Consider the following 55,144-nt stretch of genomic DNA (forward strand, 5'->3'; position numbering starts at 1 on the left):
TTGTCCGCACCCATCGACAACGCCTTGCGCAACGCGTCCTTCGCATCCTCCGGACCCACCGTCACCACGGTCACCTCGGCGTCATCCACCGCCTCAGCGATCTGCAGCGCCTGCTCCACCGCGTACTCATCCAGCTCGGACAGCAGCCCGTCCACCGCATCCCGATCCGTGGTCAGATCCCCCGCGAAGTGACGATCACCCGTGGCATCGGGCACATACTTCACTGCGACAACGATCCTCAAGCTCACGCCTGCTCTCCTACTGCTGCATCGGTACGTCAACTGCCCCTGTGAAGGCAGCATAGGCGCCTTCGACGACGGCTCCCCGCCGGGACGCACGGCGCTCCGGCAGAAATATTACTCGTCAGTACAGCCTGCTGCCCCCGAGCAGGCAAGGGCAGTGAACTGTGACCTTGCCGACGCGGAGGCCGAGAGAAGGCTCAGTGGTGGCGCAGGGCGTTGTAGCGCCCGTGGTGGTAGAGCAGCGGGCGGGCCACGTCGCCCTCGGGTGCGCCCGCCACGGCCTGCGCGACGACGATGCGGTGGTCACCGGCCGGTATGCGGGCCACGACGCGGGCGACGAGCCACGCCGAAACATCCTCCAGCAGCGGTACTCCATACGGGCCGGGAGCCCATGCGGTGGGCGGCGCGAAGCGGTCCGCCCCGCTGCGGGCGAAGGTGTCCGCCACCTCCTCCTGGTGTTCACCCAGGATGTGGACGCCGACGTACGCGGCGTCGGCGACGGTGGGCCAGGCGGAGCCGCCCGTGCTGATCCCGAAGGAGAGCAGCGGCGGTTCCGCGGAGACCGAGGTGAGCGAGGTCGCGGTGAACCCCGCGGGGCGGCTGCCCGACGCGGTGATCACCGCGACCCCGGCGGCGTGGCGGCGGAAGACGGAACGGAAGGCGGTCGCGTCGAAGGCGTCGGTCACGGCAGGCGACGAGGGGGAGGAGGCGGGAGGACCGGCCGGGAGGGGGACCGGCGCGGGTGCGGGGATCGTGGTGGGGACGGCGCCCAGGGCGGTCGTCGCCGGCGTGCCGAGGTCGGGAGAGGCGGTCATGGAGTTGTCCTTCGTCGTGCTGTCGAGCCGGAGGCCTGCGGAGTCCTGGGCACTCAACGGCTCTGACAGCGGGCGCTCGCGTGCCGACCGAGGTCGACGTCGAAGCGGCAGTGGAGAAGGAGGTCTCGCGACATAACGTCAGACTGACGATCTGACCGGTACCGCGTCAAGGGCGGCCCGGCATATGGGACCCGGGTCATATGCCGTGCCGCGGTCACACCGCCGCGCCGAGCGCCGCGATGACGTCGGCCTTGCGCGGCTGGCCCGACGCGCGCCGCACGATCGCGCCCCCGGCGTCCAGGACCAGTACCGTCGGCGTCTTGACGATGCCCAGCCTGCGCACCAGGTCCAGGTGTGCCTCGGCGTCGATCTCCACATGCCGCACTCCGTCGACCATGCCGGCCACTTCGCCGAGGGTGCGCCGGGTGGCCCGGCAGGGCGCGCAGAAGGCGGAGGAGAACTGGAGGAGCGTGGCCCGCTCGCCCAGTTCCGCGCCGATCTCACCCGCCGTCAGCTGCTGAGCCGTGTCCTTGTCCCGCACTCGTACCCTTCCGTCCCTGCGCTTGTGGAGCACGCCGAAGATCCCCGCCGCCGCCAGCACGGCGACGCACACCACCAGTCCCGTCATGACCGTCCTCCCGATCGGGTGCAGCGTTCACAGGACTGCCATGATTCCCGGGGGTCCGGGCGGCGCCCGTTCCGGAATCATGGCCCCCATGAGCCCTCATGCCATTGATGCCCGCGGACCGCGCTTCGGCGCAAGCGTGACCAGTGTCGTCCTGGCCGTCGTCCTCATCACCGGCAGCGCCTGGCTGCTCGCCGTCCAGGCCCTGGTGTTCGCGATCGGGGCCGCCGCGGGTGTGCAGAAGTCACCGTACGGCCTGCTGTACCGGGTGGCGGTCCGGCCCCGGCTGGGGCCGCCGACGGAGACCGAGGACCCGGCGCCGCCGCGCTTCGCCCAGGCGGTGGGGCTGGCCTTCGCGTTCGTCGGGCTCGCCGGGTACGCGGCCGGGCTCGCGTGGCTGGGCCTCGCGGCGACGGCCTGCGCGCTCGCGGCGGCTTTCCTCAACGCGGTGTTCGGCTACTGCCTCGGGTGCGAGATGTACCTGCTCCTGCGTCGTACGACCGGGTGACGTGACGAGAATCTCGCCCCACGACGGGCACGCGGGATGACACGGCACCCGTTTACGGTGCACGATCAGCCGGCGGCCCAAAACCTACGGCCGCGTAACTTCCGCCGGGGGCCACCCCCTACGAAGAAGGGGCCCCACGCATGGCCGAACTCGTCTACCCACCCGTCATCGGCTTCGCCCGCACCATGTTCAAGGTGCAGGGGCTGCGTTTCGACATCGCCGGCACCGAGCATGTGCCGCGCAAGGGCGGCGCGTTGCTCGTGAGCAATCACATCGGCTACCTCGACTTCGTGTTCGCGGGCCTGGCGGCGCTCCCGGCGAAGCGGCTGGTGCGCTTCATGGCGAAGGAGTCGGTGTTCCGGCACAAGGTGTCGGGACCGCTGATGCGGGCGATGAAGCACATCCCGGTGGACCGCTCCGAGGGCATGCACGCCTACAAGCACGCCCTGACGGCACTGCGCTCGGGCGAGATCATCGGGGTCTTCCCCGAGGCGACCATCTCGGAGTCCTTCACCCTCAAGTCCTTCAAGTCGGGTGCCGCGCGCCTCGCGATGGAGGCGGGCGTGCCGCTCCTGCCGGTCGCCCTGTGGGGCACGCAGCGGCTGTGGACGAAGGGCCAGCCGCGCCAGCTGGGCCGCAACCGCTTCCCGATCGCCATCCGGGTGGGCGAGCAGATGACGCCGGCCGAGGACGAGAAGCCGGGTGCGCTGACCCGGCGGCTGCGCCTGCGCGTGCAGGAGCTGCTGGACGACGCGCAGCGGGCGTACACCGGCCGCCCGTCGAGCCCGGAGGACCACTGGTGGCTGCCCGCGCACCTGGGCGGCTCCGCCCCGACGGCGGAGGACGTCGCCGCCCGCGAGCGCGCTGCTGCGGCGGAGTGAGTCCGGGCGCGCCGGTCAGGCCGGTTCGCGCACGCTGATCTGCGCGCCGGGGTTCAACCTCCGCAGGTGGTCAGCGAGTTCCTCACCGGCCGCCCGCAGGTCGGCCAGGGGCATCGGGTCGAGCCGCTCCAGCAGGAAGAGCGCGTTGACCGAGTCCTCGGTCAGCCGGGTGCGGATCCCCTGCCGCCAGTTCCAGCGGCGGCAGGTCACGCCGGTCCCGTCGCGCCACACGACCTCGCCGGGCTCGGGCCGCTCGACGGCGGGCTCGCCGCCCGCCACGGTCTCGAACTTCTCCTCGCCGGTGGCCCGTACCAGGGTCATCCCGCCGTGGATGTGGTCGGTGTCCTCGCCGCCGACGGGGGTCAGGTGGGCGACGCTGATCGCGTTGTAGAGGTCCACCAGCCGGCTGATGCGGGGCAGCCCGCCCTCGGCGAGCGCACGTCTGGCCAGCGCCTCCGCGGAGTTGCGGGTGCGTGAGGGCTTGGCGCCGAAGGCGGTGTACGCCGCGCGCCAGGCGGCGATGTGGGCGTGCTCGTGCGGGGCGCGGCCGCCGAGGCGCTCGGCGAGGCGGCGAGTGGCATCGTCGAGCAGGGCCGAGGTCGCCGCGTCGCTCGGCCCGTTGACCAGGCCGCGGGCCTCGACGGCGAGGTGGGTGAACCCGGGAACCAGGGCGCGCACCTCGGGGTCGACGGTCAGGGTCAGGGGGGTGGCTGAGGTCATCGCTCTTCTTTGTCCGGTAGCTCGGTGGGCAGCAGCCGCCACAGGTGCGGCCGGTCGGTGGCCTGCCTCAGGGCGGCGAGGACGGCGGGCGGCGGGGTGGCGTACAGGCCCCGATAGTCGCATTCGCCGAGTTCGGGACGGGGCACCCAGGCCAGGTGCTCCTCCTCCAGGGAGAAGCGGGCGTCGACACCCGGCTTGTTGCCGCGCGGGTCCTGCCGGGCCCAGTGGCCGTGGCCGGGCGGCTTGAGGGCGATGAGCCCGTGGACGGCGGGGTTGGCGCCGTCGTCGTCCGCGAGCCGCTGGTAGCACAGGCCCGCGGGGATGCCCTCCGCCCGCAGCAGCGCAGCCAGCGCGTGCGCCTTGGCGTAGCAGATGCCCGTGCGCTGCTCCAGGACGTCGGAGGCGCGCCAGGTGACGCGCGGGTCCCCGGAGTCGGCCGAGTGGGGGATGGTGTCGCGGACGAAGGTGTAGGCGGCCTCGGCATACCCATACGGGTCGTCGGTTTCCGCCCGCAGCCGGGCGGCCGTCTCGCGGACCAGCGGGTGGTCGTGGTCGATGACCTCGTCCGCTGCGAGAAAGGCGGACGTGTCCGCCGTCTGGGGTACCGGCTCCATGTGACGGATACTAGGAATACGCGCAGCGATTCGGCAAATGACTTTTCCGCAAGCGGCATATCTATGCAGCACGGGGGTGGCCGTCGTGGCCCGAGCACCCAGACGCCCCGCGAGAGCGGCGATCCTGGTCGTGCTGGCCGTGTTCGCCGTGGTCCTGGTCACCCGGGGGTGCGGCGGTCCGGAGCGCACGCCCGGCGGACCCTCCCCCACGTCGACGGGCTCGGTCCCCGGCACCACCGCGGTCGCCCGGTCGCCCTTCACCGGACTGCCCTACCGGTCCGGCCGGCCCGTCCTCGCGGTGAAGATCGACAACGTGGGGCCCGCCCGCCCGCACACCGGGCTGGGCCGGGCCGATCTCGTCTACGTGGAGCAGGTCGAGTCCGGTCTCACCCGCATCCTCGCCGTCTTCTCCTCCCAACTGCCCGCCCGCGTCGGCCCGGTGCGCAGCGCCCGCGAGTCGGACCTGGAGCTGCTGCGGCAGTTCGGCCGTCCCGCCCTCGCCTTCTCCGGGGCGCAGACCAGGTTGCTTCCGGTGGTCGCCGCGGCGCCGGTGCACGATGTCTCCCCCGCCCACGCCTCCGGCGCCTACGTCCGTGACGGATCGCGCCCGGCCCCGCACAATCTGTACGCCGCGCCGGAGCGGCTGCTCGCCGCCGCCCCGGACGCCTCCCCCGCCCACGACATCGGCTTCCGCTTCGGCGCCGCCCCGGCCGGCGGCACCCCCGACGGCGACCGCACCGTCCGGTATCCCAGCGGCTCGGTCGGCCTGCACTGGTCGGCCGACCGGAACCGGTGGCTGATCTCCTTCGACGGCGCTCCGGCCACCACGACCGACGGCGGCAGGCTCGGCGCGCCGACGGTGGTCGTCCAGTACGTCACGGTCCGCCCCTCCGGCTACCACGACCGCTGGGGGAACACCTCCCCCTACAGCGAGACCGTCGGCGCCGGCCGTGCGGTGGTGCTGCGCGACGGCCGGGCCTACGACGCCCGGTGGTCCCGGCCGGACGCCGCCGGGGGCACGCACTTCACCACGCCCGACGGGCAGCCGATGAACTTCGCCCGCGGCCAGGTCTGGATCGTGCTGGCGCCGCTGCCCTCCTGAGCCTCAGGCTATGGCGCCGTCCGCCGAGGCGGGGGGATCAGGGGCGCCCGGGGCCACCAGCGCGGAGGCGAGGTCGTCGTGGACGGCGAAGACCCGGATCAACCGGGTGAGCCTCAACAGCCGCAGCACGCAGGGGCTGTCGCCGACGATGCCGAACCGGCCCCCGCGGTCGAGGGTCCGCCTGCGCGCCCGGACGAGCACCGACAGACCGCTGCAGTCGATGAAACTCACCCCGCGCAGGTCCACCACGACGTCGGGCCGCGGCCCGCTGGTAACCGCGTCCAGGCGCGCGGCCGCCCGCACGCCGGCGCACAGATCCAGTTCCCCCGACAGCTCCACCACGATGGTGCCGCCAACCGTCCACTGCCGTACCCCGAAGTCATGCTCCTCGTCGAACATGCCCGGCCCCCCGACTGCCGCTGACTGCTGGGCCCTTGACTCACGAGGGGTGCGCCGTGCACATCGAACACGCGGCGCACACCGTCGCGTTTACGGCATACCCCTCTGCCGTACCGGGAGTCAACACATCGGACTAACCAGACAGGACGACCAGGTCCCGGGACGTCTGGTTGAGCCGTTCGCCACCGTCGGGCGTGCACACGGCGATGTCCTCGATCCGGGCCCCGAAGCGGTCCGGGAGGTAGATCCCGGGCTCGACCGAGAAGGCCATGCCCGGCTCCAGCGGGCGGGCGCTGCCCTCGACGATGTACGGCTCCTCGTGCGTCTCCAGTCCGATGCCGTGCCCGGTACGGTGGATGAAGTGCTCGCCATAGCCGGCCGCGGCGATGATGTCCCGGCCGACCGCGTCGAGTTCCTCCGCGGTGACGCCGGGGCGGATCGCATCGGTCTGGGCGTGCTGGGCACGCCGCAGCACCTCGTACAGCTCGCGGAACTCGGCGGACGGCTCGCCGACGGCGTAGGTGCGCGTGGAGTCGGAGCAGTACCCCTCCTCCGTGGTGCCGCCGATGTCGACGACGACCGGGTCGCCCGCGCGGATGACGCGGTCGGAGACCTCGTGGTGGGGGCTGGCTCCGTTCGGACCGGAGGCGACGATGACGAAGTCGACCGTGGTGTGCCCGGCCTCGATGACGGCGTCCGCCACGTCCCGGGCGACCTCGCGCTCGGTGCGTCCGGCCCTGAGCCATTCCCCCATGCGGCGGTGGACCCGGTCGATGGCGCCCGCCGCCCGGCGCAGCGCGTCGGTCTCCGCGGGCGACTTGCGCATCCGCAGCTCGCGCAGCACGTCACCGGCCAGGCTCTGCTCGGCGCCGGGGAGGGCCGCACGGAAGGCGAGCACCTTCTCGGCCCACATGTGGTTGTCGACGGCCAGCCGGGCGGTCGTCCGCGGCAGCCTTCCGGCGACCAGCGCGTAAGGGTCCTCGGTCTCCCCCCAGCCGACGATGTCGACGCCGAGCGCGCCGAGCGGGGAGGCCTCGGCGCCGGGCTTCTCAAGGTGGGGTACGACGAGGAAGGGGTCGCCGAGCACCGGCAGCGCCAGGCACACCAGGCGTTCGGTGAGATGGGCGTGGTAGCCGGTGAGGTAACGCAGATCGGGACCGGGCGAGACGAGCAGCGCGTCGAGTCCCGCGTCGGCGGCGGCCTTGCGGGCGAGTTCGAGTCGCTCCGGGGGGTACAGGGATGCGGCTGAGTCGGTCACGACTCTTACCGTAGACGCCCCTGGCATCCGCCGCAGTCCATTACGTTCACGCAGGTCGTAGGCTGACCCCGATGGATCACCAGACCACTGGCGGCACCCTCGGCGCGCTCGCCGCCCGGCTGCGCGCCCTCCCGCCGTCCTGCGGGTCCGTGCGGCTCGTCGCGGTGGACGGGCACGCCGGATCGGGCAAGACCACCTTCGCCGCCGCGCTGGCGGCGGCGCTGGACGGCGCGCCCGTCGTCCATCTCGACGATCTCGCCACGCACGACGAGCTGTTCGAGTGGACCGGCCGGCTCCGCGAGCAGGTGCTGGAACCGCTGTGCCGCGGCGAGACCGCGCGGCCGAGGAAGTACGACTGGGTGGCCGGCCGGTTCGGGCCGGCCCTGGAGGTGCCGCCGGCGCCCGTGGTGCTGCTGGAGGGCGTGGGCGTGGGCCGGCGGGAACTGCGTCCCTGGCTGGCGCGCCTGCTCTGGCTGGAGGTGTCCCGCGACACCGCGCGGGGGCGCGGCGAGCGCCGGGACGGTCCGGAGCTGGCCGCCTTCTGGGCCGGGTGGATGCGCGCGCAGGACGCGCACTTCGCCGCGGACCCCTCCCGGCCGTTCGCGGACCTGCTGGTGCTGCAGTGCCCCGACGGGTACGAGGTGCGGGATCAGCCCGCGGTGACACCGGTGAACGGGTCGTTCCGTCACTGTTCGTGACCGCTCGCAGCCGGTGCGCTGCGCCCGCCGCGACGGCCCCCGGAGAGTGCCTCAAGGCGGCTTGACCCGGGGGCCGTACAGGACTTACGTTCTGAATGCGCGGTCACTGGCGACCACGCCCCATACGCGAAGCCCCCGGTTGTTCCCCCGTGACCGGGGGCTTCGTTCTGCCCACAGCGGGTGATCCGGCCCCGTACGGCAGCGGATCGCTCACGCACCGTCACCGTCCGCGTCGCTCTACGGCGTATCCGGCCCGCGCGGGTACCATGCCAACGGGGTGCGCCGTGCGGTGGAAGGCGGTGCTCACCTGGCACCAACTCCCGCTCCACGTAATCTGGTTGGCGCGGCGAATGGCGGGCGGTACCGGGGGGAACGGCTGGTGGGGACCTGATGGACTTCGGCACAGAGCATTCCGGCGCCCCCGCCGATCTCGCCTGGGTGCGAGCCGTCGACGCCTACACCATGGGCGCCTATACCCAGGCCGAGGAGGAGTTTCGGGTGGCGGTCCGCCTCGACCCGGGCATGGCGGACGCCTGGCTCGGACTGCACGCACTGCGGGCGGACACCTCGACCGCGCTGCTGCAGATGTACCGGCACCGCGACCGCTTCGGCGAGCAGCGCAGCGCGCACCGCCGCTCGATGAACTCCTGGTACTGGCTGGGCTGGTGGGTGCAGCCGGTGCTGGAGACCCGCAGCGACCTGCTGCTCGCGCACGCCTCGCACTGGCTCGACGGGCGCCACATCGCCGAGCTGGACCGGGCGCTGGCCGAGTGCCCCCCGATCGACACCGATCCGCACGTCCGCTTCCTGCACGCCTGCCGCGCCTATCTGGTCAAGGACTGGGACCAGTTGGTACGGCACACCGAACCGCTGCTCGCCGACCCGGTCCTGGGCATCGAGGCCGGCCTGTTCGGCGGGATGGCCCGGGTCCGGCTGGAGCTGTACGGGCAGGCCGAGCCGCTGCTGGCCACCGCCCTGATGCGGTGCCGCAGCGAGCAGCCGCAGCGCAAGGAGTTGCGCTACTGGCTGGCGCGGGCGTACGAGGGCACCGGCCGTACCGCCGCCGCGCTCCCCCTCTACCAGGCGGTGCACCGCATCGACCCGGCCTTCATGGACACGGCCGCCCGGCTCGCCGCGATCGACGAGTCCGACGGCCTCACCGACGGGACCGCCGATCTGGCCTCCGTCACCCTGCAGGGCTTCGGCCAGGTCGGGCCCGACGGGCTGCCGCCCGAGCCCGATCCGCTCGACACCCGCGCCGGGGCGGCCGCCATGTCCGGCGGCCTCGGGACGGGTTCCGTCCTCGACGACCCGCTGGGCGGGGTCGGCCCGATCGACGACGACATACGGGAGAAGGCGATCCTGCCGGTCTCCCCCATTCCGCCGCAGGTCCCGGTGACCGCCCCGGACCCCGTGCTGCTCACCCAGGCCCTGGCCGAACTCGACCGCATGGTGGGCCTGGAGCCGGTCAAACGCCAGGTGCGCGCCCTCTCCGCGCAGCTGCGCATGGCGCGGCTGCGCGCTGGGCAGGGCCTGCCCGTGCAGCCGCCCAAGCGGCACTTCGTCTTCTCGGGGCCTTCGGGCACCGGCAAGACCACGGTGGCGCGGATCCTCGGCCGGGTCTTCTACGCCCTCGGCCTGCTGGGCGGCGACCATCTCGTCGAGGCCCAACGCTCCGACCTCGTGGGGGAGTTCCTCGGGCAGACGGCCGTCAAGGCCAACGAACTGATCGACTCCGCGCTCGGCGGGGTGCTCTTCGTCGACGAGGCGTACGCGCTGTCCAACTCCGGCTACAGCAAGGGCGACGCCTACGGCGACGAGGCCCTGCAGGTCCTGCTCAAGCGCGCGGAGGACAACCGCGACCGCCTGGTCGTCATACTCGCCGGCTACCCCGAGGGCATGGACCGCCTGCTGGCCGCCAACCCCGGGCTCGGCTCCCGCTTCACCACCCGGGTCGACTTCCCCAGCTACCGCCCGCACGAGCTGACCAGCATCGGCGAGGTCCTCGCCGCCGACAACGGCGACCGCTGGGACGACGAGGCCCTGGAGGAGCTGCTCGCCATCAGCGGCCACGTCGTCGAGCAGGGCTGGATCGACGAGCTGGGCAACGGCCGCTTCCTGCGCACCCTGTACGAGAAGAGCTGCGCCTACCGCGATCTGCGACTGTCCGGCTACGCGGGATCGCCCTCGCGGGACGACCTGTCGACGCTGCGGCTGCCGGACCTCATGCAGGCGTACGGCGAGGTGCTGTCGGGCCGCGGCCCGGGCCTGCCCCCGCCGGAGCCGCCGGAGTGACGACGCGAGAGGGGCCCGGGCTGTGCCCGGGCCCCTCTCGGGTCCGCTCTCGGGTCCGCTCTCGGACCGGCTCCCGCGTCAGCTCGCCATCACGCGCGACGGGGTCACGGCGTCCTCGACCGCCTCGGCCTCCTCGACCGCCGCGGCCGCGGTCTCCCCGGCCCCCTCGGTCCCGCCGGTGCCCGCGGCCTCCTCGATCTCCCGGTGGGCGGGGTCGCGTACCTCGCCCACCAGCATCTCCAGGACGTCCTCCAGGGCGACCAGCCCCAGCACCCGCCCGCCGGAGTCCGCGACCGCCGCGAGATGGGAAGCGGCCCGCCGCATCTGCGTCAGCGCGTCGTCCAGCGGGAGCTCCGCGCGGAGGGTGGCCATGGGCCGCCACAGCCGCGCCGGGACCGGCCGGCCCGTCTCCTCCAGGTCCAGGACGTCCTTCACGTGCAGGTAGCCCAGGTAGACGCCGTCCGGCCCGGCGACGGGGAAGCGGGAGTAGCCCGTGCGCACGGTCAGCTCCTCGACCTCGGCCGGGGTGACGGACGCGTCGACCGTGACCAGTTCCTCCGGGGAGAGCAGGACGTCCGTGACCGGGCGGGTGCCCAGCTCCAGCGCGTCCTCCAGGCGCTCCTGCGCGTCGTCGTCGAGGAGGCCGGCCTGCCGGGCGTCCTCGACGAGCACGGTCAGCTCCTCGCTGGTGAAGACCGCGTCGATCTCGTCCTTGGGCTCGACCCGGAACAGCCGCAGCACCAGCTTGGCGCACCAGCCCAGCACGGCGATGACCGGCCGGAACAGCCGTGCGAAACCGACCAGTCCTGGGCTGAGCCACAGCGCGGTCTTCTCGGGCGCGGCCATCGCGAGGTTCTTCGGGACCATCTCGCCGATGACGAGGTGGAGGAAGACCACGACGGCGAGCGCGATGACGTACCCGAGCGGGTGGATCAGTCCCTCGGGCAGGCGCACCGCCGCGAAGAGCGGTTCCAGCAGGTGGGCGACGGTCGGCTCGGCGACCGCACCCAGCGTCAGGGAGCAGACGGTGATGCCGAACTGGGCCGCCGCCATCATCTGCGGCAGGTTCTCCAGACCGTGCAGGACCGTGCGGGCCCGCCGGTGCGTGCCGGCGAGCGGCTCGATCTGGCTGCGCCGTACGGAGACCAGCGCGAACTCGGCACCGACGAAGAAGCCGTTGCCCAGCACCAGCAGACCGGCGAAGAACAGCTGGAGGAAGCTCATCGCTCGCCCTCCTGCCCGTCCTCGGGCTCCTCGAACCCGACGCGTACCAGGCGAACCCTTTCGGCACGGTGGTGCGCGACCTCGCGCACCCGCAGCTCCCAGCCGGGCAGCACCGCGGTGTCACCCGGCTCGGGAATCCGTTCGAGGAGGTCGGCGACGAGGCCGGCCACCGTCTCGTACGGGCCCTCGGGGGCCTCGAGCCCTATGCGCTCCAGCAGGTCGACGCGGCAGCCGCCGTCGGCGTCCCAGGCGGGATTGCCGTTCTCCGCGGGGGCCGAGGCCAGTTCGGGGAGGTCGGCGCCGTCGTGCTCGTCGCGGACCTCGCCGACGAGCTCCTCGACGATGTCCTCCAGGGTGACGACCCCGGCGGTGCCGCCGTACTCGTCGACCACCACGGCGATCGGCTGTTCGCGGCGCAGCTGTTCCAGGAGCGGCTGCACCGGCAGCGTCTCGGGGACGAGCAGCGGGGCGACCGCGATCCGGCCGACCGGAGTGCGGTCGCGCAGGTGGGCGGGGACGCCGAGCGCGTCCTTGAGGCTGGCCATGCCGACGATGTCGTCCAGCCGCTCCCGGTAGACCGGGAAGCGGGACAGCCCGGTGGCCCGGGTGAGGTTGAGGACGTCCGCGGCGGTGGCGGTGTCCTGCAGGGCGCTGACCCGTACGCGCGGGGTCATGACGTTCTCCGCGGTGAGGTCGCCGAGGGAGATCGTGCGGACGAAGAGGTCCGCGGTGTCCTGCTCGATCGCCCCGGCGCGGGCGGAGTGGCGGGCCAGCGAGACCAGCTCGGTGGGGGTGCGCGCGGAGGCCAGCTCCTCGGCGGGCTCCACGCCCAGCGCCCGCACCAGGCGGTTGGCGGCGGCGTTCAGCGCCTCGATGACCGGGCGGAACACTGCGGAGAAGACCCGCTGCGGCCCGGCGACGAAGCGGGCGACCTGCAGCGGCCTGGAGACCGCCCAGTTCTTGGGGACGAGCTCGCCGATGACCATCTGGACGGCCGAGGCGAGGATCATGCCGATCACGACCGCTATGGGCGGTGCCGCGTTCTCCGGTACGCCCACCGAGGTGAGCGGCCCGGCCAGCAGGTCGGCGAGGGCGGGTTCGGCCAGCATGCCGACGACCAGCGAGGTGATCGTGATGCCCAGCTGGGTGCCCGAGAGCTGGAAGGACAGCTTGCGCAGCGCCTCGACGACGCCGCGGGCCCTGCGGTCACCCTCGGCGGCGGCGCGTTCGGCGGCCGGCCGCTCGACGGTCACGAGGCCGAACTCGGCGGCGACGAAGAACCCGTTCGCGAGGATCAGCAGAAAGGCTGCCGCGAGCAGCAGCAACGGGGTGCTCATGCCGCCGCTCCACTATGTCGGGTGGGAGAGGCGGCGCAGGTACTACCGGACGATCCGTCCATCGTGGCTTGGGTGTCACTCCTCGGGTCGTTGCGAAGGTTCCAGAGTAGTAAAGAAGCGGGCCGCGGCGGCAGGTCTAGTGCGCCGTCGGCTTGCCCGTACCGTACGCCTCCGCGAGGGCCCGCAGGGCGCGCGCGTCGCGCAACGCGCGGGCGCGTCCGATTCCGGGCTGGATGCCCATGGCGGCCAGGCTGGTGCCGTCGGCGAGGTCGAGGTAGACCCAGGGGTCTCCGGAGCGCAGATTCACCCGCAGGACCTGAGCCCACTCCAGCCGGCGCCTGGTCGTCAGGTTGACGACCGTGACGCCGTCGCGGTCGGCGGCCACCTTGGGGCGGCTGAGCAGCACCAGAACACCGGCGACGAGCAGCCCGGTGAGCACGATCCAGACGCGGTCCGAGGTGTGCCAGGGCCGTGCGCCGTCCGCGGGAAGCAGGACGGCGATCACGACGAAGGCCGCGAGCAGCCCGGCCCCAAGGCCCAGCAGCACCGCGCGGGTGCGGGTGGGCCGGAAGGTGACGGGCAGCTCGGGGAGTTCCGTGGGCGTGCCGGACATGGCGGGCGAGGTCACAGACGGCACGCGTGGATCCCGGTGGTCAGGATGGCGCGCGCGCCGAGGTCGTACAGCTCGTCCATGATCCGCTGGGCGTCCCGGCTGGGGACCATGGCGCGCACGGCGACCCATCCCTCGTGGTGCAGCGGGGAGACGGTCGGCGACTCCAGGCCCGGTGTGAGGGCGATGGCCTTCTCCACGTGCTCGACCCGGATGTCGTAGTCCATCATCACGTAGCGGCGGGCCACCAGGACGCCCTGGAGGCGGCGCAGGAACTGCTGCACCTTGGCCTCGACGGCCGCGTCGGCGCCGGCGATGCCGACACGGCGGATGACGACGGCCTCGGAGTCCAGGATCGGCTCGCCGATGACCTCCAGACCCGCGTTGCGCAGCGAGGTCCCCGTCTCGACGACGTCGGCGATGACCTGCGCCACACCGAGCTGGATGGAGGTCTCGACCGCGCCGTCGAGGCGGACGACGGAGGCGTCCACCGAATGGTCGGCGAGGTGCTTCTTGACGACCTCCGGGTAGGAGGTGGCGATGGTCAGGCCGCCGAACTCCTTCACGCCCGTCACCGTGCCGGGCGTGGTCGCGTAGCGGAAGGTGGAGCGGGCGAAGCCGAGCTGCAGGATCTCCTCGGCGTTGGCACCGGAGTCCAGCAGCAGGTCGCGGCCGGTGAGGCCGATGTCGAGACGGCCCGAGCCGACGTAGATGGCGATGTCGCGCGGGCGCAGGTAGAAGAACTCGACGTCGTTGTCGGTGTCGACGAGGACGAGTTCCTTGGTGTCCTTGCGCTGGCGGTAGCCGGCCTCATGCAGCATCGCCGACGCAGGTCCGGACAGTGAACCCTTGTTGGGGACGGCGATGCGCAGCATGAGAGCGTTCCTTTGCGGCTCGGGTGTGGGTGGGACGGCGCGTGGGGCGGGTCGGTTCTGCGGTGATCCGCTCAGAGATGAGCGTATACGTCGTCGAGGCCGATGCCCCGGGCGACCATCATCACCTGCAGGTGGTAGAGCAGCTGGGAGATCTCCTCCGCGGTGCGGTCGGCGCCTTCGTACTCGGCTGCCATCCACACCTCGGCGGCCTCCTCGACCACCTTCTTGCCGATCGCGTGCACTCCCTTGCCGACCAGCTCGGCGGTGCGGGAGGTGCTGGGGTCGCCGGTGGCGGCCTTGTGCTGAAGCTCGGTGAAGAGCTCCTCGAATGTCTTCTTGGCCATGGTGGTCCCCACCCTACGCGGAAGGCCCCTGCCTCAGCGCCACGGCTCGGATACTGAACGCAGGACGGTCGCGGTGGCGATCGCGGCGGTGACGGCCTCGTGCCCCTTGTCCTCGTTCGAGCCGGGCAGTCCGGCGCGGTCCAGCGCCTGCTCCTCGGTGTCGCAGGTGAGCACGCCGAAGCCGACCGGCACGCCGGTGTCGATCGACACCTGGGTCAGGCCCTGGGTAACACCCTGGCAGACGTAGTCGAAGTGCGGCGTGCCGCCGCGGATGACGACGCCGAGGGCGACGACGGCGTCGTAGCCGCGGCTCGCCAGCACCTTGGCCGCGACCGGCAGTTCGAAGCTGCCCGGGACCCGCAGCAGGGTGGGCTCGTCGATGCCCAGGTCGCTCAGGGCGCGCAGTGCGCCGTCGACCAGCCCGTCCATCACCTGCTCGTGCCACTGGGCCGCGATCACGGCCACACGCAGGTCACCGCAGTTCTTCACGGTCAGCTCGGGGGCGCCCTTACCGCTCACGTCCGTCTTCTCCTTGCTCGTTCTTGCTCGTTCTTGCTGTGGTTGCTCTGGTGGTTCGGTTGCTTCGGGGGACGGGCCTACTGGTTGCCGCAGGCTCCGGTGGGGGCCGGGTCCAGCCACGGCAGGTCGTGGCCCATGCGGTCCCGCTTGGTGCGCAGGTACCGCAGATTGTGCTCGCCGGCGGCGATCGGCATCGCGACGCGCTCGACGACCTTCAGGCCGTGGCGCTCGAGGGCGTCGGTCTTGTCGGGGTTGTTGGTCATCAGGCGCAGGGAGCGCACGCCGAGGTCGGCGAGCATCTGCGCGGCGGCGCCGTAGTCGCGGGCGTCGGCGGGCAGGCCGAGTTCGAGGTTGGCGTCGAGCGTGTCGCGGCCGCGCTCCTGGAGTTCGTACGCGCGCAGCTTGGACATCAGGCCGATGCCGCGGCCCTCGTGACCGCGGAGGTAGACCACGATCCCCCGGCCCTCGGAAGCCACTCGTTCGAGTGAGGCCTGGAGCTGCGGTCCGCAGTCGCAGCGCAGCGAGCCGAAGACGTCGCCGGTCAGGCACTCGGAGTGGACGCGGACGAGGACGTCCTCGCCGTCGCCGATCTCGCCGGTGGCCAGCGCGATGTGCTCGACGCCGTCGACGGTGCTGCGGTAGCCGTGGGCGCGGAAGTCGCCGAAGGCGGTGGGCAGCCGGGTCTCGGCCTCACGGCGCACCGTGGGCTCGGAGGTGCGGCGGTAGGCGATCAGGTCCTCGATGGAGATGATGGCCAGGCCGTGCTTGCGGGCGAAGTGGACCAGCTCGGGGAGGCGGGCCATCGTGCCGTCCTCGTTGGCGATCTCCACGATGGCCGCGGCCGGGCGCAGTCCGGCGAGCCGGGCCAGGTCGACGCCGGCCTCGGTGTGGCCGTTGCGGGTGAGGACGCCGCCGGACTTGGCGCGCAGCGGGAAGACGTGGCCGGGCCGGACGAAGTCGCCGGAGACGGAGTCACCGGAGGCGAGCAGCCGGATGGTGGTCGCCCGGTCGGCGGCGGAGATCCCGGTGCTGACCCCGTGGACGGCGCTCGCGTCGACGGAGACGGTGAACGCGGTCTGCATGGACTCGGTGTTGGAGCTCACCATCTGCGGCAGGTCGAGCCGGTCGAGGTCGGGCTCCTCCATGGGCACGCAGATCAGGCCGCGGCACTCGGTCATCATGAAGGCGACGATCTCCGGGGTGGCCTTCTCGGCCGCGATGATGAGGTCGCCCTCGTTCTCGCGGTTCTCGTCGTCCACGACGACGACGGGCCGGCCGGCCGCGATGTCGGCGATCGCACGCTCGACCGGGTCGAGGACGATCGGGGCGTCCTCCGCCACGTAGAGGCTGTGCAGTGCGGTGCTCATGCGGCCGCTCCTTCCAGGACGGGCCCGCCTTGACGCGGGGCCCGGGTCTGCTGCCACCAGGCGTACATGCCGGCGATCACGAGAACGAAGTAGATGACGTAGACGAGCGCGGAGAACTTCAGGTCGCTGTTCCAGGCGAGCGGCACGCCGACGGCGTCGACGGCGAGCCAGGCGAACCAGAACTCGACCCAGCCCTTGGCCATGGCCACCATCGCGGCGACGGTGCCGACGAAGATGTAGGCGTCCGGCCACGGGTTCCAGGACAGCGACGGGTAGAGGGTGAAGAGGCCGACGACCGCGAACAGGCCCACCGCCGTCCCGGCGACAAGCGCGCCCCGCTCGCGCCAGGTGGCGAAGCGGACCCGGATCTCACCGCTGTCGCGGACGCCGTGACGCCACTGGAACCAGCCCCAGACGGCCACGGCGATCACCAGCAGCTGCTTGCCGACCCCGCCGGTGAGCTGCGCGGACCAGTACGCGGCGACCAGCACCGCGCCGGACAGCAGCTGCACGGGCCAGGCCCACACCGAGCGGCGCCAGCCCAGGGCGAGACCGGCGAGGCCGAGGCTGTTGCCGACGACGTCGGTCCACTTGAAGTGCTCACCGAAGGCGGAGAAGGCGACACTGTTCAGGGTGTCGAGGGCGCTCATTCCGCCGGAGCCCCCTTCGGCGCCCCGGCCCGCTCCCCGTACAGCCGCTCGACGTACTTGGCGATCACGTCGACCTCGAGGTTCACCGGGTCCCCGGGCTGCTTGAAGCCGAGCGTGGTGAGGGCGAGGGTGGTGGGGATCAGGCTGACGGAGAAGAAGTCGGGGCCGGCTTCGACGACGGTGAGGCTGATGCCGTCGACGGTGATCGAGCCCTTCTCGACGACGTAGCGGGACAGTTCCGCGGGGAGCGAGATCTTCACGATCTCCCAGTGCTCGGCGGGGGTGCGGGAGACGACCGCGCCGGTGCCGTCCACATGGCCCTGGACGAGGTGGCCGCCGAGGCGCCCGCCGAGCGCCATCGGGCGTTCCAGGTTGACCCGGCTTCCGGGGTGCAGCGCACCGAGGCTGGAGCGCTTGAGGGTCTCGGCCATCACGTCGGCGGTGAACTCGCCGTCCGCGGTGTCCACGACGGTGAGGCACACCCCGTTGACCGCGATCGAGTCGCCGTGCTTGGCGCCCTCGGTGACGACCGGACCGCGCAGACGGAAGCGGGAGGCGTCGCCCAGGTCCTCGACGGCGACGACGTCGCCCAGCTCTTCGACGATTCCGGTGAACACGTCAGTTCTCCTCAGTGCGGCTCGGGTAGGCAGTAATACGCAGGTCGGCGCCGATGCGTTCGATCTCGGCGACGTCGAGCCGGAACGCGTTCGCGATGGTGGTGATTCCCGCGTCCCCCAGGGCGGCGGGTCCGGCCCCCAGGAGGGCCGGTGCGAGGTAGCCGACGACCTTGTCGACGGCGCCCGCGGCGACGAAGGCGCCGGCGAGGGTCGGGCCGCCCTCCAGGAGCACGGAGCGGACGCCGCGGCCGTACAGCTCGGTGAGCAGCGCGGGAACGGCGACGCCGCTGCCGGTGCGGGGGAGGCGGGCGACGTCGACGCCCGGCAGGTGGCCGGTGTCGGCGTCCTCGGCGACGGCGACCAGGGTGGGGGCTGCGCCGTCCAGGACCCGGGCGCCGGGGGTGATCTTGGCGTTGGTGTCGACGACGACGCGCAGGGGCTGGGCGTAGGGGCCCGCCACGCCGCGTACGGCCAGGTGGGGGTCGTCGGCGCGCAGGGTGCCGGAGCCGACGACGACGGCGTCGGACTCGGCACGCAGCCGGTGGACGTCGGCACGGGAGGCGGCGGAGCTGATCCAGCGACTGGTGCCGTCGGCGGCGGCGATCCGGCCGTCGAGGGTGCTCGCGTACTTCCACAGGACGAAGGGCCGCTGCTCGCGGGAGGCGGTGAGCCACACCTCGTTGCCGCGGGCGGCCTCGGCCTCCAGCAGCCCGCTCTCCACGTCGACGTCGGCGGCGGCCAGGGTGGCGCCGCCTCCGGTCGCCGCGGGGGTGGGGTCCGCGACGGCGTAGACGACGCGGGAGACGCCGGCCGCGATGAGGGCCTGGGCGCAGGGACCGGTGCGGCCGGTGTGGTTGCAGGGCTCGAGGGTGACGACCGCGGTGCCGCCGCGGGCGGCGTCGCCGGCCTCGCGCAGGGCGTGGACCTCCGCGTGGGGTCCGCCCGCCTGCTGGTGCCAGCCCTCGCCGACGACCTCGCCGCGGGCGTCGAGGATCACGGCACCGACAACGGGGTTGGGGCTCGTGGAGCCAAGTCCGCGGGCGGCGAGCTCAACGGCCCGGCGCATCGCGTCGGCTTCACCGGGTGTGGCCACCGGGTCCTCCTGCCTCTTCGGGCACGGACTCCGGGGCTGCGTGGGAATCAGAGCGGACGTTGGGCTTCGGGAACGCCGGGGTCGGGGAGGGGCCGCGCCTGTCCGTGTCACCCGTTTCCGGGGGACACACCCACGCGCTGCCGCCGACGGCGGCGTACCGATGCCCGTCCGCCGCGCACTGCCTCCCATCCGGACTTTAACCGTCGGTCCAGGAATTTCACCTGGTCAACCGGCCGCTGGATGCGGGCGGGTCGCGGACTGTAACCGCCGGTTCGGAGTTTCACCGACCCCGGAGTGCGCTGAACGTCACTGGTACTGCTCCACCAGTGTGCCATGAAGGTTCCTTGCGGATGCAAGGGATTCCTGTGCAGTACCTCACACGGGATCGGTCCATACCTATTGACCCCACTGGTCTAGTCCTTTTAGCCTCCCAGCCAACACGCCCCGCGACAAAGGCCCTTACGGAGGATCGAGGTGCTCCTGCGCACCCGGGCGAGAGCCGCTCCCGCCGCGTGTCCCACCGCTCTCGCCGGGCCGGTGATCGGCGTCCTCCCGACGGCCGGCCCGCACGCCGAGGACCAGTCCGCATGCCGTCCCGACGGGCTCCACACCACCCCGGGGGTGACCGTCCCTAATGCGACGTCCACGACTCGGCCGGCCGCGAGAAGACGGGGCCGACCACCAGCGCCGCATCATCGGCTACTTCACCGGCCGGCGCACCGGCAAGGGCGGCACCCCCGCCTACCTCGCCTGCGACATCCGCTGGGACAAGGTCACCCACATCGACTACGCCTTCGCGCACGCCGACGGGGCCGACAGGATCTCCGTGGGCACGGACGGCGCCGCCAACCCCGTCACCGGCATGACCTGGCCGGGCGTCACCGGCGCAGAGATTGACCCCGCGTACGCCTGCAAGGGCCACTCCAACCTGCTGGGCACGTTCAGGAAGCAGCACCCGGACGTCAAGACGCCGATCTCCGTCGGCGGCTGGGCCGAGACCGGCACCCACGCCCACGCCCACCGGCGGCACGTGCACCGCGCCCGCCTGGAGCGCCGGTTCGGTCCACGTGAACGGCGACACCGTCTCCCACAAGGGCCGCTCGTGGAAGGCCAAGTGGTGGACGACGGGCGAGGAGCCCGGCACCACCGGTGAACGGGGGGTCTGGCAGGACCTCGGCGCCTGCTGCCCCCTCCCCCACGAACGTCCGGCGGCGGAAGGGCGGCTCCCCCGCCGTCGGGCCGTACCTCACACCCCGGGTGTGAACAGCGCGTCCTGCGCGGCGTCCATCGCCGAGAGCACCGCGCCGCGCAGGACCGCGCTGCCCGCGACGGTCCCCGCCCGTACCTCGGTCGGCAGCGGGGACATCCGCGCGAGCCGCTCCTCGACGCGCGCGGCCAGGTCCTCGCCGCCCGCCCGGCCCACCTCGCCGCCCAGCACCACGCAACCGGGATCGAGCACGGCGCCGACGGCCGCAACGCCGATGACCACGCGGTCCGCCAGAGCGTCCAGGAAGAGCTCGCCCTGCTTGCCGCCCGCCCGGGCCACCGTGACCACCGCCTCCGCCGCCTCGGCGTCGTCGTCCTCCCCGGACACCGGCAGACCGTGCGAGCGGGCCAGCGCGCAGACCGCCGCACTGCCCGCCAGCGAGTGGAAACCGCCCTCGCATCCGCTCGCCGTCGGCAGCTGGAAGGTGCCGGGCACCGGGAGGAAGCCGATCTCCCCCGTACCGCCCGAGGCGCCGCGCCGCAGGATCCCGCCTAGCACCACCGCGGCGCCGACCCCGTGGCCCAGCCACAGCAGGACGAAGTCCTCTCGGTCGCGCACCGCGCCCAGGCGCCGCTCGGCGACGGCCGCGAGATTGACCTCGTTCTCCAGCAACACCGGCAGGGCGAGCCGCCGGCGCAGCTCGGCGACGAGCGCCGAGTGCCAGGCCGGCAGCTGCCCGGTGGCCCGCAGCTCGCCGGTGGCCGGGTCGATCAGGCCGGGCGCGCCGACCGCGACGGTGTGCAGCGCGGTGGCACCGGCGGTGCGCGCGGTCCGCTCCAGCAGCGCCACCGACCGCCGCACCGTGCGCTGCGGATCGCCGAGCGGGTCCACCGGCAGAACGGCACTGCCGATGGTGTTCCCCAGCAGGTCGGCCACCTCGATCGCCACGCTGTGGGTACGGACGTCGAAGGCGCCCAGATGCGCCCGGTCGGCGACGATCCCGTACACCCGCGCGTTGGGGCCGCGCCGGTCGGCGCCCGTCTCGCCGACCACCGCGATCAGCCCGGACTCCTGCAGGCGCTCGACCAGGTCGGCGACGCTCGGACGGGACAGCCCGGTGAGGGTCTTGAGCTGGGCCGCGGTCAACGGGCCCTCGTGCTGCAGCAGTTCCAGGGCCAGCCGGTCGTTGATCGCCCGGGCCGTGCGCGGCGAGGCGGTGCGCCCGGCGTGGGATCGCATGGCGGTCATGGGCGGATCCTTCCAGAAGCCGTCGCCCGGGTGCGAGGGCGGCAGGGGCCCTAGTCTATCTTTCAGGAAGCCTGCCTGATAATTTATGCACATCGTGGGGCGGGACCAGACTGGGAGGGAACATGCCGACGACCTCGACGAGGAAGACCGACCCGCGGCTGCGGCGCGCCCATCTCGCCGTCGCCGCGGTCTTCGCCGTGCACGGCGCGGTGACCGGCAGCTTCGCCACCCGCGTCCCCTGGATCCAGGAGCACGCCGGGCTCAGCGCCGGACAGCTCGGCTTCGCGCTGGTCTTCGCCGCCCTCGGCGCGTCCGTCGCGATGCCCCTGGCCGCCCGGATCGCCCACCGCCTGGGCATGCGCAACGCCCTGCGCGTCCTGCTGAGCCTGTGGTGCGCCTCGCTCGCGCTGCCCGCCCTCGCCCCCGGCCTGGGATGGCTCTGCGGTGCGATGTTGCTGTACGGGGCCTCGGCCGGCATGGCCGACGTCGTCATGAACGCCCAGGGCGTCGAGGTCGAGGAGCGCCTGGGCCGCTCGATCATGTCCGGGCTGCACGGCATGTGGAGCGCCGGCACACTGCTCGGCTCCCTCTTCGGCGTCATCGCGGCCCACGCCGAACTGGACGCGCGCGTCCACCTCTCCACCGGGGCCGCCCTGCTCGTCGCCCTGGGCCTGCTGGCCTGCGGCGGGGTGCTCGACCTGCGGCCCTCCCAGTCCGAGGAGGCCCCCGCGCGCTTCGCGCTGCCGCCGCGCGCGGCCCTGGTCATCGGCGCCATCGGCTTCTGCGCCGTCTTCGCCGAGGGCGCCAGCATGGACTGGAGCGCGGTCTACCTCCGCGACATCGCCGGCGCCTCCCCTGGCGTCGCCGCCGCCTCCTACACCGCCTTCGCCTGCACCATGGCCGTGTCCCGTCTCACCGGCGACCTCGCCGTCCGCCGCTTCGGGCCGGTCCGCACGGTCCGCGCCGGCGGACTGCTGGCCACCGCGGGCGGCATCCTGGTGGCCACCGCGTTCACGCAGATCACCACCATCGCCGGGTTCGCGCTCATCGGCGTGGGCGTCGCCGTCGTCGTGCCGCTGTGCTTCGCGGCGGCCGGGCGCAGCGGGCCCAACCCGAGCCAGGCCATCGCGGGCGTCGCCACGGTCACCTACACCTCCGGACTCGTGGCACCGGCCGCCATCGGCTCCATCGCGCAGGCCAGCTCCCTGCAGGTCTCCTTCGGCCTGGTCACGGTGCTGGCCGCCGGACTGGCCCTCGGGGCGCGCGTACTCCGGTCCGCGGGCGCCGTCTCCGCGGAGCGCGACCGCAATCCCGTGGCGTCGACGGCACCGCAGGCCTAGCGTGCCGGGTATGCACACGCGGATCTTCCTGGAGACGGAACGGCTGCGGCTGCGGCACTTCACCGACACCGACGCGGACGCGGAGCTCCTCGTCGCGCTCGACAGCGACCCCGAGGTCATGCGCTACCTGGGCAACGGCCGCCCGACGCCTTCCGACGTCATCCGGCACGAGGTTCTCCCCCGCTTCACCCGCTCCCAGGTCTGGGCGGCCGAGGAGTTGTCCACCGGCCAGTTCGTGGGCTGGTTCGCCCTCACGCCGCGGCCCGGCGGACCGGCCGACGACCTCGAACTCGGTTACCGGCTGCGGCGGGTCGCCTGGGGTCGCGGATACGCCACGGAGGGGGCCCGCGCCCTGGTCGGCAAGGCCTTCACGGATCTTGGCGCCGGGCGGGTGTACGCGGAGACGATGTTCGTCAACGCGCGGTCCCGGCGGGTCATGGAGAAGGCGGGGCTGTCGTTCGTGCGCGTCTTCCACGAGGAGTGGGAGGAGGCGTTGCCCGGGGCGGAGGAGGGGGAGGTCGAGTACGCCGTGACGCGCGAGGAGTGGGCCGGATCGCGCTAGCTTTCGCCGGGTCGTTGCCGTGTGCGGCGCCGTTGTGGTTTTGCGCCTGACCGCGCCGGAACACCCCCAACCCCACAGCAACAACAAACCACCCGCACAAACGACCCGGCACAAGCGGACCGCAGGTCACCGCACCGCGAGATCCTGCAGCCCCACAACACGAAGCAGCCGCAGCCGCTCATACGACTCGCTCCCCGGTCGCGCCGTGTACACGATCAACCGCTGATCGTGCTCCGCACTCAGCAGCACCTCGCACTCCAGCTCCATCAGCCCGACCACCGGATGCTGGAACCGCTTCACATCGGCGCGCCGCACGGCGACCTCGTGGGCGTCCCAGAGGGACGCGAACTCCGGGCTGCCCGATCGCAGTTCCGCGACCAGCGCCCCCGCGCGCACGTCGTCGGGCCGGGCGGCCAGCACGGCCCGCAGGTGGGCGACGTGGCGCCGGGCGTGCTCGTCCCGGTCGCCCGGAGGGAAGAGCTCGCGCGCCGAGGGGTCCATGAAGAAGCGCCGGACGATGTTGCGTTCCGCGGGCGGGCGGGAGGCGGCGTCGCCGACGAGCGCCGCGGCCATCGGGTTCTGGGCGAGGATGTCCCCGGCGTCGCTGACGATCTGCGCGGGGGTGTCGTCGAGCCGGTCGAGCACCAGCAACAGCCCGGGCCGCACGTGGCCGGTGCCGTGCGCGTCGCGGGGCGGCGCCTCCCCGGCCAGGTGGAACAGGTGGTCCCGCTCGTCGTCGGAGAGCCGCAGCGCACGCGCGAGGGCGCCCAGGATCTGTCGGGAGGGACGGGGGCCGCGGGACTGCTCGAGCCGCGTGTAGTAGTCGGCGGACATCCCGGCGAGCTGGGCGACCTCCTCGCGGCGCAGCCCCGGCGTGCGGCGTCGCGCGCCCTCCGTCAGACCCACGTCGGACGGCGCGAGGCGGGCGCGGCTGCGGCGCAGGAAGTCGGCGAGTTGCGCGCGGTCGAGGTCCACGATTCAAGGATCACGCCGGGCGGGACGGTTATCCAGGGAGTGCTGGTCCCTGGATCGGGAGGTCTCTCCCGCTGTGCCGCGGACCGCCGCAGCCTGTTCCCGTCACAGCGACGAGAGGGGAACGAGGATGCTGACACTGGTGACGGGGGCGACCGGTCGGGTCGGCAGCCGCTTCATGCCGAGGCTGCTGCAGTGGCGCCGCCCGGGCGACGAGGTGCGGGTGCTGGTGCGGGACGCGGAGCGGGCCGAGCCGTTCGGCCGGCTCGGGGCGCAGATCGTGACCGGGGACCTGCGCGACGAGGGCGACCTGCGCAAGGCGCTGGCCGGCGCGGATGCCGTGGTGCACCTGGCGGTGGCGTTCCGGGACACCCCGGAGGTGGATTCGTGGGCGGTGAACCGGGACGCGGCACTGGCGCTGGCCCGGGCCGCCGCCGGGTTCGGGTCCGGGGCGGTGCGCTTCGTGCAGGCGAGCACGAACCTGGTCTACGGCGCGGGCCGGGGTCGCCCCCTGGTGGAGGACGACGTCTGCGTGCCGGGCGGCCCGATGTGGGGCGCCTATCCCGCGTCGAAGGCGGAGGCCGAGCAGGGTCTGCTGGAGCTCCACCGCGAGCTGGGCCTGGACGTCCGGATCGGGCGGCTGGCCTTCGTGTACGGCGACGGTGATCCGCACCTGGCGCAGGCTCTGCGCTGGGCGGGCGGCTGGGCCGCTCACCAGCGGCTGCACATGGTGCACCACGCGGACGTGGCGCAGGGACTGCTGCGGCTGCTGCGGGCGCCCGGCATCGGCGGCCGGGCGTACAACATCGCCGACGACGCGCCGGTCACCGCGGTGGAGCTGCACCGGGTGAACGGTGTGGAGGTGCCGGCGGGTATGGCGGAGCGCCCGCTGCCCGATCCGTGGGACGGCGTGGTGTCGAACCTGCGCGCCCGGGACGAGCTGGGATTCCGCCCGCAGTATCCGTCGGTGTGGACGGCGCGCGACGCGGGCGTGCTCTGACTCACCCGATCCGGGGACGCCACGGCCGTCGTGCCGCGCACGCCACGCGACCTGCTGGGACGCTGTGCCCATGACGACGGCACGGCGGCCCGCCCCCGCGGGGGTGGGCCAGGTGGTGGCGCGCATGCGCGCGCTCGGCACGGCACTCCCGCACCGGGACGGGGTGGCGGTGTTCAACCGTGTCTATCTGTCGGTCACGCGGGAGCTGGACGGCCGCCTGGCCGCGGGCGGCTTCGTCGATCCCGTCGCTGCCGCCGAACTGGCCGCCCGGTTCGCCGACCGTTATCTGCGGGCGGTCGAGGGCGCGCGCGACGGCCGGGCCGTCCCGGCCTGCTGGCGGCCGCTGCTGCAGCTGCGCGGGCACCGCGGCATCCGGCCGCTGCAGTTCGCGCTCGCCGGGATCAACGCGCACGTGGGCCACGACCTGGCGCTCGCGGTGGTGGACACCTGCACCGCGCTGGAGTGCGAGCCCCCTGTCCTGGAACGGGATTTCGACCGGGTCGGGGATCTGCTGACGTCAGTCGAGGAACGCGTACGGGAGGAGCTGATGCCCGGCCCGGACCTGCTGGACGTCGCCGACCCGCTGACCCATCTCGCCGGTTCCTGGAGCCTGGAACGCGCGCGGGACGCGGCGTGGGCCGCGTCCCGCGTGCTGTGGTCCCTGCGTGGACTGCCGGAGGTGTACGAGGAGTTCGCCGGGAAGCTCGACGCGGGCGTCGGGCTGGTGGGGCGTTTCCTGCTGACTCCGCTGGGCCGCTGAGGCCGGGTGGTCAGTCCTCGTCGAGCATGACCGGGGCGATCTCGTCGTAGAGGTCGCCGGGGCCCGGGTTGGTCCGGTCCGTGCCGCCGCCGAGCTGGTGCATGACGCCCCACACGGCGTTGAGCGCGGTCTGCACGGCGCCCTCCGCCCAGCCCGCCGTCCAGGAGATGTCGTCACCCGCGAGGAAGATGCCGCGCTTGTCCTCGGGCAGGGTGTCCTGCATGAAGTGGGTGAACAGGCGCCGCTGGTAGCGGTAGTGGCCCGGCAGGTTCGCCTTGAACGCGCCCATGAAGTAGGGCTCGTTCTCCCAGGAAACGGTCACCGGGTTGCCGATGATGTGCCCGCGGATGTCGACCTTCGGGTAGATCTCGCCGAGCGACTTGAGCATGACCTCCATGCGCTCGGAGGCGCTCAGCGGCAGCCACTTGAGGCTGTCGTCGCACCAGGTGTAGGACAGGCAGATCACGGCGGGCTTGTCGGGACCGTCGTCCAGCAGGTAGGTGCCGCGGGTCATGCGGTCGGTGAGCGTCATGCTCATCACGTCGCGCCCGGTCTCCTCGTCCTTGTCCAGCCAGAACGGCCGGTCGACGGGCACGAACAGCTTGCTGGACTCCATGTAGTGGGTGCGCTCGATCGCCGTCCAGTGGTCGATCGGGAAGAGCGAGTCGTCGCAGTCGATCTTGCTGAGCAGCATCCAGCTCTGCGCAGTGAAGATCGCGGCACGGTAGGTGCGGATGTCGCCGTTCGCGTCGGTGACCGTGATCCGGTTGCCCGCGGTGCGGTGCAGCCGGGTGACGGCCGGGCGCGGGTCGCCGCCGTGCAGCGACTTCAGCGAGGTGCCGTACGGCCAGTGGACGATCTTGCGCGGTTCGCGCTCCCACAGCCGCAGCGGGAGCTGCTGGCTGCCGCCGACGATGCCGCGGTGGTGGTCGTCGGCCTCGGTGTAGACGACGCGCAGGATCTCCAGGATGGAGTTGGGGAAGTCGGTGTCCCAGCCGCCGGTGCCGAAGCCGACCTGGCCGAAGATCTCGCGGTGGCGGAAGGACTTGAAGGACTCCGACTCGCAGAGGAAGCCGTAGAAGGTCTGGTTGTCGAGCTTCTCGACGAGCTTCGCCCAGATCTCGCGGATGCGCGGGACGTCGCGCTCGCGCATGGCGCGGTTCATGTCGGAGAAGTCCGCGCCCTCCTCCAGGCAGGCGTTCCAGGCGTGGGCGACGTCGCGGTAGACCTGCGGAAGGTCGTCGATGGTCTCGGCGTAGTGCGACTCGCCCTTGAGGTCGACGACGGTCGACGGTGTGTCGGGCGCGAGCGGGTTGGGGAACGGCTTGGTCTCCAGGCCCACGAGGTCGATGTAGTGCTGCAGGGCGGTGGAGGAGGGCGGGAAGCGCATCGCGCCCATCTCGGCGGTGAGCTCCTCGTCGCAGCCGTCGAAGCCGACGGTGCGCAGGCGTCCGCCGATCGTGTCGGCCTCGTAGACGACGGGCTTGAGGCCCATCTTCATCAGCTCGTAGGCGGCGACGATGCCGGACAGGCCGCCTCCGATGACCGCGACCTCGGTGCCGTGCGCGGTCGCGGGTATGGAGCCGAGGCCCGCGGGGTGCGCCAGGAAGTCGTCGTACGCGAACGGGAAGTCCGGGCCGAACATCGTGATCGGCGGTGCCGACTGCACCTCGGGGTGCTGCTCGTCGTGGACCGCGGTGGGCACCGTGGACGTCATGGCGTGACTCTCCTGGCTGTGAAGCGGGGGGCGGGGCGAAGGGGGGGCGGGTCAGCCCAGCGAGCGGTACAGCTCGGGGCGGCGGTCGTCCAGGTAGGGCGTCTCCTCGCGGACCGCGCGCAGGAGTTCGGGGTCGGCGTCGGCGACGACCAGTTCCTCGCCGGCTCCGGCCCGGGCGCGGACGGCGCCGTCGGGTCCGGCCAGGCAGCTGAGCCCGGCGAAGTCGAACTCGCCCTCGGGCCCGCAGCGGTTGGCGTACGCCACGTGCAGCTGGCTCTCGTACGCGCGGACCGGGACGAGGTTCTGGGCGACGAACTCGTAGGGCCGCATCAGCGCGGTGGGCACGGCGAGCAGCTCGGTGCCGGCCAGGGCGTGGGCCCGCACGGTCTCCGGGAACTCGACGTCGTAGCAGATCAGGATGCCGATCCGGGTGCCGTCGAGCTCGGCCTGGACGACGGTGTCGTCGCCGGGGGTGAACCAGGTGCGCTCGAAGTCACCGAAGAGGTGGGTCTTGCGGTAGTTGGCGAGGCGCTCGCCGTCCGGGCCGATCAACTGGGCGGAGTTGAAGACACCGCAGCCGTCGCGCTCGGGGTAGCCGTAGACGATCCCGAGGCCGTGGCCGGCGGCGATCCGGGCGACGCGGGCGGAGGAGGGGCCGTCGGCCGCCTCGGCGAGGCCGGGGACCGCGTCGCCGAGCGCGTAGCCGGTCAGGAACATCTCGGAGGTGACGAGCAGGCGGGCCCCCGCGGCGGAGGCCCGGCGTGCGGCGGCGTCGAGCGCGGCGAGGCTGTCGTCGACGGAGGAGGGTACGCCGCTCGGGCCTTGGTACAGCGCGGTGCGCAGCGGCGCCATGGAGCCTCTTTCGCCTGGTGGGAAGCCTGTTCCGGGTCTGCCTCGACGGTACGATTCCGGGCGCCCGCGCGACAAGACGCGTCCGTTGCGCACCGACCGTCGATTCATTGCGCGCTTCGGCGCCTTCGCGGCGATTCGTTGCGTCCAAGCGGTCGCGGGCGTCTCAACGGGTGGGCGGCGGCACCTGGTGGAACGTGGGGGGCACCGGCAGGGTGGCCCATTGCGAGAGCGGCCAGGCCACCGTGAAGGCCCGGCCGACCACGTCGTCCACGGGCACGAATCCGTGGAGCCGGGAGTCCGCGGACTCGTTGCGGTGGTCGCCCATGACCCACAGGTGGTTCGCGGGAACCTTGACGGTGCCGACCGGATAGTTGTCGCACGGGGTCGACCCCGGGTAGATGTACGGCTCGTCGAGGCTCTTGCCGTTGACCTCGACCGGCTCGCCCCGATTGCACACCACGGTGTCACCGCCGACCGCGATCACCCGCTTGACCAGGTCCTTCGCATTCCCCGACGGGGCCACGCCGATGAAGGTGAGGGCGTTGCGCACCCCCCTCGCCACGGGGTTGGTCTGCTGCTCGGGCTGTGGGGGCAGCCAGCCGCCGGGATCGCGGAAGACGACGACCTCACCACGTTCCGGCTTCGCCCCGAACCACGGGGTCAGCTTGTCCACCAGGACGCGGTCGCCCACCTGCAGGGTGTTCTGCATGGATCCCGAAGGGATCGAGAAGGCCTGCACGAAGAAGGTCTTGATCAGGAAGGCGAGAACCAGGGCCACGGCGACGCACACCAGCAGCTCCAGCCACCAGGGGTGCTTCGCGCGCGCCTTCTCACGGCGACGCCGCCGCCCTTCGGGTGCCGCCTCTTCTCCGACGTCCTCCCCGGCACTCATGGCGGGCTCCTTCCTTGACCGCGCAGAGGACTCTCCCGCCGGGCCATACGTCGGGAAACGAACGCTTCCGACCCTCACCCGGTGATCGCGATCCCGCAAGCGGAGGGGCGGCATCGAGCGGCACGCCCGGGTCGCGTCAGGTCGGGGAACCCGAGGTGTAGCGGCGCAGCAGCGGCGAGAGCACCAGCACCGACTTGGTGCGCTCCACGAAGGGCTCGCCGGCGATCCGCTCCAGCACACGCTCGAAGTGGCGCACGTCGGAGGCGTAGATCTGGACGACGGCGTCCGCCTCGCCGGTGACGGTGGAGGCGGACGCCACCTCCGGGTAGCGCGACAGGCCGCGCCGGATGTCCTCCGGCGAGGTGTTGTGACGGCAGTAGAGCTCGACGAACGCCTCGGTCTCCCAGCCCAGCGCCGCGGGCTCGACCCTTACGGTGAAGCCGGTGATGGCGCCCTCCGCCAGCAGACGGTCGACCCGGCGCTTCACGGCGGGGGCGGAGAGCCCCACCACGGCGCCGATGTCGGCGAAGGAGCGGCGGGCGTCCTCGGCGAGGGCGTGGACGATGCGTTCGTCGAGTTCGTTCAGTCGCACTGGGGGTGGGTCACTTCTCTTCGCGAGCGAGCTGGGAACGGCGCATGCCGTACGCGAAATAGACTACGAGCCCGACCGCCATCCACCCGGCGAAGTACTCCCAGGTGATCGCGTCGAAGCTGAACATCATCCACGCGCACAGCAGGAAGCCGATCGCCGGCGTGACCGGGGACAGGGCCACCCGGAAGGCGCGCGGCATGTCCGGGCGGGTCCTGCGGAGCACGATGACCGCCACGTTGACCAGGGCGAACGCGAAGAGCGTGCCGATGCTGGTGGCGTCGGCGAGGGCGCCGAGCGGCACGCAGGCGGCCAGCACGCCGCAGAAGAGCGAGACGATCACGGTATTGGCGACCGGGGTGCCGGTGCGCGGGCCGACCCGTGAGAAGACCTTGGGGACCAGGCCGTCGCGGGACATCGAGAACAGGATGCGGGTCTGTCCGTAGAGCACGGTCAGCACGACGCTGGCGATGGCGATGACGGCGCCCGCCGCGAGCAGCACGGCCCAGAAGCCCTCGCCGGTGACCTGCTCCATGATGCGGGCGAGGGCGGCGTCGGCGTCGCCGAAGTCCTGCCACGGCATGGCGCCGACCGCGACCAGCGCGACCAGGCAGTACAGCGCGGTGACGACCAGCAGCGAGAGCATGATCGCGCGCGGCATGTCGCGCTGCGGGTTCTTCGCCTCCTCGCCCGCGGTGGAGGCGGCATCGAAGCCGATGTACGAGAAGAACAACGAGGCGCCGGCCGCGCTGACGCCGCCGAGGCCGAGCGGCACGAACGGGGCGTAGTTGCCGGCCCGGATGCCGGTGAAGGCGACCGCGCAGAAGAGGACCAGCGAGGCGATCTTCACCACGACCATGATCGTGTTGGCGCGGGCGCTCTCCCTGGCACCCCCCAGGAGGAAGCCCATGGCCAGCAGCACGACCAGCAGCGCGGGGATGTTGAGGACGCCCCCGTCGCCGGGCGAGTTGGCGAGGGCGGCCGGAATGGTGACGCCGAAGGTGCCGTCGAGCAGTTCGTTGAGGTACTGGCCCCAGCCGACGGCGACGGCGGCGACGGACACCCCGTACTCGAGGATCAGGCACCAGCCGCAGATCCAGGCGATGAGTTCGCCCATGGTGGCGTACGCGTAGGAGTACGAGGAGCCGGAGACCGGGATGGTGCCGGCCAGTTCGGCGTAGGAGAGGGCCGAGAAGAGCGCGGTCAGGCCCGCGATCACGAAGGATATGACGACGGCGGGGCCGGCCTTGGGCACGGCCTCGCCCAGCACCACGAAGATGCCGGTGCCGAGCGTCGCGCCGATGCTGATCATGGTCAGCTGCCACATGCCCAGCGAGCGCCTCAGCTGCCCGCCCGCGCCGCGGCCGCTCTCGGTGAGCAGCCGCTCGACGGGCTTGCGCCGCATGAGGCGGCTGCCGAGGGCGGCGGGAGGGGCGGCGATGGTCTCCGTCCGGTCCCGGACGGTCGGCTCTGCGCCTGGTCGTGCCACGGGGAAGGCTCCTCTGCCACTGCCTGGAGAAGGCGATGGGGCGGCCCGCACGGCTCCACCCGCGGGGCGCGCGTCCCGGCGCGCGCAGGATGAGGGCCGCCGAGCCATGGGGTCGCCACCGCTCCACTTACGGGGAACGACCATACGAGAGGTCGCCGGAATCGCATAATTATGCCCTTTTACGTATCAACACATGTTCATTGCGTGAAAGGGCGGCGAACCGGCGATTCGCCGTGGTGGCGGGTCTCCCCCGTCGCCCGGGCGCCCCGTCCGCTTCCGCGAACGGGGCGCCCGGGCAGGGGTGCCGACTACTGCCAGCTGGCGTGCAGCGGCTTGCCCTCGGCGTAGCCCGCGGCGCTCTGGATGCCGACGACGGCCTTGTCGGCGAACTCGGCGAGGTTCGCGGCGCCGGCGTAGGTGCAGGAGCTGCGGACGCCCGCGATGATCGAGTCGATGAGGTCCTCGACACCCGGGCGGGCCGGGTCGAGGAACATCCGCGAGGTGGAGATGCCCTCCTCGAACAGGCCCTTGCGGGCGCGGTCGTACGCGGAGTCCTCACTGGTCCGGTTGGCCACGGCGCGGGCGGAGGCCATGCCGAAGCTCTCCTTGTACGGCCGGCCGTCGGCGGTCTGCTGCAGGTCGCCGGGCGACTCGTAGGTGCCCGCGAACCAGGAGCCGACCATGACGTTGGACGCGCCGGCCGCGAGCGCCATGGCGACGTCGCGCGGGTGCCGGACGCCGCCGTCGGCCCAGACGTGCTTGCCGTGCTTGGCGGCCTCGGCGGCGCACTCCAGGACGGCGGAGAACTGCGGGCGGCCCACCCCGGTCATCATGCGGGTGGTGCACATGGCGCCGGGGCCCACGCCGACCTTGACGATGTCGGCGCCGGCCTCGACCAGGTCGCGGACGCCTTCGGCGGAGACGACGTTGCCCGCCACGATCGGCACCCGCGGGTCCAGGGCACGCACGGCCTTCACGGCCTGGATCATGTTCTCCTGGTGACCGTGGGCGGTGTCGACGACCAGGGTGTCCACACCCGCGTCGAGCAGCTGCTTGGCCTTGCCCGCGACGTCGCCGTTGATGCCGACGGCGGCGGCGATGCGCAGCCGTCCCCGGGCGTCGGTGGCCGGGGTGTAGAGGGTGGCGCGCAGCGCTCCCTTGCGGGTGAGGATGCCGGCCAGCCGGCCCTCGGCGTCGACGGCGGGGGCGAGCTTGCGGTTGGCCTCCTCCAGGCGGTTGAAGGCCTCGCGCGGGTCGATGTCCGCGGGCACCAGCAGGAGGTCCTTGGACATCACCACGGACACCTGGGTGAAGCGGTCCACGCCGGTGAGGTCGTGCTCGGTGACGATGCCGACCGGGCGGCCGTCCTCGACGACCACGGCGGCGCCGTGCGCGCGCTTGGGCAGCAGCGCCAGGGCGTCGGCCACGGTGGCGTGCGGGCCGAGGACGATCGGGGTGTCGAGCACGAGGTGCCGCTGCTTGACCCAGCTGATCACCTCGGTGACCACCTCGATCGGGATGTCCTGGGGAATGACGACCAGTCCTCCGCGACGGGCGACGGTCTCGGCCATGCGCCGTCCGGCGATGGCGGTCATATTGGCGACCACGAGGGGAATGGTGGTGCCGGTGCCGTCGGGAGCGGAGAGGTCGACTCCCTGGCGGGAACCCACCGCGGAGTGGCTGGGGACCATGAACACGTCGTCGTACGTCAGGTCGTACGGAGGCTTTGCATCATTGAGGAAACGCACGTACTTCATTTTTGCACGAGCAGGACCCGAATGAACACGGAGGAAACTCCGGTGCTCACGAAGGGTCGCTCGTAGGTTCCTCCAAAACGATCTCGAAGGGGAGCACCGCGGGGTCGTGGAAGGCGGCCGCGTCCGCGAGGACCCGGCGCGCGGTCTGCCACTCCCCCGGCTCGGCGGCCGCGAAGTCCTGCCAGCCGCGGACGACCAGACGCAGCCCGCCCCGCACGGGGTCCGGCAGGTCGGTGAGACAGTCGTACAGGGCGTCCCAGTTACGGCCGAACCAGTCCGGCAGCCGCAGCTGCTCGGCACTGCGGTCCATGAACGCGCTCTTGGTGGTGACCCCGTGGAGGTCCAGCACCGTCGTTGCCGTCATCTGCGGACCGCCCTGAAGCTCTTGTAGTGGTCGTCGGTGTAGTAGACCTCCCCGCCGGAGCCGGTGACGATGCGGCGGGCGCCGCGGTCCCGCTCCCCCGGGGTCGGCACGGTGTACTCGTGGTAGTGGCCGCGCGGGTGCGCCGGCAGGATGCCCTCGAAGTTGTTGAAGACCGAGCCGTCCTTCGGGTACGGGAAGGGGCCGCCCGCGTCGATCAGCCGGAGCGTCTCCCGAGCCTCGGCCGGAAGGTCGCCGGCGGCCACCGTCGGCAGCGCCGCGGCCGGCGCGACGGGCAGCGACGAGCAGCCGGTGAGCAGCAGCGTGAGACAGCCCAGCAGCGCGACGCCGACAACGGCGGCGCGGCGGGCGGCCCGGATCAGCATGCGACGACGGTCGGCATGCGGTGATGCTGCCACAGCACGGACGGCCCGGCGCGCCGCGGCGCGCCTGCGGACGGCCGCGGGGCCCTACGCGCCCTGGGCCCCCGCCGGGTCGGACCGGTCGAGGGCCGGGCGCGGCATGGGGGCGGTGGAGTCCAGCAGGTAGTCGGCGGCGGCGGTGTCCGTGACGATGCTGGTGACCAGGCCGGACCGGAGCACGGCGTCGACGGCGGCGGCCTTGCGCAACCCGCCGGCGATGGCGAGTACCTCGGGGATCCGGCGCAGGCGGTCCGCCTCGATCGTGATGCAGCGCTCGCCCAGGTCACGGCCGACCAGCCGGCCCTCGGCGTCGAAGAGGTGCGAGGACATCTCCGCGGCGACGCCGAGAGACGCGTAGTGCTCGCGCTCGGTCTCGGTCAGGGCGTCGTGGACGGTGGAGATGCCCGCCGCCCACGAGCCGATCGACACCACGGCCACGGTGACCTTGTCGAAGTAGCTCATGGCGGCCGCGATGCCGCTCTGGGCGCGCAGCGCGGCGGCGGTCGCCGGGTCGGGCAGCACCATGGGGGCGTACATCGGATGGGCCTCGCCGCCGGAGACGGCCGCGGCGGTGCGGACCGCCTCGACCGAGCCGCGGTCGGCGGTGCCCGCGTCGTACACGCCGGTGAGCTGGACGACGGTGCACGGCGCCAGCCGGTCGAGGGCGTTGGCCATGGTGATGATGGAGCGCCCCCAGGCGAGGCCGAGCACGTCGCCCTCGCTGACCAGTTCGCCGAGCAGCTGCGCGGCGACCGCGCCCAGGTTCTCCGGGTCGGGGCCGTCGGTCTCGTCGGCGGGCGACTCGACGACGACGGCGTGGCGGAGCCCGTAGCGGGCCCGCAGAGCGTCGGAGCGCTCGGCGTCGAGTTCCGCCGGGACCCTGATCTCGATGCGCACGAGGTCACGTTCGAGGGCGGTCTCCAGGACCCGGGCCACCTTGAAGCGGCTCACGCCGAACTCCTCGGCGATCTGGATCTTGGATTTTCCCTCCAGGTAGAAGCGGCGCGCCATCGCCGCCGCCTGGACCATCTCGCCGGGGCCCATGCGCACCCCTGTGCGGCCTGTGGTCACGTTCTCTCCCCAGTTGCCCATCTGATCGGCTCCGCGCTCATCCTCGCACGTACTCCGGAGTACCGGAGCACGGTGCCCACGGAGTGGTCAGTGTGCGCAGGCAGCCGCCGCCTGCTTGCGCAGCCCCCGCACGGCCTCGGCCGGGTCCTCGGCACCGTAGACGGCGGAACCGGCCACGAAGACGTCCGCGCCGGCCTCGGCGCAGCGCTCGATGGTGGCGGCCGAGACGCCGCCGTCGACCTGGAGCCACAGATCCAGGCCGTGCTTGTCGATCAGTTTCCGGGCCCGGCGGATCTTGGGGAGCATGATGTCGAGGAAGGCCTGGCCGCCGAAGCCGGGCTCCACGGTCATGATCAGCAGCATGTCGAGCTCGGGCAGCAGATCCTCGTACGGCTCGACGGGCGTGGCGGGCTTCAGCGCCATCGACGCCCGCGCGCCCTTGGCGCGGATCTCGCGCGCCAGGCGCACCGGCGCGGCGGCCGCCTCGACGTGGAAGGTGACGGAACTCGCGCCCGCCTCGACGTAGGCCGGGGCCCAGCGATCCGGATCGGCGATCATCAGGTGACAGTCGAGCGGGGTCTCGGTCGCCTTGCGGAGCGACTCCACAACCGGCACGCCGAGCGTCAGGTTGGGGACGAAGTGATTGTCCATCACATCGACGTGGAGCCAGTCCGCGCCCTCGACGGCCCGCGCCTCGTCGGCGAGCCGCGCGAAGTCGGCGGAGAGAATACTGGGGTTGATCTGCACGGCCATGCTCCCAGTATGGCGGTGGAAGCTCCCTGCCCGCGCACCGGGCTGACGGCTGTGGAAAACCACCCCGCACGGCCCTGCCGGGCGTGGGATGCTGTGCGGATCGAGAGCACTCCTCGGGGGACGCCTTGTCGAGGCGGAGGTGGCGGGTGTGAAGGCTGCACGCACTTGGGCGGGACTGGTCTGCGGCCGTCGCAGCAAATGGGCCGTGCTCGCCCTGTGGCTCCTCCTGCTGGTGGTCGTCGCGCCGCTGGCGCAGAAGCTCACCGACGCCCAGCGCAACGACTCCTCCTCCTGGCTGCCGGGCAGCGCGGAGTCCACCCAGGTGCTGGAGCTGCAGAAGCAGTTCCTGCCCGACACCGCCCCCGCGGTCGTGGTCTACGCGCGGCCCGGAGGACTGACCGACGCCGACCGTGCGACGGTCGATCAGGACGCCGCGCGGATACGGGAGATGACGGAGCACGGCGTCTTCGGCGGCCGCATTGTCGGCCCGGTGTACGAGCAGCGCCCGGCCGGCGCGCGTGCCGCGCAGCTCATCGTCCCGATCAGCGTGGACGAGGGCGGCTGGACGGGCCTCGCGGACGCGGTCGCCGACATCCGCGCGGTCACCGACGAGGACACCGGCGGCCTCGACGTCCACATCACCGGACCGGGCGGCTTCGCGGCCGACTCCGCGAAGGCCTTCGAGGGCATCGACGGCACCCTGCTGTACAGCGCGCTCGCCGTGGTCGTCGTCATCCTGCTGCTGACGTACCGCAGCGTCACCCTCATCCTGCTGCCGGTCGTCTCGGTCATCGGGGCGCTGTTCACCGCGCAGGCGGCCGTCTACCTGCTGGCCGAGCACGCGGACCTCGTCGTCAACGCGCAGAGCGCGGGCATCCTCACCGTCCTGGTGTTCGGCGCCGGAACGGACTACGCCCTGCTGCTGGTGGCCCGCTACCGCGAGGAGCTGCGACGCCACGAGGACCGGCACGAGGCCATGGCGCTGGCCCTGCACCGGGCGGGACCGGCGATCGTCGCCAGCGCCGCAACGGTCGCGGTGAGCATGCTCTGCCTGCTGGCCGCCGAGATGAACTCGACCTCCGGGCTCGGGCCGGTCGCCGCCGTCGGCATCGCCATCGGCCTGGCCGCGATGCTCACGCTCTTCCCCGCCCTGCTGGTCATCGTGGGCCGCTGGATCTTCTGGCCCGCGATCCCGCAGATGGGATCGGCCGAACCCACCCGCAGCGGGCTGTGGTCCCGGGTGGGGCGCCGTATCGACCGGCGGCCGCGCACCGTCTGGGTGGGCACCGCCGCCGTGCTGGCCGCGATGTCGCTGGGCCTGATCACTCTGGAGGCCGGAGGCCTGACCAACGCCGAGAGCTTCACCGGGACCCCCGACTCGGTCACCGGGCAGCAGGTCGAGGCACGCTACTTCCCCGCGGGCTCCGGGCAGCCGCTGGTGGTGATCGCCGACAAGGGAGCGGCGGAGGAGGTGAGGGCCGCGCTCGGCGGTGTGAAGGGCGTGGCCCCCGGCTCCACGGTCGTACCGCAAGGGGCGCCCGCGGAGAAGAACGGCCGCGTCTACCTGGAGGCCACCCTCAGCGACCCGGCCGACAGCCAGGCCGCCAAGGACACGGTGGACCGCGCCCGGGAAACCCTGCACGCCCTGCCCGGCGCCGACGCCAAGGTCGGCGGCGGTACGGCCGCCCAGCTCGACGCGGGCCGCGCCGCCGCGCACGACAACAAGCTGCTCATCCCCATGATCCTCGTCGTCGTGCTGGTGATCCTCGGCATCCTGCTGCGCGCCCTCACGGCCCCGCTGGTGCTCATCGGGACGGTGGTGCTCTCCTTCGCGGCCGCCCTCGGCGTCAGCGCGCTCGCGTTCCGCCACGTCTTCGGCTTCGAGGGCGAGGACACGGCCTTCCCGCTGTTCGTCTTCGTGTTCCTGGTGGCGCTGGGCATCGACTACAACATCTTCCTGATGACCCGGATCCGCGAGGAGACCGCGCTGTCCCGGACCCGCGAGGGGACCCTCACCGGCCTGGCGGCCACCGGCGGCGTCATCACCTCCGCGGGCCTCGTGCTCGCCGGCACGTTCGCGGCCCTGGCGACGCTGCCGGTCGTCGGCTTCGCCGAGATCGGCTTCGCGGTCGCCTTCGGCGTCCTTCTGGACACCCTGGTCGTGCGGTCGGTGCTGGTCACCGCGATCACCCTCGACCTGCGTCATCGCGTGTGGTGGCCCAGCCGGCTGGACCGGTCCCGGGCCGAACCGCCGGCCGAGGAACCGGCCGCATTGGACGCCCCGCGCGCCGGTACGTGAGGGCGGATGGTGGACGGGCGGTACCGCCGGGCACGGCGGCCCGCGCACCCTGATCCGGTGGATCCCGGAGGCCGCGGCGACGCCACCACTTCTCGCGATTCTCACGCCGCAAAGCCGACCGACCGCGCCAAAGGTGCCGGGCCGTACGCCGGTGCGGTTCGTCCACGCCCTGTGGCCGCCGCCCGGCCGGCGGGCCCGCACCCTTCCTCCGCGCCCTTCCACACGCACTGACCGCCCGCGCGGGGCGCGGGCGGTCATGTGCGGTACGACGCGTCTCACGCGTTGGGACGCTTGCCGTGGTTGGCGCCCTTCTTCTTCCGGGCGCGCCGCTTGTTACCACGCTTGGACATGATGCCCAACTCTCTCATATGGGACATTTCGGCCGCCGTCAGTCTATGACCGCCCCGGAGGGGGAGCATTTTGGTGCCGGGGCGGGGGTGGGGGCGGGGCCGGGCGCGTGGCCGCCCCTGTGTGTCGTCAGCCCGGGAAGTGCTCCCGCATGAAGGCGTTGCCGAAGGTGCCCGAGGGGTCCCGTCGCGCGACGAGACCCCGGAAGTCGTCGTACCGCGGGTAGAGCGTGCGCAGGGCGTCGGGGGACGGGGTGAAGAGCTTGCCCCAGTGCGGCCGGGCGGAGAAGGGCGCCAGGGCCTCCTCGACAACCTTGAGCGCCTGCGTCACCGCCGGGGTGTCCGGGATCCAGGTGAAGTGGAAGGCGACGCTGTCACGGCCGTGGGCGGGGCTGAGCCACAGGGAGTCCGCCGCCACGCTGCGGATCTCGCCGATCTGCACCACGGGGGCGAACCGCTCCCGCACGCGCCACAGGGCGTCGAACGCGGCCGGGGCGTCGCGCCGGTCGACGAAGTACTCCGACTGGATCTCCTCCCCGCTGCTCGGGGTGAACTCCAGCCGGAAGTGCGGCAGCCGCTCGTGCCAGGGCCCGACGACGCCCTGCTGCGGCGTGCAGTGCCCGGCCGGCATGCCGGGGATCGGATGCCTGTCCCCGTCGGCCAGGACGGCCCCGTGCCACCGCTCAGGAGCCTGCCGCGCACCGTCCCCGTCCCCCTCGACGCGCTCCTTGAGCCACACCTGGTCGGCCGCGCGATCGCGCCACCGGGTGAACACCGAGACGCTGTACGCGGCGGACATCACCGCGTCGAAGTCCCGGCGGAAGTCCTGCTCCGGCATGTCCTCGTAGACCCACTGCCGCATGGCGAAGGCGGGGACGAGGTCGAGCGTGAGCCGGGTGACGATGCCGATGGCGCCCAGGGCGACGACGGATCCGTCGAAGTCCGGGTCGCCGCGCCTGATCTCGACGCACTCGCCGTCGGCGGTGACCATGGTCAGCGCGCGCACCGCCGTGGCCAGGCAGCCGTTCGCCGTGCCGGAGCCGTGCGTGCCGGTGGCGCACGCGCCGGCGACGGAGATGTGCGGCAGGGAGCCGAGGTTGTGCAGCGCGAGGCCCGCGTCGTCGATCGCCCGGACGATCTCACCGAAGCGCAGCCCGGAACTCACCGTGGCGGTGCGGGCGGTCCGGTCGACGTCGATCAGGGCGGGCAGCCGTGAGGTCGAGATGTGCTCGCCGTCGGTGTCCGCGATGGTGCTGAACGAGTGCCGGGTGCCGAGGGCCCGGACCCGGCCGGAGCGGGCCACGATCTCCTGCAGCTCGGCAACGGACTCCGGGTGGTGGAGCCGTCGTGCGGTGAAGGCGATGTTGCCGCCCCAGTTGCTCTCCGCGGACATCGCGGTGGTTCCTTCCTGTCGCGGTTCGGCGCCCAGCGCGAGGTGCGACGGCTGAGCAGCTCGAGGGTGTTCCGGTTCCATGGTGACGGTTGCCGCTGCCGAGGAGCATCGCGCGGTCGCCGCGCCGGCGAGCCGGGAACCGCAGGAAGGGGAGGAGAGTCCGAGGCCACATGGTCCGCCAGTGTTGACGTGACCTCGTCAGCCTGTCATGGTCTAGACCTAAGCCGGGCCCAACGGGACGGTGCCGTAGGCCAGTTCACATCACCCGACACACGACACATGCCGCGCCCCCGCGTGATCTCCGCCGATCCGCGCCGACCGTGCGGGGCACCCCGCAAAGCTCCCTCCCCCCACCACCTCGGCCCCGGGCCGGGTAAGGAGCGACTCCCCCATGTCCACGTTCCTCGCCAGAAGGCTCCCGGCCGGGCGTGCCGCCCTGGGCCCGTCCGTCGTGTTCGCCGTACTCGCCGCGATCCTCGCCACGCTGTTCGTCGCGACTCCGTCCGCCCGGGCGGCGGACGGCCAGATCACCGGGCTGGCCGGTAAATGCGTCGACGTCGCGGCGGCGAACAGCGCCAACGGCACCGCCGTGCAGCTCTACGACTGCAACGGGACCAACGCCCAGCGCTGGTCCAACCCCGGCGACGGCACGCTGCGCGCGCTCGGCAAGTGCCTCGACGTCGTCGACCGCAGCACCGCCGACGGGGCCGCGGTCCAGCTGTGGGACTGCTCCGGGGGCGCCAACCAGCAGTGGGTGGTCACCGCGGCCCACGACATCGTCAACCCCGCCGCGAACAAGTGCCTGGACGTCCGGGACAACAACTCCGCCAACGCCACCCGGCTGCAGATCTGGAGCTGCACCGGAGGGGCCAACCAGAAGTGGAACGCCCCCGCGAGCGGCGGTGGCGGAGGCACCGACCCCTCCGGATTCGTCGTCAGCGAGGCCCAGTTCAACCAGATGTTCCCGGGCCGCAACGGCTTCTACACCTACAGCGGCCTGGTCGCGGCCCTGTCCGAGTACCCCGGCTTCGCCAACACCGGCAGCGACACCGTGAAGAAGCAGGAGGCCGCCGCCTTCCTGGCCAACGTCAGCCACGAGACGGGCGGCCTGGTGTACGTGGTCGAGCAGAACACGGCCAACTACCCCCACTACTGCGACTGGGGCCAGCCCTACGGCTGCCCGGCCGGTCAGTCCGCCTACTACGGCCGCGGCCCCATCCAGCTCAGCTGGAACTTCAACTACAAGGCCGCCGGCGACGCCCTCGGCATCGACCTGCTGGGCAACCCCTGGCGGGTCGAGCAGGACGCGGCCGTCGCCTGGAAGACCGGCCTGTGGTACTGGAACACCCAAAACGGCCCCGGCACGATGACCCCGCACAACGCCATGGTGAACCAGGCCGGCTTCGGCCAGACCATCCGCTCCATCAACGGCTCCCTCGAATGCGACGGCCGCAACCCCGCCCAGGTCCAGAGCCGCGTCAACAACTACCAGCAGTTCACGGGAATCCTCGGGGTCAGCCCGGGCGCCGACCTCTACTGCTGAGCGACCCACGGCCGACGGTGTGCCGCCCGGACGCCCGGGCGGCGCACCGTCATCGCGTCACACCGCCGGCCCCGCCGGCCGGGGATCCGCGGGACGGGCTGCCGCTCAGTCGCCGGTGCGGCGCAGCAGGGCTAGGTACATCGCGTCGGTGCCGTGCAGGTGGGGCCAGAGCTGGACGTCGGGGCCCTCGCCCAGGTCGGGGACGCCGGGCATCAGGGGGCGGGCGTCGACCCATTCGGCGCGGACGGCTCCGGGGCGGCCCAGGACGTCCTCGACGACGGCGCGGGTCTCGGCGGCGTGCGGCGAGCAGGTCGCGTAGCCGACGACGCCGCCGACGCGCACCGCGCGCAGGGCGGACTCCAGCAGGCCGCGCTGCAGGGGTGCGAAGCCCGCGACGTCCTCGGCGCGGCGGCGCCAGCGGGCCTCGGGGCGGCGGCGCAGGGCGCCCAGGCCGGTGCAGGGCACGTCGACCAGGACGCGGTCGAAGGCCCCGGGGCGCCAGGCGGGGCGGGTGCCGTCGGCGACGATCACCTCGTACGGGCCGGGGTTGCCGGACAGGGCACGGGCGACGAGCCGGGCGCGGTGCGGCTGCTTCTCGGAGGCGACCAGGGCCGCCCCGCGCTCCGCCGCGAGCGCGCCGAGCAGGGCCGCCTTGCCGCCGGGGCCCGCGCAGCCGTCCAGCCAGAGCCGGTCCGGGCCCTCGCCCAGCGGGGCCGAGGCCAGGGCGGCGGCGACGAGCTGGCTGCCCTCGTCCTGGACGCCGGCGCGGCCCTCGCGCACGGCCTCGACGGTCGCGGGGTCGCCGCCCTCGGTGAGCCGGACCGCGAAGGGCGACCAGCGGCCGGGGAGCGTGGCGTCCGCCGGGAGCGCGTCGGCGAGCTCCTGCGGCGTGGCGCGTCCCGGCCGGGCCACCAGGGTGACCTCGGGGCGCTCGTTGTCCGCGGCGAGCAGCTCCTCGATGCCGGCGCGCCCGCCGCCCAGGGAGTCCCACAGGGCCGAGACGATCCACCGCGGGTGCGAGTGGACGACGGCGAGGTGGTCCTCGGGGTCCTCGTCGTACGGCGGCGCCACGTCGTCCAGCCAGGCGTCCAGGTCCTTCGCCGCGATCCGGCGCAGCACGGCGTTGACGAACTTCGCCCTGCCGTCGCCGAGGACCACGCGGGCCAGCTCGACGGTGGCGGACACCGCGGCGTGCGTGGGGATGCGGGTGCCCAGCAGCTGGTGCGTGCCGAGCGACAGCACGTCCAGCACGGGCAGGTCGACCTCGCGCAGCGGCCGGTCGACGCAGGCCGCGATGACGGCGTCGTACGTGCCCTGGCGGCGCAGGGTGCCGTAGACCAGCTCGGTGGCGAGCGCCGCGTCGCGCCGGTCGAACTCCCGGCCCTTGCGCGCCGCCTCGGCCTCGGCCTCGCGCAGCAGCGCGGGCATGACGAGGTTGGCGTACGCGTCGCGCTCGTCGACCGCCCGCAGTGCCTCGAACGCCAGGATGCGCACCGGGTCGCGCTGGGGCTTGCGGTAGGGCCGGCCGCCCTGCGGGGGCCTGCCCTGGGTGCGGCCCTGGCGGGCGGCGGGATGCGGTCGGCGGCGTGACGGTTCGCTCACGTGAAAGGTGCTCCGGGAGTGTCGGTGGTACGGCGGGGCGCGGTGCGCCCCCGCTTCGAGCGTACGTGGGGCTCGCGCGGTTACGCGCCGAGCCTTTCGCCGGAGGGCACGCGGACACCGCGGGCCCAGTCGGCGGCGGGCATCGGCTTCTTGCCCTGCGGGCGCACCTCGCCGAGCTCGACCGCGTGGCTGCCCGTGCCGACGTACACGGCGCGCTTGGTGACCTCGAGCTCGCCGGGGGCCAGGTCGGTGCGCTCGGCGAGCAGGGTGACCGTGCCGATCTTGAGCCGTTCGCCGCCGAAGAGGGTCCAGGCGCCGGGCGCGGGGGTGCAACCGCGGACCACCCGGTCCACGCGCAGGGCGGGGGCGTTCCAGTCGACGCGGGCGTCCTCGACGGTGATCTTCGGTGCCAGGCTGACGCCCTCGGCCGGCTGCGGGCGGGCCTCCAGGGTGCCGTCCTCGATGCCGTCCATCGTGGCGGCCAGCAGCTTCGCGCCGCTGTGCGAGAGCCGGGTGAGCAGGTCGCCGCTGGTGTCCCGGGGGCGGACGTCCTCGGTGACGACGCCGTAGACCGGTCCCGAGTCGAGGCCCTCCTCGATGAGGAAGGTCGCGGCGCCGGTGACCTCGTCACCGGCCATGACCGCGTGCTGCACGGGAGCGGCGCCGCGCCAGGCGGGAAGCAGGGAGAAGTGCAGGTTGACCCAGCCGTGGGCGGGCACGTCGAGGGCCACGCGCGGCAGCAGCGCGCCGTAGGCGACGACCGGGCAGCAGTCGGGGGCGATCTCGCGGAGCCGGGCGAGGAAGTCCTCGTCGCGGGGCTTGGCGGGCTTGAGGACCTCGATGCCGGCCTCCTCCGCGCGCTGGGCCACCGGGCTGGCGACGAGCTTGCGGCCGCGGCCCGCCGTGGCGTCCGGCCGGGTGACGACGGCGACGACCTCGTGCCGGCCGGAGGCGATCAGGGCGTCGAGGGCGGGGACGGCGACCTCGGGGGTGCCGGCGAAGACGAGCCTCATGCGTGCGGGGTGCCTTTCTCCAGTGCGCGGCTCTACAGTGCGCGGCCGAACGTGCTGTGGGGGGAGACACGGACCTGGGGCGCGGGCTGCCCGGTCCACTCGGCCTCGCGTATCGCCTTCATCGCGGCCTTGCGCTGCTCGCGGTCGAGGCGGTCGATGAAGATGATGCCGTCGAGGTGGTCGGTCTCGTGCTGGATGCAGCGGGCGAGCAGCTGGGTGCCCTCGATGGTCACCGGGTCGCCGTGCATGTTGAAGCCCTTGGCGACGACCCCGTAGGCACGCTTGGTGTCGAAGCGGAGGCCGGGCAGGGAGAGGCAGCCCTCGGGGCCGTCCTGCTCGTCGTCGCTCAGGCTGAGGTCGGGGTTGACCAGGTGGCCGAGCTCCCCGTCGACGTAATACGTGAACACCCGCAGCGAGACGCCGATCTGAGGGGCCGCCAGGCCGGCGCCCGGGGCGTCCCGCATGGTCTCCTCGAGGTCCTTGACGAGGGTGCGCAGCTCTTTGTCGAAGACGGTCACGGGCTGCGCCTTCATGCGCAGCACGGGGTCGCCGAAGAGGCGGATCGGCTGGATGGACACGCGGTGGCTCCGTGGTCGTACGGTGACAGGGCAACCGCCCCAGTCTATGGGCCGGTGGAGTGGGGGCGCGCACTGCTGCGCACGCCCCCTGGAGGGTACGATGCGCCCCTTATGCGTGACTCCACGGGAGTCTGGCGCGTTGGGTCAAAGGAGATTGACCCACAAGAGCCGGTTCGAGAGGCCAGTTGATGCCCGAACACGCAACTCACGACGCCCAGGCCAGGGCGAGCCTTCACCTGCTGGTGCGGGACATCGAGCGGGTCCGCCGACAGGTCGACGCCCTGCGCACCCTCACCGCCCAGCTGGGCAATGTCTACCGTCCCCGGCGGGGCGGACCGTCCGCGGGATTCGTGGTCTACGGCCGTGCCCCCGCCCCGACCGTCCGCCTCGCCCAGGAGCTGCGGGACAGCGTCGAGACCCTGGTGACCGCGGCCGTCGAGTTCGACCGGTCCCTGGGCTTCAGCTGGGACGCCGTCGGCTCCGCGCTGGGCGTCACCAAGCAGGCCGTCCACCGGCGGTACGGCAACCGGCGCACCGCGCCGGCGGGCCCGGCCGTGGCGGAGGTGCACGGCGAGCCCCCGGCCCCGGCCCCGGCCGCCGTGCCGTCCGTCCCGGCGGCCCGCGCGATGCCCGCGCACGCCGCTCCGGCCGCCCGCGACGAGGCCGTCCCCGGCGCCGTCCCCTCCCCGCGCACCGGCTGACCCGGCGTCTCCCGAAGCACATCCCCGCCCCGCCGCCCGCCACGCCGACGGGACGGACGCCGGGGCGGGCGCCGGGGCGGGCGGGTGCGCGGCCGGACGCGCCGCGGTCAGGGCCGCGGACGCTCCGGCGACGGTCCGTCCAGCTCCCGCTCCCCCACCGTCTGGCCCCCGCTTGTCTCCCCGGTCGGCCGGAAGCCGAGCCCCAGGTAGGAGCGTTCCGGGCCGTTGTCGCCGGGATGCCAGCTGGTGGTGATCCGGGTGCCGCCCCGGTGGCGGATCTCGGCGGCCACGGACTCGACCGCGAACCTGCCGTAGCCGCGGCCCTGCTCGCCCGCCGCGATGGCGAGGCGCCAGAGGCCGGAGCGCAGGTCGGCGCCACTTCCGTCACCCGCGAAATCGATGTCGAAGTACGCCATGAGGAAACCGACGACCCGGTCGCCGTCGAGGATGAGCCGGGGCCAGGCCGTCTCCCCGTACGCGTACGCCTCCGCCAGGGACTTCACGACCGGTGCCACCAGGTGCTCTTGGTCGGGGCGGACCTTCAGGCCGATGGCGGCGCCGACGTTGGCAGGCGTGATCTTCTCCAGGCGGGCATGGTTGTCATGACCACCACCCTAGAACGGTGGATCAAGCGTTTTTCGTACGGGGCGGCCGCTATCCGATGTCCGGGGGGTCGATGCGCACGCGGACGGGGTCGGGCTCCTTGCGGGCGATGCGGGCCGTCTGCGCGGACTTGAGGGCCGCCGCCAGAGCGGCCCCGTTGCCGGGCGGTACGCGCAGCAGCACGCGCTCCCAGCGTTCACCGGGAGGGGTGTCGCCGGAACGGCGGGGCCGCGCCGGATCGACGATCGGCAGCGGGACCGGCCCGAGGACATCGGTGCCCTCCGGGAGCCGGACGGTGGCCAGCAGATCGGCGACGGCGGCGGGGCGGCCGCTGACCGATGCCATCCGGGAGACCGGCGGGAAGCCCAGCTCCGCCCGTTCGGCCAGCTCGCGCACCGCGTGGCCGACCGGATCCCAGCGGACCAGGGCCTGCACGGGCCGGAGTGTGGGCTCCGCGAGGACGACCACCGTGCCGCCCTCGCCGGCCGGGCGCACCAGGGCCGCCGCCGCGGCCCAGCGGCGCAGGGTCTCCTCCCCCGCCCGCAGGTCCGGGCGGTTGAGCAGGGCCCAGCCGTCCAGCAGCAGCGCGGCCGCGTACCCGCCCTCGGCGACCGGTTCGGCACCCGGGGTCGAGATCACCAGCGCGGGGGTGTCCGGCACCGATGCCAGCACGCCGTCGCGCCCCGATGTCCGCACGGGCACCTTGGGGAACGCCCGGCCCAGCTCGTCGGCGGTACGGCGGGCGCCGACCACCTGGGCGCGCAGGCGGAAGCCGCCGCACTCCTTGCAGTGCCAGGCCGCCTCGGGCCGCCCGCACCAGCCGCAGTGCGGCGCGCTGTCGCCGTCGCCGAGCTCCAGCGGCCCGGCGCAGTGCGCGCACCGCGCGGGCTCACGGCACCGCTCGCAGGCCAGCCGCGGCACATAGCCCCGCCGGGGCACCTGCACCAGCACCGGGCCGCGCTGCAGCGCCTCCCGCGTGACCTGCCACGCCACCGAGGGCAGCCGCGCCGCGCGCGCGGCGGCGTCCCGCGCCTCGTCGCCCTCGCCGACCGTACGCACCAGGGGCGCGGCGGCCCGTACCCGCTCGCGTGGCGCGGTGAGCGGCAGGGCCCACTGGGTGTCGACCAGCTGCGCGCCCTCCACGGTGCAGGTGAGTCCGCCCAGCAGGAAGCCCGCGCGCTCCTCAGCGGCCCGCAGCAGCAGGACGTCCCGGGCGTGGGGCTGCGGCGCGTGCTGCTCGGCGTGGCTGGAGTCGCCGTCGTCCCAGAGCACGGCCAGCCCCAGGTCCGCCACCGGCGCGAACATCGCGGCCCGGGTGCCGACGACGGCGCGTACGCTGCCCCGGCTCACCGCGAGCCAGCGTCGGTACCGCTCCTCGGGGCCGGCGTCCGCGGTCAGCAGCACATGGCGGCCCTCGCCGACGAGTGCCGTCAGCGCCTCGTCGACGCGCGCGGCGGCACGGCCGTCCGGCACGACGGCCAGGGCCCCGCGCCCCGACGCCAGCGCCGCCGCCATCGCGCGGGCGATCTCCTCCGGCCAGTACGGACCGGGCAGCGCCGTCCACACCGCTCGCGGGGTGTCACCGCGCGCCAGTGCCTGCAGGAACGCCGGCCCCGTCGGGTAACGCAGCCACGGCCCCGGCTCGGGGGCGCGCGGCGCCGGCAGCGGCTCCCGTGCCGGCTCGGCCTCGACCTTGGCCCGGCGGGGCGGCACCGCGAGCTGCACGATGTCGGCGAGGGCGCCCGCATAGCGGTCGGCGACGGCGCGGCAGAGCCGGAGCAGCCCCGGGGTCAGCACCTCTTCGGGCGACAGCACTTGAGCGAGCGGGGCGAGGGGGCCGCGGTAGTCGCTCTCGGGCAGCCGGTCCACGATGAAGCCGTCGTGCAGCTCCCCGCCCTCACGGCGGCCGCCCTTGACCACGCGCCCGCCGAACCGCACCCGGACGCGCACGCCGGGCTGCGCCTCGGTGTCCATCGCGGCGGGCACCGCGTAGTCGAAGTACTGGTCGAGGTGGAGCAGGCCCTTGTCGACCAGGACGCGGGCCACCGGCAGCCCCTCGGCCAGCGCCGCCCCCCGCCAGGTCCGCGGCTTGGCGCGGGGCTCCTTGGCCTTGCGCACCGTCTCCCGGATGAGCGCGAGCTGCTCTCCCCCGTGCGGCTCCGCCGCCGGGGGTACGTGCTGGTCGTCCTCGCTGCTCACAGCCTCAGTGTTACCAGACGCCTCCGACATCCGGCCCCGCGCGCGGGCGTCCTGGGCCCGCGTACGCGCGTCGCTCGGCACGTGCCGGTCGCTCCACCGGCCCTGGGAGGCCCCAGGGGACCGGCTTCTCCCATCGCGGGTCGCGCTTCGGGCCCAGCGGCGCCTCATCACCTCACCCGCGCCCCACGCCTCCCGGACGGAGGGCGCGCGGGCAGCCGTCTGCGTCAAGGCGACGGCACGCAAGACGGGTTCGCAGGCAGCCGGGGCACGTCGCAGGTTCGGGGCGGAGCACGTCCGTTCTGCCTGCCGCGGACACCGCGTTGAGCCCCGTCGTGGCCTCTGTTGCCGGGCGGCTGCCGCCGCAGCGGCAACGGAGGGGCCCGCGCGCGCAGCAGCGGACCCTGGGAGCCGCCCACCGGGCGATCCGGGCGTCAGCAAGGCCATGGCCGGCCAGTGCCGCACGCCACGCCCCCGTGATCGCACAGGTCCCGCCCCGCAGGCCCACGCAGCGGCCCGCGATGCCGCCCACCGCGTCCGGTCGGCCCGCGCCCCCGGATTCGCCCCAAGCACGCCGACGGCCCCGGACCTTGCGGTCCGGGGCCGTCGTCAGGCCGTGGGGCCGGGGCGTGCCTACAGACCCGCCGCCTGGCGCAGCGCGTCGACGCGGTCGGTGCGCTCCCAGGTGAAGTCCGGAAGCTCACGGCCGAAGTGGCCGTAGGCCGCGGTCTGGGCGTAGATCGGGCGGAGCAGGTCGAGGTCGCGGATGATCGCGGCCGGGCGCAGGTCGAAGACCTGGCTGATGGCCTGCTCGATCTTCTCGTGGTCCACCGTGTGGGTGCCGAAGGTCTCGACGAAGAGACCGACGGGCTCGGCCTTGCCGATCGCGTACGCGACCTGGACCTCGCAGCGCGAGGCGAGGCCCGCGGCGACGACGTTCTTGGCGACCCAGCGCATGGCGTACGCGGCGGAGCGGTCGACCTTGGACGGGTCCTTGCCGGAGAAGGCGCCGCCGCCGTGGCGGGCCATGCCGCCGTAGGTGTCGATGATGATCTTGCGGCCGGTGAGGCCGGCGTCGCCCATCGGGCCGCCGATCTCGAAGCGCCCGGTCGGGTTGACCAGCAGCCGGTAGCCCTCGGTGTCGATCTTGATGCCGTCGTCGAGCAGCGCCTTCAGCTCCGGCTCCACGACGAACTCGCGGATGTCGGGCGCCAGCAGCGACTCGAGGTCGATGTCGCTGGCGTGCTGCGAGGAGACGACGACGGTGTCGAGGCGCACGGCCTTGTCGTCGTTGTACTCGATGGTGACCTGGGTCTTGCCGTCGGGCCGCAGGTAGGGGATGGTCCCGTTCTTGCGGACCTCGGTGAGCCGCCGGGACAGCCGGTGGGCCAGCGTGATCGGGAGCGGCATCAGCTCGGGGGTCTCGTCGCAGGCGTAGCCGAACATCAGGCCCTGGTCGCCGGCACCCTGCCGGTCGAGCTCGTCGTCGTCGCCTTCCACCCGGCTCTCGTAGGCCGTGTCGACACCCTGGGCGATGTCCGGGGACTGCGCACCGATGGAGACCGAGACACCGCAGGACGCGCCGTCGAAGCCCTTCTTCGACGAGTCGTAGCCGATGTCGAGGATCTTGTTCCGCACCAGGGTCGCGATGTCGGCGTAGCCCTTGGTGGTGACCTCTCCGGCGACGTGCACCAGACCGGTGGTGATCAACGTCTCGACGGCGACGCGCGAGGAGGGGTCCTCCTTGAGCAGGGCGTCGAGGATCGTGTCGCTGATCTGGTCAGCGATCTTGTCGGGGTGACCCTCGGTCACGGACTCCGAGGTGAACAGGCGGCGGGACACATCGCTCCCTGGGGTTGCAGCGGCTGCTGGCTGATCATTTGTGGCTCGCGCGGGGCTGCGCCCGGCGGGCCATGGGTCAGTTTATCGTTCGACTCCTGCGCAGGACACGACATCTCGCACCTTGGATATGCCGTGACCTGCGACACTGTGCATCACCTCGGGACGGAACGCCAGTAGCGCACACATACCGTCCCGAAGTGTCATCAGATCAGCCGGGCGGCGACCAGGTCCCAGACCTGCTCCGCGAGGGCCTCCTTGGGCCCGTACGGCACCGGGGTCTCGCTGCCGTCGGCGCCGAGTACGACCGCCTCGTTCTCCTCGGAGCCGAAGGCCTTGTGGTCACCGACCTCGTTGACGACCAGCAGGTCACAGCCCTTGCGAGCGAGCTTGGCCCGACCGTTGGCCAGGACGTCGTCGGTCTCGGCGGCGAAACCGACGACGATCTGGGCGGGATGCGCCCGTTCGGCTGACAGCTCGGCGAGCACGTCGGGGTTGCGTACCAGCTCCAGGGGCGCGGGCTCCTCGCCGTCCTTCTTCTTGATCTTGCCCTCGGCGTAGCGGGCCGGGCGGAAGTCGGCGACGGCGGCGGCCATGACCACCGCGTCGGCGTCGGACGCGGCCTTCAGGACGGCCTCGCGCAGCTGCACCGCGGTGCCGACGCGCACCACGTCCGCCCCTGCCGGGTCCGCGAGGCCGGTGTTGGCGGCGATCAGGGTGACCCGGGCGCCCCGGGCGAGGGCGGTGCGGGCGAGGGCGTAGCCCTGCTTGCCGGAGGAGCGGTTGCCCAGGTAGCGCACCGGGTCGAGGGGCTCGCGGGTGCCGCCGGCGCTGATGACGACGTGGCGCCCGGCCAGGTCGGTCTCCAGGGCGCGGCGGCCGCGCAGCAGCACCCGCCTGCAGGCCTCGAAGATCTCGGCCGGCTCGGGCAGCCGCCCCTTGCCCGTGTCGACGCCGGTGAGGCGGCCGACGGCGGGCTCGAGGACGATCGCGCCGCGGCGGCGCAGCGTCGCCACGTTCTCCTGGGTGGCGGCGTGCTCCCACATCTCGGTGTGCATGGCGGGCACGAACACCACGGGACAGCGCGCGGTCAGCAGAGTGTTGGTCAGCAGGTCGTCGGCGAGACCGTGGGCGGCCTTGGCGAGCACGTCCGCTGTGGCGGGGGCGACCACGACCAGGTCGGCGCCCTGCCCGATGCGCACGTGCGGCACCTCGTGCACGCTCTCCCACACCTCGGTCGAGACCGGGTTGCCGGACAGCGCCGACCAGGTGGCCTCACCGACGAAGTGCAGCGCCGAGGCCGTGGGCACGACCCGTACGTCGTGACCCGACTCGGTGAACCGGCGCAGCAGCTCGCACGCCTTGTAGGCGGCGATCCCGCCGCTCACGCCCAGGACGACCTGTGGCTTTCCCATCGTCTCTCCCGCGCAGTGTTGGACCCGTGTGCGTACTACCCCATGACACACCACGGGCCCGGCGGCCGTGCCGCCGGGCCCGTGGTGGAATGCCTGGGCTTCGTTACTGGACCGGGCCCTCGACGGCCTCGGAGGTCAGCAGACCCGCGTTGATCTCGCGCAGCGCGATCGACAGCGGCTTCTCGTGCACGTGGGTGTCGACGAGCGGGCCGACGTACTCGAGCAGGCCCTCGCCGAGCTGCGAGTAGTACGCGTTGATCTGACGGGCACGCTTGGCCGCGTAGATCACGAGGCTGTACTTCGAGTCGGTGGCCTCGAGCAGCTCGTCGATCGGCGGGTTGATGATGCCCTCGGGTGAGGTGATGGAAGAGGACACGCTCTACCTTCCGATTGGGTGCAAAAAGATCAGACTACGGCCATCAAGGCTAGCAGCTCGCGCGCGACGTCCTCGACGGAGGTGTTGACCAGGGTCGTGTCGAACTCCGGCTCGGCCGCCAGCTCGACCCGCGCGGCCTCCAGCCGCCGCTCGATGACCTCGGGCGGCTCGGTGCCCCGGCCGGTGAGCCGGCGGACCAGCTCGTCCCAGCTGGGCGGCGCGAGGAAGACCAGCTGCGCCTCGGGCATCGACTCGCGCACCTGGCGGGCGCCCTGCAGGTCGATCTCCAGCAGGACCGGCTCGCCGGCCTCCAGGCGCTTCAGCACGGCCTGGCGCGGCGTGCCGTAGCGGTTCCCCGCGAACTCGGCCCACTCCAGCAGTTCGCCGTTGGCGACGAGCTTGTCGAACTCGTCGTTCTCGACGAAGTAGTAGTGCACCCCGTGCTTCTCACCGGGGCGGGGCTTGCGGGTGGTGGCCGAGACGGAGAGCCACACCTCGGGGTGGACTGTGCGCATATGAGCGACGACCGTGCTCTTGCCGACCCCCGAGGGGCCGGAGAGCACGGTCAGCCGCGGACGTTCACTCATGGAGCGATTATCCCGGTTCCCGGAGGGTGCTGGGAACGTCAGGCAGCGGGGCTGCCGAACTCGCGCTCCAGGGACGCGATCTGGTTGGAACCGAGCCCGCGGACCCGGCGGCTCTCGGAGATGCCGAGCCGCTCCATGATCTGCTTGGCGCGGACCTTGCCCACGCCGGGCAGGGACTCCAGGAGGGCGGAGACCTTCATCTTGCCGATGACGTCGTTCTCCTGGCCCTGCTTGATGACCTCGTGCAGCGAGGCGCCGGAGTGCTTGAGCCGATTCTTGACCTCGGCGCGCTCCCGGCGAGCCGCGGCGGCCTTCTCGAGCGCGGCAGCGCGCTGTTCAGGGGTAAGGGGCGGAAGAGCCACGCCTACGTCACCTCGGAAGTAGAACTGTCGGATACGGACCGGTGTGGAACCTAGTCGCCCCCCACCTGCAGGGGCAACGTGAAACGCGCACCTTGCGCGCTCTCGTCGGAGACTAGCGGCCCCAGCGGCCGCAGTCAGCGCAAACAAGAAGAAAAGTCCTGGTCAGCGTCAACCGACCAGGACTTTTGGGACAAATCTGCGCAGGTTTCCGGACGTCTTGACCGCTACTTGACGACCGCGGCGAGTTGTGCGGCCTCTCTTTCCGCCCCTTCGCGCAGTGCCGCGAGCGACGGTCCGAGCTTCAGCACGCCCCTGCTGACGCTCGGGACGACGTTGCGGACGGCGTCGCCGAAGACCCGTGGGAGGTCGGCCGCCGTCGCGCCCTGGGCGCCGATGCCGGGGGCGAGCAGGGGTCCGTTGACGGCGAGGTCCACCCCCGCCTCGTCGAGGGTCGCGCCGACGACCGCGCCGACCGATCCGAGCGGGTGGTCGCCCGCGTTCTCGTCGGCGATGTGGTTCAGCATCACCTGGGCGAGGGATGTGCCGTCCGCCGCGGTTGACCGCTGCACCTCGGCGCCCTCCGGATTGGAGGTCAGGGCGAGCACGAAGACGCCGCTGCCGCTCGCCCGGGCCGCGTCCAGAGCGGGACGCAGCGAACCGAAGCCCAGGTAAGGGCTGACGGTGACCGCGTCCGAGAACAGCGGTGAGGCCGGGTCCAGGTAGGTGGCGGCGTACGCGGCCATGGTGGAGCCGATGTCGCCGCGCTTGGCGTCCATCAGCACCAGCGCGCCGGCGGCGCGGGCCTCGGCGACGGCCGCCTCCAGGACGGCGATGCCGCGCGAGCCGAAGCGCTCGAAGAACGCGCTCTGCGGCTTGAGGACGGCGACCCGGTCGGCCAGGGCCTCCACCACGGTGCGGGTGAAGCGCTCCAGGCCCGCGACGTCGTCCTCCAGTCCCCAGGCGTCGAGCAGCGAAGAGTGCGGGTCGATGCCGACGCAGAGCGGTCCGCGGGTGTCCATGGCGCGGCGCAGCCGTGCGCCGAAGGGCTCGGGGTTCATTGCGGGGTGGCCGCCTTCCTGGTCTCGGCGCCGACGGCGTCGGCGAGGGTGGCGTACGGGCTGGCCCGCAGCAGTGCGGCAAGGTCCCGGTGGATCGTGCGGCACCAGAAGGGCCCCTCGTAGATGAAGGCGCTGTAGCCCTGGACGAGGGTGGCGCCGGCCAGGACGCGCTGCCACACGTCCTCGGCGGTCTCCACGCCGCCGACCCCGACGAGGGTGATGCGGTCGCCGACGCGGGCGTACAGCCGGCGCAGCACCTCCAGGGAGCGCTCCTTGAGGGGGGCGCCGGACAGGCCGCCGGTCTCCTTGACCAGCGCGGCGTCGGAGCGCAGGCCGAGGCCGTCGCGGGCGATGGTGGTGTTGGTGGCGATGATGCCGTCCAGGCCGAGTTCGAGGGCGAGGTCGGCGACGGCGTCCACGTCCTCGTCGGCCAGGTCGGGGGCGATCTTGACCAGGAGCGGGACACGGCGTCCGGTGACGGTGCGGTCGGCGGCCTCGCGCACGGCGCTCAGCAGCGGCCGGAGGTGGTCGACCGCCTGCAGGTTCCGCAGTCCGGGGGTGTTGGGCGAGGAGACGTTGACGACGAGGTAGTCGGCGTGGTGGGCGAGCCGCTCGGTCGAGGTGACGTAGTCGGCGACCGCCTCCTCCTCCGGGACGACCTTGGTCTTGCCGATGTTGACGCCGACCGTCGTCGGGAAGACCGCCCGGCGGGCGGCGAGGCGCGCGGCGACCGCGGCGGAGCCCTCGTTGTTGAAGCCCATGCGGTTGATCAGGGCGCGGTCGGCGACCAGGCGGAACAGCCGCTGCCTGGGGTTGCCGGGCTGCGGCTGGGCGGTGACGGTGCCGATCTCGACGTGGTCGAAGCCGAGCATGGTGAGCCCGTCGATGCCGACCGCGTTCTTGTCGAAGCCGGCGGCGAGCCCGAAGGGGCCGTGCATCCGCCGGCCCAGGGCTTCGGTGCGCAGTACGGGGTACCGCGGCGCGAGCAGCGCGGCGACGAAGGTGCGCAAGCCGGGGATGCGGGCGGCGAGCCGGATCCATCCGAAGGCGAGGTGGTGGGCCTGCTCGGGGTCGAGGCGCTTGAAGATCAGGTTGAACAGGAGGGAGTACATGCGAAGCCTTCTACGGCGGGCGAGGGGACGAGGGGCTCATGAAGAGGGGGACACCGGATCGGTGTCCCCCTCTCGGGCCTATGCCTCGCGGGCGGCGGTCAGGTGTTCCGCGTGTTCCTGCAGGGAGCGGACCCCGACGTCGCCGCGGTTCAGCGCGTCGACGCCCTGTACGGCGGCGGCGAGCGCCTGCACCGTCGTCAGGCACGGGACGCCCCGGGCGACGGCCGCGGTGCGGATGTCGTAGCCGTCGAGGCGGCCGCCGGTGCCGAACGGGGTGTTGACGATGAGGTCGATGGCGCCCTCGTGGATGAGCTCGACGATGGTCGGCTCGCCGT

Annotated in this window: 56 protein-coding genes, 1 pseudogene and 1 riboswitch (1 of these 58 cut by a window edge); of the genes and pseudogenes, 13 read left to right on the forward strand and 44 right to left on the reverse strand. The window is 72.8% G+C overall.

The features are described 5' to 3' along the window. The 3 genes from ACWDAS_RS00005 to ACWDAS_RS00015 form a co-directional block, all read right to left on the reverse strand. On the reverse strand, window positions 1-248 hold a 248-nt coding region (locus ACWDAS_RS00005; protein WP_450385854.1), incomplete at its 3' end, for an electron transfer flavoprotein subunit beta/FixA family protein. Between the two features lie 191 nt (window positions 249-439). Beyond that, window positions 440-1,057, reverse strand: coding sequence for a flavin reductase family protein (locus ACWDAS_RS00010; RefSeq protein WP_450385856.1), 618 nt, complete (start codon window positions 1,055-1,057; stop codon window positions 440-442). Between the two features lie 214 nt (window positions 1,058-1,271). Next, window positions 1,272-1,685, reverse strand: coding sequence for a TlpA family protein disulfide reductase (locus ACWDAS_RS00015; protein ID WP_450385858.1), 414 nt, complete (start codon window positions 1,683-1,685; stop codon window positions 1,272-1,274). Window positions 1,686-1,773: 88 nt separating this feature from the next. On the opposite strand from ACWDAS_RS00015, the gene ACWDAS_RS00020 reads away from it, so the two are divergent. Both ACWDAS_RS00020 and ACWDAS_RS00025 read left to right on the forward strand, forming a co-directional pair. Further along, entirely contained in the window at window positions 1,774-2,190 is a 417-nt protein-coding gene (locus ACWDAS_RS00020; RefSeq protein WP_450385860.1) for a DUF4395 domain-containing protein, read from the forward strand. A gap of 140 nt (window positions 2,191-2,330) precedes the next feature. Then, on the forward strand, window positions 2,331-3,071 hold the full coding sequence (locus ACWDAS_RS00025) for a lysophospholipid acyltransferase family protein (protein ID WP_450385862.1): 741 nt from the start codon (window positions 2,331-2,333) through the stop codon (window positions 3,069-3,071). Between the two features lie 15 nt (window positions 3,072-3,086). Here the strand turns inward: ACWDAS_RS00025 and ACWDAS_RS00030 are convergent, their stop codons facing one another. Both ACWDAS_RS00030 and ACWDAS_RS00035 read right to left on the reverse strand, forming a co-directional pair. Continuing rightward, a complete protein-coding gene (locus tag ACWDAS_RS00030; protein ID WP_450385864.1) occupies window positions 3,087-3,791 on the reverse strand; it encodes a B3/B4 domain-containing protein in 705 nt (234 codons plus the stop codon). Then, window positions 3,788-4,405, reverse strand: coding sequence for a transglutaminase domain-containing protein (locus ACWDAS_RS00035; RefSeq protein WP_450385866.1), 618 nt, complete (start codon window positions 4,403-4,405; stop codon window positions 3,788-3,790). Before ACWDAS_RS00035 ends, ACWDAS_RS00030 begins: the two co-directional genes overlap by 4 nt. Before the next feature lie 85 nt (window positions 4,406-4,490). Here ACWDAS_RS00035 and ACWDAS_RS00040 point away from each other — a divergent pair, with 85 nt between their 5' ends. Next, entirely contained in the window at window positions 4,491-5,507 is a 1,017-nt protein-coding gene (locus ACWDAS_RS00040; RefSeq protein ID WP_450385868.1) for a DUF3048 domain-containing protein, read from the forward strand. 3 nt (window positions 5,508-5,510) lie between these two features. Here the strand turns inward: ACWDAS_RS00040 and ACWDAS_RS00045 are convergent, their stop codons facing one another. Together ACWDAS_RS00045 and ACWDAS_RS00050 are read right to left on the reverse strand one after the other, a co-directional pair. After that, complete coding sequence (locus ACWDAS_RS00045) at window positions 5,511-5,906, reverse strand: STAS domain-containing protein (RefSeq protein WP_450385869.1); 396 nt, start codon at window positions 5,904-5,906, stop codon at window positions 5,511-5,513. Between the two features lie 133 nt (window positions 5,907-6,039). Next, complete coding sequence (locus tag ACWDAS_RS00050; RefSeq protein ID WP_450385871.1) at window positions 6,040-7,191, reverse strand: M24 family metallopeptidase; 1,152 nt, start codon at window positions 7,189-7,191, stop codon at window positions 6,040-6,042. Between the two features lie 44 nt (window positions 7,192-7,235). Here ACWDAS_RS00050 and ACWDAS_RS00055 point away from each other — a divergent pair, with 44 nt between their 5' ends. Both ACWDAS_RS00055 and ACWDAS_RS00060 read left to right on the forward strand, forming a co-directional pair. Beyond that, entirely contained in the window at window positions 7,236-7,862 is a 627-nt protein-coding gene (locus ACWDAS_RS00055) for a uridine kinase family protein (protein ID WP_450385873.1), read from the forward strand. A 390-nt stretch (window positions 7,863-8,252) separates the two neighbouring features. Beyond that, window positions 8,253-10,157, forward strand: a complete 1,905-nt coding sequence (locus ACWDAS_RS00060) for an AAA family ATPase (RefSeq protein WP_450385874.1) — start codon at window positions 8,253-8,255, stop codon at window positions 10,155-10,157. 78 nt (window positions 10,158-10,235) lie between these two features. Here the strand turns inward: ACWDAS_RS00060 and ACWDAS_RS00065 are convergent, their stop codons facing one another. From ACWDAS_RS00065 to ribD, 10 genes are all read right to left on the reverse strand, one after another. Further along, window positions 10,236-11,381 (reverse strand): hemolysin family protein, encoded by a 1,146-nt coding sequence (locus ACWDAS_RS00065; RefSeq protein ID WP_450385876.1) that lies wholly within the window; start codon window positions 11,379-11,381, stop codon window positions 10,236-10,238. Next, window positions 11,378-12,718, reverse strand: a complete 1,341-nt coding sequence (locus tag ACWDAS_RS00070) for a hemolysin family protein (protein WP_450385878.1) — start codon at window positions 12,716-12,718, stop codon at window positions 11,378-11,380. Before ACWDAS_RS00070 ends, ACWDAS_RS00065 begins: the two co-directional genes overlap by 4 nt. A 136-nt stretch (window positions 12,719-12,854) precedes the next feature. After that, window positions 12,855-13,331, reverse strand: a complete 477-nt coding sequence (locus tag ACWDAS_RS00075; RefSeq protein ID WP_450386580.1) for a PH domain-containing protein — start codon at window positions 13,329-13,331, stop codon at window positions 12,855-12,857. Between the two features lie 11 nt (window positions 13,332-13,342). Beyond that, complete coding sequence (hisG, locus tag ACWDAS_RS00080) at window positions 13,343-14,203, reverse strand: ATP phosphoribosyltransferase (RefSeq protein WP_450385880.1); 861 nt, start codon at window positions 14,201-14,203, stop codon at window positions 13,343-13,345. 71 nt (window positions 14,204-14,274) lie between these two features. Then, window positions 14,275-14,547: a phosphoribosyl-ATP diphosphatase gene (locus ACWDAS_RS00085; RefSeq protein WP_361810580.1), complete on the reverse strand. Its 273-nt coding sequence runs from the start codon at window positions 14,545-14,547 to the stop codon at window positions 14,275-14,277. Between the two features lie 33 nt (window positions 14,548-14,580). Next, on the reverse strand, window positions 14,581-15,066 hold the full coding sequence (ribH, locus tag ACWDAS_RS00090; protein ID WP_450385882.1) for a 6,7-dimethyl-8-ribityllumazine synthase: 486 nt from the start codon (window positions 15,064-15,066) through the stop codon (window positions 14,581-14,583). A 77-nt stretch (window positions 15,067-15,143) separates the two neighbouring features. Next, complete coding sequence (locus tag ACWDAS_RS00095) at window positions 15,144-16,433, reverse strand: bifunctional 3,4-dihydroxy-2-butanone-4-phosphate synthase/GTP cyclohydrolase II (RefSeq protein WP_450385883.1); 1,290 nt, start codon at window positions 16,431-16,433, stop codon at window positions 15,144-15,146. After that, a complete protein-coding gene (locus tag ACWDAS_RS00100; RefSeq protein ID WP_450385885.1) occupies window positions 16,430-17,083 on the reverse strand; it encodes a nicotinamide mononucleotide transporter family protein in 654 nt (217 codons plus the stop codon). Before ACWDAS_RS00100 ends, ACWDAS_RS00095 begins: the two co-directional genes overlap by 4 nt. Beyond that, window positions 17,080-17,700 carry a riboflavin synthase gene (locus tag ACWDAS_RS00105; RefSeq protein ID WP_450385886.1) on the reverse strand — a complete coding sequence of 207 codons (621 nt, stop codon included), beginning with the start codon at window positions 17,698-17,700 and terminating at the stop codon, window positions 17,080-17,082. Before ACWDAS_RS00105 ends, ACWDAS_RS00100 begins: the two co-directional genes overlap by 4 nt. Window position 17,701: 1 nt before the next feature. Continuing rightward, window positions 17,702-18,766: a bifunctional diaminohydroxyphosphoribosylaminopyrimidine deaminase/5-amino-6-(5-phosphoribosylamino)uracil reductase RibD gene (ribD, locus tag ACWDAS_RS00110; protein WP_450386582.1), complete on the reverse strand. Its 1,065-nt coding sequence runs from the start codon at window positions 18,764-18,766 to the stop codon at window positions 17,702-17,704. A 198-nt stretch (window positions 18,767-18,964) separates the two neighbouring features. Then, window positions 18,965-19,095: riboswitch (FMN riboswitch) on the reverse strand. Between the two features lie 172 nt (window positions 19,096-19,267). Here ribD and ACWDAS_RS00115 point away from each other — a divergent pair. Further along, a pseudogene (locus ACWDAS_RS00115) lies at window positions 19,268-19,796 on the forward strand (chitinase); the annotation flags it as partial. Between the two features lie 243 nt (window positions 19,797-20,039). Here the strand turns inward: ACWDAS_RS00115 and ACWDAS_RS00120 are convergent. Continuing rightward, on the reverse strand, window positions 20,040-21,248 hold the full coding sequence (locus ACWDAS_RS00120) for an ROK family transcriptional regulator (protein WP_450385888.1): 1,209 nt from the start codon (window positions 21,246-21,248) through the stop codon (window positions 20,040-20,042). Window positions 21,249-21,370: 122 nt separating this feature from the next. Here ACWDAS_RS00120 and ACWDAS_RS00125 point away from each other — a divergent pair, with 122 nt between their 5' ends. Together ACWDAS_RS00125 and ACWDAS_RS00130 are read left to right on the forward strand one after the other, a co-directional pair. Further along, on the forward strand, window positions 21,371-22,588 hold the full coding sequence (locus ACWDAS_RS00125) for an MFS transporter (protein WP_450385889.1): 1,218 nt from the start codon (window positions 21,371-21,373) through the stop codon (window positions 22,586-22,588). Window positions 22,589-22,598: 10 nt separating this feature from the next. Beyond that, window positions 22,599-23,150 (forward strand): GNAT family N-acetyltransferase, encoded by a 552-nt coding sequence (locus tag ACWDAS_RS00130; protein WP_450385891.1) that lies wholly within the window; start codon window positions 22,599-22,601, stop codon window positions 23,148-23,150. 126 nt (window positions 23,151-23,276) lie between these two features. On the opposite strand, the gene ACWDAS_RS00135 is transcribed toward ACWDAS_RS00130, so the two are convergent. Continuing rightward, window positions 23,277-24,125, reverse strand: a complete 849-nt coding sequence (locus ACWDAS_RS00135) for a helix-turn-helix transcriptional regulator (RefSeq protein ID WP_450385893.1) — start codon at window positions 24,123-24,125, stop codon at window positions 23,277-23,279. 127 nt (window positions 24,126-24,252) lie between these two features. On the opposite strand from ACWDAS_RS00135, the gene ACWDAS_RS00140 reads away from it, so the two are divergent. Both ACWDAS_RS00140 and ACWDAS_RS00145 read left to right on the forward strand, forming a co-directional pair. Then, entirely contained in the window at window positions 24,253-25,122 is an 870-nt protein-coding gene (locus ACWDAS_RS00140) for an NAD-dependent epimerase/dehydratase family protein (protein ID WP_450385895.1), read from the forward strand. Window positions 25,123-25,192: 70 nt separating this feature from the next. Further along, window positions 25,193-25,882: a DUF5995 family protein gene (locus tag ACWDAS_RS00145; protein ID WP_450385897.1), complete on the forward strand. Its 690-nt coding sequence runs from the start codon at window positions 25,193-25,195 to the stop codon at window positions 25,880-25,882. 10 nt (window positions 25,883-25,892) lie between these two features. On the opposite strand, the gene ACWDAS_RS00150 is transcribed toward ACWDAS_RS00145, so the two are convergent. The 10 genes from ACWDAS_RS00150 to rpe form a co-directional block, all read right to left on the reverse strand. Beyond that, window positions 25,893-27,599: a flavin monoamine oxidase family protein gene (locus ACWDAS_RS00150; protein ID WP_450385899.1), complete on the reverse strand. Its 1,707-nt coding sequence runs from the start codon at window positions 27,597-27,599 to the stop codon at window positions 25,893-25,895. Between the two features lie 51 nt (window positions 27,600-27,650). Further along, window positions 27,651-28,451, reverse strand: coding sequence for a carbon-nitrogen hydrolase family protein (locus tag ACWDAS_RS00155; RefSeq protein WP_450385901.1), 801 nt, complete (start codon window positions 28,449-28,451; stop codon window positions 27,651-27,653). A gap of 163 nt (window positions 28,452-28,614) precedes the next feature. Beyond that, on the reverse strand, window positions 28,615-29,343 hold the full coding sequence (lepB, locus tag ACWDAS_RS00160; protein ID WP_450385903.1) for a signal peptidase I: 729 nt from the start codon (window positions 29,341-29,343) through the stop codon (window positions 28,615-28,617). A gap of 136 nt (window positions 29,344-29,479) precedes the next feature. After that, entirely contained in the window at window positions 29,480-29,935 is a 456-nt protein-coding gene (locus tag ACWDAS_RS00165) for an Lrp/AsnC family transcriptional regulator (RefSeq protein WP_450385905.1), read from the reverse strand. A gap of 10 nt (window positions 29,936-29,945) precedes the next feature. Further along, window positions 29,946-31,421 (reverse strand): amino acid permease, encoded by a 1,476-nt coding sequence (locus ACWDAS_RS00170; protein WP_450385907.1) that lies wholly within the window; start codon window positions 31,419-31,421, stop codon window positions 29,946-29,948. Between the two features lie 308 nt (window positions 31,422-31,729). Then, window positions 31,730-33,178, reverse strand: a complete 1,449-nt coding sequence (locus tag ACWDAS_RS00175; RefSeq protein ID WP_450385909.1) for a GuaB1 family IMP dehydrogenase-related protein — start codon at window positions 33,176-33,178, stop codon at window positions 31,730-31,732. 46 nt (window positions 33,179-33,224) lie between these two features. Next, window positions 33,225-33,542: a barstar family protein gene (locus ACWDAS_RS00180; protein WP_450385911.1), complete on the reverse strand. Its 318-nt coding sequence runs from the start codon at window positions 33,540-33,542 to the stop codon at window positions 33,225-33,227. Beyond that, entirely contained in the window at window positions 33,539-33,925 is a 387-nt protein-coding gene (locus ACWDAS_RS00185) for a ribonuclease domain-containing protein (RefSeq protein ID WP_450385913.1), read from the reverse strand. Before ACWDAS_RS00185 ends, ACWDAS_RS00180 begins: the two co-directional genes overlap by 4 nt. 84 nt (window positions 33,926-34,009) lie before the next feature. Further along, complete coding sequence (locus ACWDAS_RS00190) at window positions 34,010-35,053, reverse strand: sugar-binding transcriptional regulator (protein WP_450385915.1); 1,044 nt, start codon at window positions 35,051-35,053, stop codon at window positions 34,010-34,012. A 66-nt stretch (window positions 35,054-35,119) separates the two neighbouring features. Beyond that, window positions 35,120-35,785, reverse strand: a complete 666-nt coding sequence (gene rpe, locus ACWDAS_RS00195; RefSeq protein WP_361802567.1) for a ribulose-phosphate 3-epimerase — start codon at window positions 35,783-35,785, stop codon at window positions 35,120-35,122. Window positions 35,786-35,933: 148 nt separating this feature from the next. Here rpe and ACWDAS_RS00200 point away from each other — a divergent pair, with 148 nt between their 5' ends. Then, window positions 35,934-38,084 carry an MMPL family transporter gene (locus ACWDAS_RS00200; protein ID WP_450385917.1) on the forward strand — a complete coding sequence of 717 codons (2,151 nt, stop codon included), beginning with the start codon at window positions 35,934-35,936 and terminating at the stop codon, window positions 38,082-38,084. Window positions 38,085-38,359: 275 nt separating this feature from the next. Here ACWDAS_RS00200 and ACWDAS_RS00205 read toward each other — a convergent pair whose 3' ends face one another. Both ACWDAS_RS00205 and ACWDAS_RS00210 read right to left on the reverse strand, forming a co-directional pair. After that, window positions 38,360-38,434 carry a 50S ribosomal protein bL37 gene (locus ACWDAS_RS00205; RefSeq protein ID WP_373297613.1) on the reverse strand — a complete coding sequence of 25 codons (75 nt, stop codon included), beginning with the start codon at window positions 38,432-38,434 and terminating at the stop codon, window positions 38,360-38,362. Between the two features lie 127 nt (window positions 38,435-38,561). Then, a complete protein-coding gene (locus ACWDAS_RS00210) occupies window positions 38,562-39,824 on the reverse strand; it encodes an FAD-binding protein (RefSeq protein ID WP_450385919.1) in 1,263 nt (420 codons plus the stop codon). Window positions 39,825-40,215: 391 nt separating this feature from the next. On the opposite strand from ACWDAS_RS00210, the gene ACWDAS_RS00215 reads away from it, so the two are divergent. Next, window positions 40,216-41,367, forward strand: a complete 1,152-nt coding sequence (locus ACWDAS_RS00215) for a glycoside hydrolase family 19 protein (protein ID WP_450385921.1) — start codon at window positions 40,216-40,218, stop codon at window positions 41,365-41,367. Window positions 41,368-41,472: 105 nt separating this feature from the next. On the opposite strand, the gene ACWDAS_RS00220 is transcribed toward ACWDAS_RS00215, so the two are convergent. The 3 genes from ACWDAS_RS00220 to def form a co-directional block, all read right to left on the reverse strand. Further along, window positions 41,473-42,969 carry an RsmB/NOP family class I SAM-dependent RNA methyltransferase gene (locus tag ACWDAS_RS00220; protein ID WP_450385923.1) on the reverse strand — a complete coding sequence of 499 codons (1,497 nt, stop codon included), beginning with the start codon at window positions 42,967-42,969 and terminating at the stop codon, window positions 41,473-41,475. 80 nt (window positions 42,970-43,049) lie between these two features. After that, on the reverse strand, window positions 43,050-43,982 hold the full coding sequence (fmt, locus tag ACWDAS_RS00225; RefSeq protein WP_450385925.1) for a methionyl-tRNA formyltransferase: 933 nt from the start codon (window positions 43,980-43,982) through the stop codon (window positions 43,050-43,052). A gap of 32 nt (window positions 43,983-44,014) precedes the next feature. After that, on the reverse strand, window positions 44,015-44,560 hold the full coding sequence (def, locus tag ACWDAS_RS00230) for a peptide deformylase (protein WP_450385927.1): 546 nt from the start codon (window positions 44,558-44,560) through the stop codon (window positions 44,015-44,017). Window positions 44,561-44,748: 188 nt separating this feature from the next. Between def and ACWDAS_RS00235 the strand changes: the two genes are divergently transcribed. Next, a complete protein-coding gene (locus ACWDAS_RS00235; RefSeq protein WP_450385929.1) occupies window positions 44,749-45,261 on the forward strand; it encodes a hypothetical protein in 513 nt (170 codons plus the stop codon). A 107-nt stretch (window positions 45,262-45,368) separates the two neighbouring features. Here ACWDAS_RS00235 and ACWDAS_RS00240 read toward each other — a convergent pair whose 3' ends face one another. The 10 genes from ACWDAS_RS00240 to carB form a co-directional block, all read right to left on the reverse strand. After that, window positions 45,369-45,848 (reverse strand): GNAT family N-acetyltransferase, encoded by a 480-nt coding sequence (locus tag ACWDAS_RS00240; RefSeq protein ID WP_450386583.1) that lies wholly within the window; start codon window positions 45,846-45,848, stop codon window positions 45,369-45,371. 67 nt (window positions 45,849-45,915) lie between these two features. After that, window positions 45,916-48,063: a primosomal protein N' gene (locus ACWDAS_RS00245; RefSeq protein WP_450385931.1), complete on the reverse strand. Its 2,148-nt coding sequence runs from the start codon at window positions 48,061-48,063 to the stop codon at window positions 45,916-45,918. Between the two features lie 630 nt (window positions 48,064-48,693). Next, entirely contained in the window at window positions 48,694-49,902 is a 1,209-nt protein-coding gene (gene metK / locus ACWDAS_RS00250; RefSeq protein WP_450385933.1) for a methionine adenosyltransferase, read from the reverse strand. A 203-nt stretch (window positions 49,903-50,105) separates the two neighbouring features. Next, entirely contained in the window at window positions 50,106-51,314 is a 1,209-nt protein-coding gene (gene coaBC / locus ACWDAS_RS00255; protein ID WP_450385935.1) for a bifunctional phosphopantothenoylcysteine decarboxylase/phosphopantothenate--cysteine ligase CoaBC, read from the reverse strand. Window positions 51,315-51,417: 103 nt separating this feature from the next. Next, the gene (gene rpoZ, locus ACWDAS_RS00260; protein WP_450385937.1) at window positions 51,418-51,690 is read right to left on the reverse strand and encodes a DNA-directed RNA polymerase subunit omega; all 273 of its coding nucleotides are present in this window, start codon (window positions 51,688-51,690) and stop codon (window positions 51,418-51,420) included. 29 nt (window positions 51,691-51,719) lie between these two features. Next, window positions 51,720-52,277: a guanylate kinase gene (gene gmk / locus ACWDAS_RS00265; protein ID WP_450385940.1), complete on the reverse strand. Its 558-nt coding sequence runs from the start codon at window positions 52,275-52,277 to the stop codon at window positions 51,720-51,722. Between the two features lie 38 nt (window positions 52,278-52,315). Further along, a complete protein-coding gene (locus ACWDAS_RS00270; RefSeq protein ID WP_018564176.1) occupies window positions 52,316-52,639 on the reverse strand; it encodes an integration host factor in 324 nt (107 codons plus the stop codon). Between the two features lie 224 nt (window positions 52,640-52,863). Next, window positions 52,864-53,697 (reverse strand): orotidine-5'-phosphate decarboxylase, encoded by an 834-nt coding sequence (gene pyrF, locus ACWDAS_RS00275; RefSeq protein ID WP_450385942.1) that lies wholly within the window; start codon window positions 53,695-53,697, stop codon window positions 52,864-52,866. Beyond that, complete coding sequence (locus tag ACWDAS_RS00280; RefSeq protein WP_450385944.1) at window positions 53,694-54,809, reverse strand: quinone-dependent dihydroorotate dehydrogenase; 1,116 nt, start codon at window positions 54,807-54,809, stop codon at window positions 53,694-53,696. Before ACWDAS_RS00280 ends, pyrF begins: the two co-directional genes overlap by 4 nt. 78 nt (window positions 54,810-54,887) lie before the next feature. Continuing rightward, on the reverse strand, window positions 54,888-55,144 hold the 3' end of the coding sequence (carB, locus tag ACWDAS_RS00285) for a carbamoyl-phosphate synthase large subunit (protein WP_450385945.1). 3,055 nt of this gene lie beyond the right edge of the window; 257 of the gene's 3,312 nt are visible here — the last part of the coding sequence; its start codon lies beyond the right edge, outside the window; its stop codon occupies window positions 54,888-54,890.

The sequence above is a fragment of the Streptomyces sp. NPDC001070 genome, assembly GCF_053598835.1.

Bases quoted from the DNA above. Each gene is read 5' to 3' on its own strand.
- ACWDAS_RS00070 (WP_450385878.1), bottom strand. From the start codon at position 12,718: ATGAGCACCCCGTTGCTGCTGCTCGCGGCAGCCTTTCTGCTGATCCTC.
- ACWDAS_RS00190 (WP_450385915.1), bottom strand. From the start codon at position 35,053: ATGGGCAACTGGGGAGAGAACGTGACCACAGGCCGCACAGGGGTGCGC.
- pyrF (WP_450385942.1), bottom strand. From the start codon at position 53,697: ATGAACCCCGAGCCCTTCGGCGCACGGCTGCGCCGCGCCATGGACACC.
- ACWDAS_RS00145 (WP_450385897.1), top strand. From the start codon at position 25,193: ATGACGACGGCACGGCGGCCCGCCCCCGCGGGGGTGGGCCAGGTGGTG.
- ACWDAS_RS00125 (WP_450385889.1), top strand. From the start codon at position 21,371: ATGCCGACGACCTCGACGAGGAAGACCGACCCGCGGCTGCGGCGCGCC.
- ACWDAS_RS00065 (WP_450385876.1), bottom strand. From the start codon at position 11,381: ATGAGCTTCCTCCAGCTGTTCTTCGCCGGTCTGCTGGTGCTGGGCAAC.
- ACWDAS_RS00045 (WP_450385869.1), bottom strand. From the start codon at position 5,906: ATGTTCGACGAGGAGCATGACTTCGGGGTACGGCAGTGGACGGTTGGC.
- lepB (WP_450385903.1), bottom strand. From the start codon at position 29,343: ATGAGTGCCGGGGAGGACGTCGGAGAAGAGGCGGCACCCGAAGGGCGG.
- ACWDAS_RS00185 (WP_450385913.1), bottom strand. From the start codon at position 33,925: ATGCTGATCCGGGCCGCCCGCCGCGCCGCCGTTGTCGGCGTCGCGCTG.
- ribD (WP_450386582.1), bottom strand. From the start codon at position 18,766: ATGCGCCGGGCCGTTGAGCTCGCCGCCCGCGGACTTGGCTCCACGAGC.
- ACWDAS_RS00015 (WP_450385858.1), bottom strand. From the start codon at position 1,685: ATGACGGGACTGGTGGTGTGCGTCGCCGTGCTGGCGGCGGCGGGGATC.
- ACWDAS_RS00035 (WP_450385866.1), bottom strand. From the start codon at position 4,405: ATGGAGCCGGTACCCCAGACGGCGGACACGTCCGCCTTTCTCGCAGCG.
- ACWDAS_RS00085 (WP_361810580.1), bottom strand. From the start codon at position 14,547: ATGGCCAAGAAGACATTCGAGGAGCTCTTCACCGAGCTTCAGCACAAG.
- ACWDAS_RS00280 (WP_450385944.1), bottom strand. From the start codon at position 54,809: ATGTACTCCCTCCTGTTCAACCTGATCTTCAAGCGCCTCGACCCCGAG.
- ACWDAS_RS00095 (WP_450385883.1), bottom strand. From the start codon at position 16,433: ATGAGCACCGCACTGCACAGCCTCTACGTGGCGGAGGACGCCCCGATC.
- ACWDAS_RS00155 (WP_450385901.1), bottom strand. From the start codon at position 28,451: ATGGCGCCGCTGCGCACCGCGCTGTACCAAGGCCCGAGCGGCGTACCC.
- ACWDAS_RS00140 (WP_450385895.1), top strand. From the start codon at position 24,253: ATGCTGACACTGGTGACGGGGGCGACCGGTCGGGTCGGCAGCCGCTTC.
- ACWDAS_RS00120 (WP_450385888.1), bottom strand. From the start codon at position 21,248: ATGACCGCCATGCGATCCCACGCCGGGCGCACCGCCTCGCCGCGCACG.
- ACWDAS_RS00180 (WP_450385911.1), bottom strand. From the start codon at position 33,542: ATGACGGCAACGACGGTGCTGGACCTCCACGGGGTCACCACCAAGAGC.
- gmk (WP_450385940.1), bottom strand. From the start codon at position 52,277: ATGAGTGAACGTCCGCGGCTGACCGTGCTCTCCGGCCCCTCGGGGGTC.
- rpe (WP_361802567.1), bottom strand. From the start codon at position 35,785: ATGGCCGTGCAGATCAACCCCAGTATTCTCTCCGCCGACTTCGCGCGG.
- ACWDAS_RS00010 (WP_450385856.1), bottom strand. From the start codon at position 1,057: ATGACCGCCTCTCCCGACCTCGGCACGCCGGCGACGACCGCCCTGGGC.
- ACWDAS_RS00050 (WP_450385871.1), bottom strand. From the start codon at position 7,191: ATGCCAGGGGCGTCTACGGTAAGAGTCGTGACCGACTCAGCCGCATCC.
- coaBC (WP_450385935.1), bottom strand. From the start codon at position 51,314: ATGGGAAAGCCACAGGTCGTCCTGGGCGTGAGCGGCGGGATCGCCGCC.
- ACWDAS_RS00130 (WP_450385891.1), top strand. From the start codon at position 22,599: ATGCACACGCGGATCTTCCTGGAGACGGAACGGCTGCGGCTGCGGCAC.
- ACWDAS_RS00030 (WP_450385864.1), bottom strand. From the start codon at position 3,791: ATGACCTCAGCCACCCCCCTGACCCTGACCGTCGACCCCGAGGTGCGC.
- ACWDAS_RS00020 (WP_450385860.1), top strand. From the start codon at position 1,774: ATGAGCCCTCATGCCATTGATGCCCGCGGACCGCGCTTCGGCGCAAGC.
- ACWDAS_RS00025 (WP_450385862.1), top strand. From the start codon at position 2,331: ATGGCCGAACTCGTCTACCCACCCGTCATCGGCTTCGCCCGCACCATG.
- ACWDAS_RS00175 (WP_450385909.1), bottom strand. From the start codon at position 33,178: ATGAAGTACGTGCGTTTCCTCAATGATGCAAAGCCTCCGTACGACCTG.
- ACWDAS_RS00150 (WP_450385899.1), bottom strand. From the start codon at position 27,599: ATGACGTCCACGGTGCCCACCGCGGTCCACGACGAGCAGCACCCCGAG.
- ACWDAS_RS00215 (WP_450385921.1), top strand. From the start codon at position 40,216: ATGTCCACGTTCCTCGCCAGAAGGCTCCCGGCCGGGCGTGCCGCCCTG.
- ACWDAS_RS00060 (WP_450385874.1), top strand. From the start codon at position 8,253: ATGGACTTCGGCACAGAGCATTCCGGCGCCCCCGCCGATCTCGCCTGG.
- ACWDAS_RS00100 (WP_450385885.1), bottom strand. From the start codon at position 17,083: ATGAGCGCCCTCGACACCCTGAACAGTGTCGCCTTCTCCGCCTTCGGT.
- ACWDAS_RS00210 (WP_450385919.1), bottom strand. From the start codon at position 39,824: ATGTCCGCGGAGAGCAACTGGGGCGGCAACATCGCCTTCACCGCACGA.
- ACWDAS_RS00235 (WP_450385929.1), top strand. From the start codon at position 44,749: ATGCCCGAACACGCAACTCACGACGCCCAGGCCAGGGCGAGCCTTCAC.
- ACWDAS_RS00075 (WP_450386580.1), bottom strand. From the start codon at position 13,331: ATGTCCGGCACGCCCACGGAACTCCCCGAGCTGCCCGTCACCTTCCGG.
- hisG (WP_450385880.1), bottom strand. From the start codon at position 14,203: ATGCTGCGCATCGCCGTCCCCAACAAGGGTTCACTGTCCGGACCTGCG.
- ACWDAS_RS00055 (WP_450385873.1), top strand. From the start codon at position 7,236: ATGGATCACCAGACCACTGGCGGCACCCTCGGCGCGCTCGCCGCCCGG.
- fmt (WP_450385925.1), bottom strand. From the start codon at position 43,982: ATGAGGCTCGTCTTCGCCGGCACCCCCGAGGTCGCCGTCCCCGCCCTC.